The sequence below is a fragment of the Pseudidiomarina fusca genome (genome assembly GCF_032227045.1).
GTDB classification, from domain to species: domain Bacteria; phylum Pseudomonadota; class Gammaproteobacteria; order Enterobacterales; family Alteromonadaceae; genus Pseudidiomarina; species Pseudidiomarina fusca.
The window spans coordinates 114,342-155,676 of record NZ_JANFPJ010000010.1; the positions used below are offsets into that span (position 1 = coordinate 114,342).

The 41,335-nt window shown below is 47.9% G+C and carries 38 protein-coding genes (1 of these 38 running past the window's edge); 11 read left to right on the forward strand and 27 right to left on the reverse strand.

The features are described from left to right. Both NOG12_RS06425 and NOG12_RS06430 read right to left on the reverse strand, forming a co-directional pair. Window positions 1-527: the 5' portion of a YigZ family protein gene (locus NOG12_RS06425; RefSeq protein WP_313932763.1), read on the reverse strand. The gene continues 97 nt to the left of window position 1, outside the view; 527 of the gene's 624 nt are visible here — the first part of the coding sequence; the start codon lies at window positions 525-527; the stop codon falls past the left edge of the window. Window positions 528-557: 30 nt separating this feature from the next. Continuing rightward, window positions 558-2,588 carry a transglycosylase SLT domain-containing protein gene (locus NOG12_RS06430; RefSeq protein ID WP_313932764.1) on the reverse strand — a complete coding sequence of 677 codons (2,031 nt, stop codon included), beginning with the start codon at window positions 2,586-2,588 and terminating at the stop codon, window positions 558-560. 126 nt (window positions 2,589-2,714) lie between these two features. Here NOG12_RS06430 and fadB point away from each other — a divergent pair, with 126 nt between their 5' ends. Next, window positions 2,715-4,856 carry a fatty acid oxidation complex subunit alpha FadB gene (gene fadB / locus NOG12_RS06435; RefSeq protein ID WP_153826550.1) on the forward strand — a complete coding sequence of 714 codons (2,142 nt, stop codon included), beginning with the start codon at window positions 2,715-2,717 and terminating at the stop codon, window positions 4,854-4,856. Between the two features lie 30 nt (window positions 4,857-4,886). Next, window positions 4,887-6,053, forward strand: coding sequence for an acetyl-CoA C-acyltransferase FadA (fadA, locus tag NOG12_RS06440; protein WP_110075704.1), 1,167 nt, complete (start codon window positions 4,887-4,889; stop codon window positions 6,051-6,053). A gap of 51 nt (window positions 6,054-6,104) precedes the next feature. Here the strand turns inward: fadA and tusA are convergent, their stop codons facing one another. The 3 genes from tusA to NOG12_RS06455 are packed head-to-tail and all read right to left on the reverse strand — an operon-like array spanning window position 6,105 to window position 7,436. Continuing rightward, on the reverse strand, window positions 6,105-6,344 hold the full coding sequence (gene tusA, locus NOG12_RS06445; protein WP_153826549.1) for a sulfurtransferase TusA: 240 nt from the start codon (window positions 6,342-6,344) through the stop codon (window positions 6,105-6,107). A gap of 5 nt (window positions 6,345-6,349) precedes the next feature. Next, entirely contained in the window at window positions 6,350-6,829 is a 480-nt protein-coding gene (locus NOG12_RS06450) for a GNAT family N-acetyltransferase (protein WP_110075706.1), read from the reverse strand. A 7-nt stretch (window positions 6,830-6,836) separates the two neighbouring features. Next, on the reverse strand, window positions 6,837-7,436 hold the full coding sequence (locus NOG12_RS06455; protein ID WP_110075707.1) for a DNA-3-methyladenine glycosylase I: 600 nt from the start codon (window positions 7,434-7,436) through the stop codon (window positions 6,837-6,839). 93 nt (window positions 7,437-7,529) lie between these two features. On the opposite strand from NOG12_RS06455, the gene glyQ reads away from it, so the two are divergent. Both glyQ and glyS read left to right on the forward strand, forming a co-directional pair. Further along, on the forward strand, window positions 7,530-8,438 hold the full coding sequence (glyQ, locus tag NOG12_RS06460) for a glycine--tRNA ligase subunit alpha (RefSeq protein WP_110075708.1): 909 nt from the start codon (window positions 7,530-7,532) through the stop codon (window positions 8,436-8,438). 3 nt (window positions 8,439-8,441) lie between these two features. Next, entirely contained in the window at window positions 8,442-10,508 is a 2,067-nt protein-coding gene (gene glyS, locus NOG12_RS06465; protein ID WP_313932765.1) for a glycine--tRNA ligase subunit beta, read from the forward strand. Window positions 10,509-10,626: 118 nt separating this feature from the next. Here glyS and gyrB read toward each other — a convergent pair whose 3' ends face one another. The 4 genes from gyrB to dnaA are packed head-to-tail and all read right to left on the reverse strand — an operon-like array spanning window position 10,627 to window position 16,698. Then, complete coding sequence (gene gyrB / locus NOG12_RS06470; protein ID WP_313932766.1) at window positions 10,627-13,047, reverse strand: DNA topoisomerase (ATP-hydrolyzing) subunit B; 2,421 nt, start codon at window positions 13,045-13,047, stop codon at window positions 10,627-10,629. 11 nt (window positions 13,048-13,058) lie between these two features. Further along, window positions 13,059-14,141: a DNA replication/repair protein RecF gene (gene recF, locus NOG12_RS06475; RefSeq protein WP_313932767.1), complete on the reverse strand. Its 1,083-nt coding sequence runs from the start codon at window positions 14,139-14,141 to the stop codon at window positions 13,059-13,061. 19 nt (window positions 14,142-14,160) lie between these two features. Next, window positions 14,161-15,261 (reverse strand): DNA polymerase III subunit beta, encoded by a 1,101-nt coding sequence (gene dnaN, locus NOG12_RS06480; protein ID WP_313932768.1) that lies wholly within the window; start codon window positions 15,259-15,261, stop codon window positions 14,161-14,163. 45 nt (window positions 15,262-15,306) lie between these two features. Next, window positions 15,307-16,698, reverse strand: coding sequence for a chromosomal replication initiator protein DnaA (gene dnaA, locus NOG12_RS06485; protein WP_313932769.1), 1,392 nt, complete (start codon window positions 16,696-16,698; stop codon window positions 15,307-15,309). 300 nt (window positions 16,699-16,998) lie between these two features. On the opposite strand from dnaA, the gene rpmH reads away from it, so the two are divergent. From rpmH to mnmE, 5 genes are read left to right on the forward strand one after another with little or no spacing between them, the layout of a single operon-like run. After that, the gene (gene rpmH, locus NOG12_RS06490; RefSeq protein ID WP_110075714.1) at window positions 16,999-17,133 is read left to right on the forward strand and encodes a 50S ribosomal protein L34; all 135 of its coding nucleotides are present in this window, start codon (window positions 16,999-17,001) and stop codon (window positions 17,131-17,133) included. Further along, a complete protein-coding gene (rnpA, locus tag NOG12_RS06495; RefSeq protein ID WP_313932770.1) occupies window positions 17,134-17,526 on the forward strand; it encodes a ribonuclease P protein component in 393 nt (130 codons plus the stop codon). Continuing rightward, window positions 17,463-17,747: a membrane protein insertion efficiency factor YidD gene (yidD, locus tag NOG12_RS06500; RefSeq protein WP_110075716.1), complete on the forward strand. Its 285-nt coding sequence runs from the start codon at window positions 17,463-17,465 to the stop codon at window positions 17,745-17,747. The genes rnpA and yidD overlap by 64 nt, the downstream gene beginning before the upstream one ends. A gap of 2 nt (window positions 17,748-17,749) precedes the next feature. Further along, window positions 17,750-19,420: a membrane protein insertase YidC gene (gene yidC / locus NOG12_RS06505; protein WP_313932771.1), complete on the forward strand. Its 1,671-nt coding sequence runs from the start codon at window positions 17,750-17,752 to the stop codon at window positions 19,418-19,420. A 3-nt stretch (window positions 19,421-19,423) separates the two neighbouring features. Then, window positions 19,424-20,797, forward strand: coding sequence for a tRNA uridine-5-carboxymethylaminomethyl(34) synthesis GTPase MnmE (gene mnmE / locus NOG12_RS06510; RefSeq protein WP_313932772.1), 1,374 nt, complete (start codon window positions 19,424-19,426; stop codon window positions 20,795-20,797). Between the two features lie 22 nt (window positions 20,798-20,819). On the opposite strand, the gene NOG12_RS06515 is transcribed toward mnmE, so the two are convergent. Then, window positions 20,820-23,288, reverse strand: coding sequence for a flagellin N-terminal helical domain-containing protein (locus NOG12_RS06515; RefSeq protein ID WP_313932773.1), 2,469 nt, complete (start codon window positions 23,286-23,288; stop codon window positions 20,820-20,822). A 233-nt stretch (window positions 23,289-23,521) separates the two neighbouring features. Between NOG12_RS06515 and NOG12_RS06520 the strand changes: the two genes are divergently transcribed. Then, window positions 23,522-24,670: a dicarboxylate/amino acid:cation symporter gene (locus NOG12_RS06520; protein WP_313932774.1), complete on the forward strand. Its 1,149-nt coding sequence runs from the start codon at window positions 23,522-23,524 to the stop codon at window positions 24,668-24,670. Between the two features lie 85 nt (window positions 24,671-24,755). On the opposite strand, the gene NOG12_RS06525 is transcribed toward NOG12_RS06520, so the two are convergent. The 17 genes from NOG12_RS06525 to NOG12_RS06605 form a co-directional block, all read right to left on the reverse strand. Further along, window positions 24,756-25,382: a YiaD family glycine zipper/OmpA-like lipoprotein gene (locus NOG12_RS06525; protein ID WP_110075721.1), complete on the reverse strand. Its 627-nt coding sequence runs from the start codon at window positions 25,380-25,382 to the stop codon at window positions 24,756-24,758. 123 nt (window positions 25,383-25,505) lie between these two features. After that, window positions 25,506-26,003 carry a DUF4199 domain-containing protein gene (locus NOG12_RS06530; RefSeq protein ID WP_110075722.1) on the reverse strand — a complete coding sequence of 166 codons (498 nt, stop codon included), beginning with the start codon at window positions 26,001-26,003 and terminating at the stop codon, window positions 25,506-25,508. Window positions 26,004-26,066: 63 nt separating this feature from the next. Further along, complete coding sequence (locus NOG12_RS06535) at window positions 26,067-26,771, reverse strand: RNA polymerase sigma factor FliA (protein ID WP_313932775.1); 705 nt, start codon at window positions 26,769-26,771, stop codon at window positions 26,067-26,069. A 29-nt stretch (window positions 26,772-26,800) separates the two neighbouring features. Beyond that, complete coding sequence (locus NOG12_RS06540; RefSeq protein WP_313932776.1) at window positions 26,801-27,301, reverse strand: hypothetical protein; 501 nt, start codon at window positions 27,299-27,301, stop codon at window positions 26,801-26,803. Window positions 27,302-27,310: 9 nt separating this feature from the next. Continuing rightward, entirely contained in the window at window positions 27,311-29,464 is a 2,154-nt protein-coding gene (gene flhF, locus NOG12_RS06545) for a flagellar biosynthesis protein FlhF (protein ID WP_313932777.1), read from the reverse strand. Beyond that, window positions 29,461-31,542: a flagellar biosynthesis protein FlhA gene (flhA, locus tag NOG12_RS06550; RefSeq protein WP_153826534.1), complete on the reverse strand. Its 2,082-nt coding sequence runs from the start codon at window positions 31,540-31,542 to the stop codon at window positions 29,461-29,463. The genes flhF and flhA overlap by 4 nt, the downstream gene beginning before the upstream one ends. Beyond that, window positions 31,539-32,681: a flagellar biosynthesis protein FlhB gene (gene flhB, locus NOG12_RS06555; protein ID WP_110075727.1), complete on the reverse strand. Its 1,143-nt coding sequence runs from the start codon at window positions 32,679-32,681 to the stop codon at window positions 31,539-31,541. The genes flhA and flhB overlap by 4 nt, the downstream gene beginning before the upstream one ends. Before the next feature lie 100 nt (window positions 32,682-32,781). Next, entirely contained in the window at window positions 32,782-33,729 is a 948-nt protein-coding gene (gene motB / locus NOG12_RS06560) for a flagellar motor protein MotB (RefSeq protein ID WP_313932778.1), read from the reverse strand. After that, window positions 33,729-34,595: a flagellar motor stator protein MotA gene (gene motA, locus NOG12_RS06565; RefSeq protein ID WP_162014508.1), complete on the reverse strand. Its 867-nt coding sequence runs from the start codon at window positions 34,593-34,595 to the stop codon at window positions 33,729-33,731. The genes motB and motA overlap by 1 nt, the downstream gene beginning before the upstream one ends. Before the next feature lie 56 nt (window positions 34,596-34,651). After that, window positions 34,652-35,197, reverse strand: coding sequence for a flagellar transcriptional regulator FlhC (flhC, locus tag NOG12_RS06570; protein ID WP_162014507.1), 546 nt, complete (start codon window positions 35,195-35,197; stop codon window positions 34,652-34,654). 9 nt (window positions 35,198-35,206) lie between these two features. Further along, window positions 35,207-35,506: a flagellar transcriptional regulator FlhD gene (locus NOG12_RS06575; RefSeq protein ID WP_153826531.1), complete on the reverse strand. Its 300-nt coding sequence runs from the start codon at window positions 35,504-35,506 to the stop codon at window positions 35,207-35,209. Window positions 35,507-35,632: 126 nt separating this feature from the next. Continuing rightward, window positions 35,633-35,926: an EscU/YscU/HrcU family type III secretion system export apparatus switch protein gene (locus NOG12_RS06580; RefSeq protein ID WP_153826530.1), complete on the reverse strand. Its 294-nt coding sequence runs from the start codon at window positions 35,924-35,926 to the stop codon at window positions 35,633-35,635. Next, window positions 35,916-36,722: a flagellar hook-length control protein FliK gene (locus tag NOG12_RS06585; protein WP_153826529.1), complete on the reverse strand. Its 807-nt coding sequence runs from the start codon at window positions 36,720-36,722 to the stop codon at window positions 35,916-35,918. Before NOG12_RS06585 ends, NOG12_RS06580 begins: the two co-directional genes overlap by 11 nt. After that, window positions 36,719-37,021, reverse strand: coding sequence for a flagellar protein FliT (locus NOG12_RS06590; protein ID WP_162014506.1), 303 nt, complete (start codon window positions 37,019-37,021; stop codon window positions 36,719-36,721). The genes NOG12_RS06585 and NOG12_RS06590 overlap by 4 nt, the downstream gene beginning before the upstream one ends. 62 nt (window positions 37,022-37,083) lie before the next feature. Beyond that, window positions 37,084-37,482 carry a flagellar export chaperone FliS gene (gene fliS, locus NOG12_RS06595; protein WP_313932779.1) on the reverse strand — a complete coding sequence of 133 codons (399 nt, stop codon included), beginning with the start codon at window positions 37,480-37,482 and terminating at the stop codon, window positions 37,084-37,086. A 15-nt stretch (window positions 37,483-37,497) separates the two neighbouring features. Next, window positions 37,498-38,871, reverse strand: a complete 1,374-nt coding sequence (gene fliD, locus NOG12_RS06600) for a flagellar filament capping protein FliD (RefSeq protein ID WP_153826528.1) — start codon at window positions 38,869-38,871, stop codon at window positions 37,498-37,500. Between the two features lie 116 nt (window positions 38,872-38,987). Next, window positions 38,988-40,694, reverse strand: a complete 1,707-nt coding sequence (locus NOG12_RS06605; protein WP_313932780.1) for an HD domain-containing phosphohydrolase — start codon at window positions 40,692-40,694, stop codon at window positions 38,988-38,990. Window positions 40,695-40,900: 206 nt separating this feature from the next. Between NOG12_RS06605 and NOG12_RS06610 the strand changes: the two genes are divergently transcribed. Beyond that, window positions 40,901-41,335, forward strand: a 435-nt coding sequence (locus tag NOG12_RS06610) for a flagellin N-terminal helical domain-containing protein (RefSeq protein WP_470384926.1), incomplete at its 3' end; no start/stop codon positions are given.

Here is a 41,335-nt window from a genome sequence, read left to right on the forward strand (position 1 = left end):
AGCCTTAATCGTACCGTATCCGTGAATTCTTGTTCGATAATATCTGCCTGATAACGCTGCAATAAATGCTGTACAACACTTTGATGCTGGTAATCGTAGTTTAAACGGGCTGATTTGCGTAGTATTTTTTCTGCTGTTGGTAAAACTTTCATGAGCTCGGCGATAGCTTGGCTGTATGCGCGTTGCAAGCCTCCGGTTCCGAGTTTCACCCCACCGAAATATCTCACCACCACCACAGAAATTTCTCCTACCCCACTAGTTTGCAATACTTGAAACATAGGTTTACCGGCGGTACCACTGGGTTCACCGTCATCACTCATCGCATAAGCTTGACTGTTATTGGGCGCACCCCATAAAGCCGCCGTACAGTAATGACTTGCTTGCGGCCACTGTTGTTTACACCAAGCCAGATGCGCAGCCACCTCAGAGGCACTACTAGCGAGCTGTGCATGAGCAATAAACCGACTGTTTTTAATGACCAGCTCATGGGTCATGGGCTGCGCCGGAATTAAATAGTTTGCACTCATGATTTATTTGAACACACCTTGTAGTTCAGATTAATCGCCACTGTTAGCGGAGGTTGTCGGCAACTTACCAATGCGCATAGGTACGACCTGCTGAAATAGTTCTGGTTGCTGTTCACCTTGACGCAAAGCTCGATAAATCTGCTGGTAAGCCAGTACATTCTTCACGTAGTTTCGTGTTTCTGCATATGGAATCGTCTCAATCCAGCGATCTGCAGCTAGCGGTTGCGCCGGAATCCAATCATAAACCCGATAGATGCCCGCATTATAGGCTGCCGTTGCCAATAACCAATTACCTTCTAGCCGTTGTTGTAAATGAGATAAATAGCGAGTACCTAATCGAATATTGGTTTCAACATGAAATAAATCGCGATGGTTTAATGGCTTATCCTCCATTAAACGAGCGGTACTGGGTAATAGTTGCATCAATCCATAAGCACCAGCGTGCGAACGCGCATCATGACGAAACGCGCTTTCACGCCGTGACACCGCCAACGCCCAGTTCACATCAATCTGCGCAGCGTCAGCAAACTTTTGATGTTGCTCTAAATAGGCCTCGGGAAAACGCTGTGCCACGGCATCAAATTCTCCCGCTTGGCCGAGCGTATATATCGCTTGATCATGCCATCCCCACTCACTTGCCAAAGCTGCTAGTTGCAACTGTTGCGCGGGGGTCACCATATTCACCATATAAAACCATTCGCGCCGTGCATCTAGATGCCGATCTAAAGCTCGTAATTCGTAGGCCCGCTGCACCCCATCAAGCTGCCATAGTGCTTGGCGCTGCTGTTCTGATAATTGCAACGGCTGACGCTGCAGGTTAAGTGGCACATCTAATTTGGCGGCAGCGAGAAACCCGTAATAACTGCGTGATTGCGCCAACTCACGCCACAATGGTGCCGAGACCCCGGGCTGTCCTAAACTTTCTAGCGAGCGCGCAAACCAATATTGCCACTGATCGGACTCTCGTTCGGTATCGGGCAAGCGCGGCATAAATTCTATGATTTGCTGCCAAGCACCTCGCCGTACCCAATCGGCCAATTGCCATTGCCGCGTGGTGTCATTGTGCTCGTTAGGTGCTAGTCGCGCTAGCCAAGTTTCCGCTTGCGGATGGTTTTTCACACTCAGTGCGGTGGCAAACGTCTGATTTAGGCTAAGCTGCTGCTCGGCGGTCCAGACAATGTGAGATGGTAGCTTGGCTAAAGTAGCCAAGGCTAAATCGGGATCGCGCCAGATAAGGCGACGTAATCCATAACTTAAGATTTTCGCTTCGTGTTCAGGATAGGCTTGAGTCAGTGCGCTGAAACGCGTGACATATGATGGGTTAACCCGTACCCGCCGATAATGCTCAGCCAAGTACTGCATAGGTTCAGGCAATAATCGGCCGAGATAAGGTAACAACGTGTGTTGTCCTCCCTCAGCAGCTAGTACCACCCGCTCCCAGATTAATTCTTGGGTGCGTAACCCGGCCTCGGCCCAAACCGCTAAAATGGTGTCGCAAGCTTTGGGTAACGATGAGCCATTGCGCCACACGGTATCGACTTGACGTAGCACCTGCAACCGATTCACATCCGCTTGGTCAGCTGTGTGCTGCTCTGTAGGCAATAGTGCCAGCTGAGCTTCAATCAAGAAACATTGATGAGTTTGCGAGCCTGGCGCTTTAAAATCACGAACAAAGCGCTGATAGTCACCCTGTCGCATCAAGTAATCTAACCAAGGCTGTCGTGCTTGCCAATCCAACGGACTCTGTTGATACCGGTCAAAGAAACTCAGTACGTAGTCCTCATTGGCGATATAGCCAATTTGCCCAATTCGATCAAGCTCGAGATAGGGTAACAAAGGATACCCTTCTAGTTGCTGTACCAACTGTTGATATTCTTTGATGCGCCGACGCTTGACTGCAACTTCAGCTTGCTTGAACAGTTCGCGCTGCTGCTCACGCACGCTTTCATCAACCACACTGGCACTGGGCGGCGCCGCCAAGGCTATTGGAGCTATCAGCAAGGCGCCAGCCAGCACACCAGCTTTGATAGAGTTCTTTGATGTTATCTGAGCTTTCCACATACTTTCAAACGCTCGTTTAAAAAATGATTGAAAATTTAACCTATTCGGGCCAAACTCTAGAGCGACTATAAGAACCACTTTAACCCAAAGCTATCTGAGAATCAGTAACCGCTGAAGGAGAATTTTATGATTTATCAGGGTGACAATATTCGGGTTGAGTTTGTTGAAGACGGAATTGCAGAGTTACAATTTGCTGCAGCCGGCTCAGTTAACAAGTTCGACCAGAAGACCTTGGAAGAATTCAGTCAAGCACTTACGCAACTAGCCAGTACTGATGGATTGCGTGGCGTGATTGTAACTAGCAGTAAATCTACTTTTATCGTTGGCGCCGATATTACTGAGTTTTTAACGCTCTTCGCTGATGTAGAACAAACCAAAGTGTGGGTAGCGAAAGCTTCACGTGTGTTTGATCAGCTTGAAGACCTGCCGGTACCAACCGTTGCCGCAGTAACAGGCTTTGCCTTAGGCGGCGGCTGCGAGGCAGCCCTAGCCTGTGATTATCGTGTGGTAGATACCACAGCTACTATCGGTTTACCTGAAGTAAAACTGGGCCTCATCCCAGGGTTTGGTGGCACCATGCGTTTGCCACGGATTATTGGTCCGGACAATGCCCTCGAGCTGATCACCACCGGTAAGAACAATCGTCCTGAAGATGCCTTGAAAATTGGCTTGGTAGATTCAGTTGTTGCCCCAGAGAAATTACGTGAAGCTGCCCTAACCATGGCGAAAGCTGCTGCAGCGGGTGAATTGAACTGGCAACAAAAACGTCAGCCAAAACTCGAAGCCCTCAAGGCTAACGATGTTGAATTAACTATGACTTTGGTGACAGCCAAAGGTATGGTCGCAGCCCAGGCCGGCAAACACTATCCAGCGCCTCATGCTGCGATTCGCGCGATTGAAGAAGGCGCTCGTCATACCCGTGAAGAAGCCTTAAATGCTGAAAACCGAGCCTTTGTTAGCTTAACTCAAACCGACGCTTGTAAAGCACAAGTAGGTATTTTCCTAGCCGACCAATTGGTCAAGGGTAAAGCCAAGAAAGCTGCGAAGCAGGCAACTAAAGAAATCAAACGAGCAGCGGTATTAGGTGCTGGAATTATGGGCGGTGGTATTGCCTATCAATCTGCCTATAAAGGCGTTCCGGTAGTGATGAAAGACATCCGCCAAGATGCGCTTGATTTAGGTATGCGCGAAGCCAGTAAAATCCTCGGCAAGTTAGTTGAGCGCGGCCGTTTAGACCATAAAAAAATGGCAGCGGTGCTCTCCTCTATCACCCCAAGCTTGCTTGATGAAAGTGTGAAGGGCGTCGACATCGTCGTTGAAGCCGTGGTTGAGAACCCAGATGTGAAAGGTAAGGTTCTTGCCCAAATGGAGTCTGTGGTAGATGCCGATACCATTTTAGTATCGAACACCTCGACCATTTCTATCGACCGTTTGGCTAAAAATCTGAAAGACCCATCGCGCTTCTGCGGCATGCACTTCTTTAACCCAGTGCACAAAATGCCGTTAGTTGAAGTGATTCGTGGCGAGCACACCTCTGATGAAACCGTAGCTGCAGTTGTTGCCTATGCCGCGCGCATGGGTAAAACCGCCATCGTGGTCAATGATTGCCCTGGCTTCTTAGTGAATCGAGTACTGTTCCCATACTTAGCAGGCTTTGCCGGCATGGTCGATGAAGGCGTTGATTTCGCTGGTATCGACAAAGTTATGGAGCGCCAATTCGGCTGGCCGATGGGCCCTGCCTACTTAAGTGATGTCGTAGGTATTGATACCGCTGATCATTGTACGCTCGTGATGGCGGATGGCTTCCCTAGCCGCATGCCACGCGATGCCAGCAGCGCCATTGCAAAACTAGCTGCGGCTGAGCGATTTGGTCAGAAGAATGGTAAAGGCTTCTATAACTATGGCGTCGACAAAAAAGGTCGCCCGAGTAAAGAACAAGCCCCTGAGGTTTACGAACTGCTGAATATTGGTGACAAGCAACTGAGCGCCGACGACATCATTGGTCGTTGTATGGTACCTATGGTGAACGAATGCGTACGCTGCCTTGAAGAAGGCATTGTAGCTTCGGCCGCAGAGTGCGACATGGCATTGCTCTATGGCCTAGGCTTCCCTCCTTTCCGTGGCGGCCCGTTCCGTTATTTAGAAACGGTAGGTTTAGAGAACTTCATTGCCTTAGCTGATAAATATGCTCACTTAGGTGAAATGTATCAAGTAACCGATGGCCTGCGCGAAATGGCCAAGTCAGGTAAATCTTATCTGGCCGGTTAATCATTAGCGCAGAGCTAACGGAGGAATTGTATGAAAGACGTAGTGATTGTCGATTGTATTCGCACCCCAATGGGTCGATCCAAAGGCGGAGTGTTTCGCAACGTACGCGCAGAAGATTTGTCTGCGCATCTGATGAAAGGTTTATTAGAACGTAACCCACAAGTGGATGTTAATGAATTAGAAGACATCTATTGGGGCTGCGTACAGCAAACCTTAGAGCAAGGGTTTAACATCGCCCGAAATGCCGCCCTGATTGCCGGCATTCCGCACCATGTGTCTGCGGTTACGGTAAACCGGCTCTGTGGTTCTTCAATGCAGGCCATCCATGACGCGGCACGAGCTATTATGCATGGTGATGGTGAGATCTTTATCGCCGGTGGTGTTGAACATATGGGCCACGTTCCTATGACCCACGGCATTGATTTTCATCCAGGCATGAATAAATCTGTGGCTCGGGCTTCTGGTAGCATGGGAATGACTGCAGAGTTGTTAGCGCGTAAGTTTGAAATCGACCGCGCCGCACAAGACGCTTTTGGCGCTCGCTCTCATGCCCGCGCTCATGCTGCGACGATTGAAGGCCGCTTCGCTAACGAAATCCTGCCGATTGAAGGGCATGATGCCGAAGGCATTCTGCGTTTGATTAAAGATGACGAAGTGATTCGTCCAGAAACCACTGTAGAAGGCCTTGCTGCGTTACGTCCAGTGTTCGACCCAGCTAACGGCACGGTAACAGCAGGTACGTCATCAGCACTATCTGATGGTGCTGCTGCCTGTTTAATCATGTCAGCCGATAAAGCGAAAGCCCTAGGCCTGACCCCGCGCGTGCGCATTCGTGCGATGGCGGTTGCAGGTTGCGATCCTTCGATTATGGGTTATGGTCCAGTTCCAGCCACGCAAAAAGCTCTGAAACGAGCTGGTTTAAGCGTTCAGGATATTGACTTGTGGGAGCTGAATGAAGCTTTCGCAGCGCAATCACTGCCCGTACTGAAAGGTCTAGGTTTGTTAGACGTGATGGATGAAAAAGTGAACCTGAATGGCGGTGCTATTGCGCTAGGCCATCCATTAGGCTGCTCTGGGGCACGTATTTCTACTACCCTAATCAACCTGATGGAAAGTAAAGATGCGACTCTTGGCGTGGCAACCATGTGTATTGGTTTAGGCCAAGGCATTGCCACTGTATACGAGCGTCTTAACTAACCTAGGTTAAGATCGAAAAGCCGCTGCAAGGCCATCTTGCAGCGGCTTTTTTTATGCTTTTTTAATCAGGTAACGGTACGGTAAGGTATCGGTTTGGGCAGCCACCAACTCATGGTCCATAAAGCGACAAAAATTGGGTATGTCGCGGGTAGTTGCTGGATCGTCGGCGATAATCTCGAGGACATCGCCAACGTTGAGTTTACGGATTTGCAACCGCACCATCATCACCGGCTCAGGACAACGTAAACCTAGAGCATCGAGCGTCGCGGTCGGCGTTATTGCATCACTCATGATGGCTACAGATACTTTTGCCAGAACTCGGCTTTGCCCATGGCGTCATCAAGCTGATAGGGCTTAAAGCCAAACTTCTCATAGGCGATTTTAGCGGGTTCATTACCCTGCAGCACTTCTAAGGTGAGCTTGCAGCAACCACGAAACTGCGCCAACGTTTCGACTTCTTGTAATAAGCGTTTGGCAATGCCCTGACCACGACAAGCTTTAATCACAGCAATGTCATGAATGTTCATCACCGGCTTGGCGGCAAAGGTTGAAAACCCTTCAACACAGTTAGCTAATCCAACCGGCTCATCATCCTGAAATGCCAACAGCGAGAACACATGGTCGCGCTTAGCCATCTCGTCGATTAAGGTTGCTTTCGTTTCTTCTGGTAGCGCCTCGCCACCCCCCATAGGATCTTGCGCATAATCATCTAGCATATCTAACACCGCCTGGCGGTGTTTCGGGTTGCTGTAATCAGCGAGCACGATTTCTAACATGGTTCACTCATTTGGTTAAGGTAAATTCTCGCATTAGCTGACACGTGGGCTGATAACAATGACAATCAACGAGATGATCATTCACCATACCAACGGCTTGCATAAAAGCGTAACAAATTGTGGTGCCAACAAAGCTAAAACCTGCTTTTTTAAGCGCCTTGGCCATAGTATCAGAAATTTCATCGCGGGTAGGAATATCTCCCCCGGTTCTAGCGAAGATCCGTGGCTGTCCGTCGCTAAATTGCCACAAAAATTCATTGAATGCTTGGCCACTATCACGTAATTGAATATACGCTCGAGCATTTTTGAAGATAGCCTCTATCTTTAAACGATTGCGGATAATTCCTGCATTGTGCATAAGCTCCTGTTGATAACTTGCTGGCATGCTAACAATTTTATCTGGGTCAAAGTTGGCGAAGGCTTGCTGGTAATGAGCTTGCTTGCGCAGCACCGTAAGCCAGCTTAAACCAGCTTGCTGACCATCTAGACATAGCTTTTCAAACAGCTCTTGGCTATCACCAACAGGGCGGCCCCAGACATTATCATGGTAGGCAACATAATCAGCTGCAGTACCGCACCAACTACAACGTTGAATTGTTTCAGTCATTTCGCATGGTATCCTGTATGCAGTCCTGTAACCAAAGCACAACACAGGGTATAATTTACGCTAATTCGTCACAAAAAACAGTACGAGAATCGCATGGCTAGCTACGATGTAAAAACCTTTCAAGGGCTTATTCTTGCCCTTCAAGATTACTGGGCCCAACAGGGCTGCGCGGTGGTTCAACCGTTAGATATGGAAGTAGGTGCGGGCACCTTTCATCCGATGACCTTTTTACGCTCGGTCGGCCCCGAGCCGGCTAGCTTTGCCTACGTGCAACCTTGTCGGCGCCCTACCGATGGACGTTACGGTGAAAACCCTAACCGTTTGCAACACTATTATCAATTTCAAGTGTTGATGAAGCCCTCACCAAGTAATCTACAAGAACTGTACTTGGGTTCGCTACAGATGCTTGGTTTTGATCCGCTAGTGCACGATATCCGCTTTGTTGAAGACAACTGGGAATCACCCACACTCGGTGCTTGGGGGCTTGGTTGGGAAGTTTGGCTTAATGGTATGGAAGTGACTCAATTTACCTACTTCCAGCAAGTTGGTGGACTAGAGTGTAAGCCAGTTGCCGGTGAAATCACCTACGGGCTTGAGCGCTTAGCTATGTACATCCAAGGGGTGGATAGCATCTACGATTTGGTTTGGACCGATGGCCCACGCGGTAAAATTTTCTATCGTGATGTGTTTCATCAAAACGAAGTTGAGCAGTCAACTTATAACTTCGAGCATGCCGATGTTAACGTGCTATTCGCACGGTTTGAGGCCTGTGAAAAAGAATGCCAGCACTTGTTAGAACACAATTTGCCCTTGCCAGCCTATGAACAAGTGATGCGAGCCTCGCATGCATTTAACCTACTCGACGCCCGCCACGCGATTTCGGTAACCGAACGCCAACGTTATATTCTGCGGGTAAGGACAATGGCCAAAGGCTGTGCTGAAGCCTATTATGCAGCGCGCGAAGCGCTTGGGTTTCCACTAGCAAACCAACCAGGAGCATAAGCTGTGCAACGGGATATTTTATTAGTAGAAATTGGTACTGAAGAGTTGCCACCAAAGGCGCTTAAGGGTTTAAGCGAGGCCTTTACCGATGCTCTTGCTGGGTTACTTAGCGAACATGACTTTAGCTTTGGTGCAGTCACCGGCTTCGCTTCAGCTCGTCGGTTAGCTGTACAGGTTCATGAATTAACCGCCACTCAAGCAGATAAAGTAGTCGAAAAGCGTGGCCCCGCGATAAATGTCGCCTTTGATGAACAAGGCCAACCGACTAAGGCCGCCGAAGGCTGGGCGCGAGGCAATGGTATAAACGTCGCAGAAGCTGAACGTTTAGTGACTGATAAAGGTGAATGGTTACTCTATAAGGCAGCGGTAAAAGGCCAACCACTGGCTGATGTATTGCCAGAATTGGTACGCCAAGCCTTGAAGAAGCTTCCTATCCCTAAACCGATGCGCTGGGGCGCCGGCAGCGCTCAATTTATTCGCCCGGTACATACAGTTACCATGCTCTATGGGAATGAATTGATAGCTGGTGACGTATTAGGTGTAGCAAGCAGTAATCACTTATTGGGCCATCGTTTTCATTGCCCACAAGGTACAAGCCTAAGCTACGCTGGTGACTACGAACAAGCCCTTGAACAAGCCTGGGTTATTGCTGATTTTGCTAAACGTCGGCAACGTATCGTAGAAGCTATTGCTACGTTAGCTGCAGAGCTTGGTGGCGAAGTTATCCAAGATGACGACCTAATCGACGAAGTGACAGCTTTGGTTGAGTGGCCAGTAGCGCTCTCTGCACACTTCGATGAAAAATTCCTAGCGGTACCGAAAGAGCCATTGATTGTGACCATGAAGGACGATCAGCGCTACTTCCCATTACACGATAAAGAGGGGCATTTATTGCCTGCCTTTATCTTTATCACCAATATCGAAAGCAAAGATCCGCAGCAGATTATTTTAGGTAACGAAAAGGTGGTGCGTCCACGCTTAGCCGATGCTCAGTTCTTTTTTGAGACTGACAAAAAAGTGAGTCTGCACAGCCGCGTCGACGGGCTTGCCAATATTCTGTTCCAAAAAGAACTTGGTTCAGTGAAAGATAAATCAAAGCGGATTGCGACGGTCGCTGAGCAGATCGCAAAGCTGTTAGGAGCCGACGCAGCTGTAGCCGCACGTGCCGGCTTGCTGTGTAAGGCCGACCTTGGCACTCAGATGGTGCTAGAATTCCCTGAAACCCAAGGGGTGATGGGAATGCATTATGCCCGCCACGACAACGAGGCTGAGGGTGTTCCAGAAGCGATTTTTGAGCATTACCTGCCCCGCTTTGCCGGCGATATGCTGCCTGCTTCAACTGCAGGCGCAGCTGTTGCACTTGCCGATAAGCTGGATACGTTAGTAGGTATTTTTGGCATTGGCCAGATCCCTAAAGGCGACCGCGACCCCTTCGCCTTACGTCGTAGTGCTATCGGCCTGCTGCGTATTTTGGTTGAGAGAAAACTCACTCTAGATTTGGTCACCCTGATCGATATCGCCGCTGATAGCTTTGCTGGTTTACTGTCTAACACCGACGTGAAGAGCGATGTGCTTGAGTTTTTGATGGGTCGCTTCCGCGCCTTCTATCAAGATCAAGGAATAGCGGTGGACGTCATTCAGGCCGTGTTAGCTCGCCGCCCTACCTTGCCGCTAGACTTTGATCAGCGTGTTCATGCAGTCAGTGCCTTCCGCTCGCTTCCAGCAGCTGATGCGCTAGCCGCAGCGAATAAACGCGTCAGCAACATTCTAGCTAAAGTAGAAGGTGATATCCCTGATCAGGTTGATGAGCAGCTCCTAACAGAAGCAGCTGAGCAGCAATTGGCGCAAGCCATGAAAGCGGCAGCACAAGCCGCCACAGTGGCATTGGGCAACAACGACTACAGCTTAGCATTGAATGAACTCGCTGCTTTGCAGCAACCGGTAGATAACTTCTTTGAAGAAGTTATGGTAAACGCCGAAGATGCAAACATTCGGGCTAATCGACAAGCCTTGTTGAATCAGCTACGCGAACTGTTTCTTCAAATTGCGGATATCTCCGTTTTAAACTAAACTAGGCGCATAAAGAATTAAGTTACTTGATAACTGGCTTGATTCTTTTGTTTCCAGAATAAAAAGGGAGCGTTGTATAACGCTCCCTTTTTTCATGCCTATTTGACTCAGTTAAAGACTACACGTCTAAGTTTGCTACCTGCAGTGCATTGGTTTCAATAAATGCACGACGTGGCTCAACATCATCACCCATGAGTGTGGTAAATAACTGATCCGCCGCAATAGCATCTTCGATAGTTACCCGCAACATGCGTCGCGTTTCTGGGTCCATGGTAGTTTCCCACAATTGCTCCGGGTTCATCTCACCAAGACCTTTGTAACGCTGGATGTAGATACCGCGCTTAGACTCCGCAATTAACCACTCAACCGCATCAACAAAGTTATCTACTGGTTTTTCTTTTTCACCGCGACGAACAAAACCACCCGGCTCTACTAATCCATTGATCTTCTCACCAATGGAAACAAGTTGGTCGTAATCGCGTGACATCAAGAACTCGTAAGTTAATGGGTATTCGCTATCAATACCGTGCATGCGTACGATAACAACTGGCAAGAAAACGCCCCGCTCTTCATCTTGCTTAACGCTAACTTTATAGGTAGCAGAGTTGATTTCACGTGTTGTTAAGTCAGCTTCTAGGGTTGCTGCCCAGTTTTGCATATCATCTTGATTTTTCAGCAATTGCTCCGTTAATCGTGGAGCATAAAGTAAACGCTGCAAGAAGGTTTCTGGCAACCGACGAGATAACCGTAACTTAATGCTGTTTTGTACCAACTGATAGTCATTCACCAGCGTCTCTAGATGTGCACCACTAATGCCAGGTGCGTCTTTAGTGACATGCAGTGAGGCGCCATCAAGTGCAAGACTGGTAAGATACTGAATCAGACCTGGATCATCTTTAATGTACGTCTCTTGCTTACCCTTTTTCACTTTATAAAGTGGTGGTTGGGCGATGTACATGTAACCACGCTCGATAAGCTCGGGCATTTGACGGTAGAAGAACGTTAGCAATAACGTCCGAATGTGAGAACCGTCAACGTCAGCATCCGTCATGATGATGATACGGTGATAACGGGTCTTATCTGGATTGTATTCGTCACGTCCAATGCCACAACCAAGCGCGGTAATTAAGGTAGCTACTTCTTGTGAGGATAGCATCTTATCAAAACGTGCTTTTTCAACGTTTAGGATTTTACCCTTCAAAGGAAGAATGGCTTGGTTCTTACGGTTACGGCCCTGTTTTGCTGAGCCACCCGCAGAGTCACCCTCCACAATATAAAGTTCAGAAAGTGCTGGGTCTTTCTCTTGGCAGTCTGCTAGCTTACCTGGTAAACCTGCCAGATCTAATGCACCTTTACGGCGAGTCATTTCACGTGCTTTACGCGCTGCTTCACGAGCTCGTGCCGCATCAATGATTTTACCTACGATGATTTTGGCGTCGTTTGGCTGCTCCAACAGATAATCTGCAAGGCGCTCATTCATCGCCTGTTCAACTGCCGTTTTCACCTCAGATGAAACTAATTTGTCTTTGGTCTGTGACGAGAACTTAGGATCTGGAACCTTAACGGACACCACAGCTGTTAAGCCTTCACGAGCGTCGTCACCGGTAGCGTTGGTTTTGAACTTCTTGTGCAGTCCTTCTTTTTCCATGTAGCTATTTAAGGTTCGCGTTAATGCAGCACGGAAACCAGCTAAGTGGGTACCACCATCACGTTGTGGAATGTTGTTGGTATAGCAGTAGATGTTCTCCTGGAAGGAATCATTCCATTGCATCGATACTTCTACAGTAATACCGTCTTCACGCTCTTGGGTGAAGTTAAATACGTTCTGATGAATTGGAGTTTTGCTTTTATTCAAATAAGCAACAAATGCAGCAATACCGCCTTCGTATTTAAAATGGTCACGGCGTTCATTCCGCTCATCTTGCAGAATAATAGATACGCCCGAGTTTAAGAAAGATAGCTCACGTAAGCGCTTAGCTAATATATCGTAATGGAATTCGATATCCGTAAAGATTGTCGAGCTTGGCCAAAAGCGAATTTCTGTGCCCGTTTTATCAGTATCACCTACTTCTTTCATAGGCTCTACTGGCTCACCTAGTTTATAGGTTTGCTCATAAACATGGCCTTGGCGCTTGATGGTCAAACGTAACGTATCTGACAGTGCGTTTACTACAGATACACCAACACCATGCAAGCCACCCGACACTTTATATGAGTTATCATCGAATTTACCACCGGCGTGTAAGACGGTCATGATAACTTGTGCGGCAGAGACACCCTCTTCCGGGTGAATATCGACTGGAATACCCCGACCATCATCTCTTACAGAGACCGAACCATCAGAGTGAATCGTCACAAGAATATCTTTGCAGTATCCCGCTAAGGCTTCATCAATGGAGTTGTCGACGACTTCAAATACCATATGATGTAAGCCGGTGCCGTCATCAGTGTCACCAATGTACATGCCCGGGCGTTTGCGAACTGCATCTAGTCCTTTTAGGACTTTAATACTGGACGAATCGTAATTGTTTTCTGCCATAACTAGCTTCTCTATTGTTCCTTAACGGTTCCATGTTCCACGTGGAACATTTTAGTATCAGGACTTTTTAATAGGTCGTGAATATCACTTCCATCAATCGCAGATACAAAAACCTGTGAGTTGGATGCAACCAGTGCACCGCAAAATTTTGCTTGGCTCTCCGTATCTAACTCAGCGGTAATATCATCCACTAAATAGATACATTGAATACCGGTTCGTTGATGAAGATAGTCTCCTTGTACTAACTTCAAGGCTGCTACTAACAGCTTCAACTGGCCACGCGATAGAATGTTTTTTACATCCTCGCCGTTAGCCGTCATACGCATCTCGGCTTTATGTGGTCCCACTGTTGAGTGACCATATCGAATATCTTGCTCTTGATGCTTTACCAATGCGTCAGCGAGACTTAGTTCTTTATCCCAACCAGACCTCAAAGAAAAATTGAAATCATAACTGGGCAAAAACTCTTTTAGTCTTTCAGACAACACTGGGATAAACGCTTCTAAATAAGCATGGCGAAAACTATGCACCTGCTCGCCATAGTGAGCAAACTGCTTATCCCAGTATTCTCTTTCCCTTTCAAACCGCTTCATTTTAAGCAAACTATTACGTTGCTTAAGGACCTTGCTGAAGTTTATCCAGTCTGGGTAAAACGAATGTTCCACGTGGAACACTCCCCAATCGATAAACTGACGTCGTAACTTAGGCCCACCTAAAATCAGTTCAACACTCTCTGGTGTCATTAACTGCACAGGCACCATTCGCGCTAGTGCAGAAAATTTCTTTTCGCGCTGCTGGTCGATTTTCAGTTGAACATCGCCTTGCATGGTGCGCTGAAAACCCACTTGATGCAATGTGCCTGTCTGTTCGACCACCTTAGCAAACACCACGAACTGGTCTTGCTCATTTCGAATTAACTGCTTGTAGGTACCGTGTCGAAAGGAGCGCCCAAAACCTAAGCAATAAATCGATTCTAACAAGCTTGTCTTACCGCTACCGTTTTGACCGGAAATGATATTAATGGTCTTTCCTGGCTTTATCTTCGCGCTTTCAAAATTTCTAAACTGCGATATAGCTAACGTATCTAAATACATAACAAGCTTGCTATGCGCCTTAGAGGCGCATAGGCATAACTACATACAACGACGAATCATCATCGTTGTCTTCAACCAAACCACTGGCATCAGGACCTGAAAGCGTTAACTTAACCTGGTTACCCTGGATGGTGTTCAATACGTCAATTAAATAACTGACATTGAAACCGATCTCCAGACTAGCACCTTGGTAATCGACTTCGATCACTTCCTCAGCCGTTTCTTGTTCAGGGTTGTTCGCAGTTAAGCACATCTCGCCGGCACTCAAATTAACCCGAACACCTCGATACTTTTCATTAGACAAGATCGACGCTCGTGAACAGGCTTGCTTAAGTGTATCGCGGTCGGCGACCACAACTTTATCACCGCCACTTGGTAGCACGCGACGATAATCTGGGAAACGCCCATCAACGAGTTTACTGGTAAAACCAATGCCGTTCGTTTCAACACGAATATGATTGTTGCCAATCAAGACTTTCACTTCAGTCTCAACATCATCTAATAAGCGCAATAACTCTGTGACACCCTTTCGTGGCACTATAACTTGGCGCGCGGCCAAATTAGGTTGGCCAATGGAGCAACTGCTCATCGCTAGGCGGTGACCGTCTGTTGCAACAGTACGCAACGTATTTGCATCAGTCTCAAACAGCATACCGTTCAAATAATACCGAACATCTTGGTTAGCCATCGAGAAGCTCGTGCGCTCCATCAAGTCTTTCAAGGTAGACTGACTCGTCACTAACTGAATATCGCTATCCCAGTCATCGATGTTAGGGAAGTCTTCAGCCGGCAAGGTTGCTAAGGTAAACTTACTACGACCCGAGCGAATCATCGCTTTATCAGCTGATGCGCTAAACTGAACGAGCGCACCTTCTGGTAGACTTCGGACAATATCGACCAGCTTCTTGGCTGGCACTGTCACTTGCCCCGCTTCACCATCATCAATGGCACAAGACGACACCAGCTCTACTTCAAGATCCGTACCGGTCAAACGAATGCCATCAGGCTGAACTTGAATCAGCACATTAGACAAAATTGGAATTGTATGACGGCGTTCTACCGCTCCACTTACAACCTGAAGTGGCTTGAGAAAAGCATCGCGATTGATGGAAAATTTCATCCCCACATTCCCCTGTTGTGTTTATCCCAAACGCTGCGGTACCAATTATGCCGACAACGTACGGATTAAGTTTCTGTAGTCTTCTTTTATATCATTCTGCGTGTCTTTTAGTGATTTAATTTTTCGACACGCGTGTAAAACTGTTGTGTGATCTCGCCCACCAAAGGCATCGCCAATTTCAGGCAAACTATGGTTGGTTAATTCTTTCGCCAGCGCCATGGCCATCTGCCGTGGCCGCGTTACTGAACGGCTACGTCGCTTCGAGAGCAAATCCGCAATTTTGACGTGATAATACTCTGCCACAGTTTTCTGGATATTATCTATGGTTACCAACTTTTCTTGCGCCGCAATCAAGTCGCGTAAGGCCTCACGAACAAAATCTATGGTTATCTGACGGCCCGTTAAATTCACGTTAGCCGCTAACCGGTTGAGTGCACCTTCTAATTCCCGCACGTTTGAACGTAAACGTTTAGCGATAAAAAATGCAACTTCATGAGGTAAGGTAATGCCTCGTTCTTGTGCTTTACGGATAAGAATCGCCACCCGCGTTTCTAATTCCGGCGGCTCAATTGCAATCGTTAGGCCCCATCCAAAACGTGAGCGCAATCGGTCTTCTACCCCTTCAATTTCTTTCGGGTAAAGATCGCTGGTCATGATGATTTGCTGATTACCCTCAAGTAACGCATTGAAAGTATGAAAGAATTCTTCTTGAGACCCTTTCTTGTTAGCAAAGAAGTGAATGTCATCAATCATCAATGCATCAACGGAGCGATAATAACGTTTAAATTCATCGATGGTGCTGTTTCGAATCGCATTAACCATATCCTGCACAAATCGCTCAGCCCGCATATAAAACACCTTGGCGTCTTTCTTATGCGCCATGATGCCGTTACCCACCGCATGCAATAAGTGAGTTTTACCTAAACCCGTACCGCCATAAATAAATAGCGGGTTATAAACACCACCGGGATTTTCAGCAACTTGTTGTGCTGCAGCTAGAGCTAATTGGTTTGATTTACCTTCAACGAAATTATCAAAGGTATACTCCGGCACAATATTGCACTCAAATGCAGGCGCTGGCGTACTTTCGGTGGTCCATGGCGTATGTCGCATCGCTGGCTTACGAACTGGAGCTGCTTGCGGAGTCGGTGCTACCGGAGCTGCTGACGGAGCCGCCGCTTGCTGAATGCTGCCTACCGTAAAAGCAACGTGTGGTGCCTTGCCCTCTTGCTCTGCTGCTAACTCGCCTAGGTAATCATTGATGAGGTTTAGATACTTATCTTTAACCCAATCCACCACATACATATTAGGTGCATACAAGGTTAAGGTGTCATCTGCTATTTCTGCCTGAAGGGGACGGATCCAGGTATTGAAGTGCTGCGCTGTTAATTCGCTTTGTAATCGTTCCGCACATTGTTGCCAAAGCGATTTATTCACACCTGACTCCATTATTTTGCTTTTATAGTTATGGTCTAGATTTGACTGCCCACGGATCATCTCGATCCTCTGTATTTATTGGTTGTTCAGTCACCGAATAATGAATTTGATTGTACTGAAAAGCCCCGCAGATCGCTAGCGTTTGCGGTAAAATAACTAGGCACTTGTCGCATCTTTATCCACAATCAGAATCATTCTCAACTCAGGTTTGTGGATAGCTTTTTACGTTGACTTTGATCCTTTTAACCGTTAGAATTCGCGCTCTAAATTTTTAGGTAACTCGAATACGGAATTAACGTCATGAAAAGAACATTTCAACCAAGCGTATTGAAGCGCAAGCGCACTCACGGTTTCCGTGCTCGTATGGCAACGAAAAATGGCCGCCAAGTTTTGGCTCGCCGTCGTGCCAAAGGCCGTAAAGTTCTGACTGCTTAATTGAAGCAGAACTATCATTACGGGCGGGAGTTACGACTACTAACTCCCGCGCACTTCCAAACTGTATTTAACTCCCCTCCGGTGAAAGCCGTTACGGCTGAGCTTACCGTGCTCGCTGTTCCCAATTATTCTGATCATCCACGCCTTGGCGTTACTATCTCCAAGAAAAAAGCAAAGCGTGCAGTTGATCGAAATCGCATTAAACGCAAGATTCGCGAGAATTTTCGGCTAAAACAGCATAAAATACCGGCATTAGATATTATCGTTATAGCGAAAAACGGTGTCGTAGACCTTTCAAGCGAAGACCTACAACAACGTCTGGATTATTTATGGCGAACTTTAAGCAAGCGTTGCGAGCAATACCTATCGGCTTTATCAGACTCTACCAGCTGATAATTAGTCCGTTAATCGGCCCCAGATGTCGATTTACCCCAACCTGTTCACAGTACGCCATAGAAGCTATCCAAAACCATGGTATGATGCGTGGCTTCTGGCTTGCCAGTAAACGCATTATAAAATGCCATCCGGGCCATCCCGGTGGATTCGACCCGGTGCCAGGAACTGAACCTGTACCGGACCAAGAACATCAAAGTAAAACAGAGACGAAGCACTAATTATGAATTCGCCACGTTCTATCTTGTTTATTGCTTTTTTGGTTGTGAGTTTTTTTCTCTACCAAAATTGGCTGATTGATACCGCTCCCGGCACTGAGAAAATTGCCGGTACTAAACAAACTCAATCACTAGATTCTGGAATTCCAGAAGCCCGTACTGACACAGGCGTAACTAGCAGCAGTGTACCTAATGCGACTAACGCAGATATGCCAGCTACTGCAAACGCACAACGCAGCCAGTGGGTGACCGTAACAACAGATGTTCTTGATATTCGCATCGATACCCTAGGTGGTGATGTGGTCAACGCACAACTCTTGAAGTTTGCTCGTACCCAAGACTCTACCGAACGTTTTGAGTTGCTCCACGCAGAAGCCAATAACCTCTATATTGCTCAATCTGGTTTAGTGGGTACTGATGGCACCGACTCCGCCGCTGGCCGCCCGACGTTCCACGTGGAACAGACCTCTTTTGAAATGCAAGGCGATGAGTTACGGGTTCCTCTTCATTTAACCCTAGAAGATGGCTCAAGCTTAACTAAAACCTTCGTCTTTACCGCTGGTTCGTATGCCGTTGACGTGATTTACAGCATCCGTAACGCTGGCACCGAGCACAAGCAAATGCAGTATTATGCTCAGCTCAAGCAGGTGATCACTGAAGGTTCTGGCAATATGATGATGCCAACCTATCGCGGTGGTGCTTACTCTTGGGATGAAGATCGCTACGAAAAATATGCCTTTGATGATATGCGTGACCAACGCTTGAATCGCTCAACCGAAAAAGGTTGGATTGCGATGTTAGAGCATTATTTCGTGTCTGCTTGGATTCCTCGTGCTGAAGGCACCAAAACATTGTTTTCTCGAGTTATTGGTGGTGACCAGGCCATCATGGGCATGATGTACCCAACCACGGTGGTTGCTCCAGGTGCCACTGCCGAAATCAAATCAACTTTGTTTATGGGTCCTAAAGACCAAGACGCTATGGAGTTGGTTGCAGAAGACCTTAACCTCACCGTAGATTATGGCTTCTTATGGTGGCTAGCTCAGCCCATCTTTAAGTTACTGCAGTTCTTGCAAAGCTTCTTGATTAACTGGGGCTTGTCTATCATCGCCGTCACCGTGGTGATTAAGCTGGTGCTCTATCCGCTAACCAAAGCACAATACGTGTCTATGGCTAAAATGCGCATGATTCAGCCCAAAATGCAGGCATTACGTGAGCGCTACGGCGACGACCGTCAAAAAATGTCGCAAGCCATGATGAAGATGTACAAAGAAGAGAAAGTAAATCCTCTCGGTGGTTGTTTGCCGATGTTACTGCAACTCCCAATCTTCTTAGCCTTGTATTGGGTTCTGTTGGAAAGCGTTGAATTACGCCATGCACCGTTGTTCCTGTGGATTTCAGATCTTTCTGCAAAAGACCCGTTCTTTATTCTACCGATTTTGATGGGTGCATCTATGTTCTTCATGCAGCGGTTACAACCGACCCCTGCTACCGATCCGATGCAGCAAAAACTACTGCAGTTTATGCCATTGATTTTCACTGTCTTCTTCCTGTGGTTCCCATCAGGCTTAGTTCTGTACTGGCTAAGCAGCAACTTGATCACTATTGGTCAGATGCAGTGGATTTACCGCGGCCTTGAGAAGAAAGGCATGATGGAACGTAAGAAGAAGAAATAATTCATGAGCTTTCATTTGGCTAACGACACCATTGTTGCTCAGGCCACGCCCCCAGGGCGTGGCGGTGTTGGTATCGTTCGCGTGAGCGGACCCGCTGCACGTGTGGTGGCTGAACGTATCCTGGGTCACTGCCCGGTAGCGCGTAAAGCTGAATACCTGCCATTTAAAGATTTATCCGGCAATCTCCTTGATGAGGGGATTGCCCTATTCTTTCAAGGTCCTCATTCTTTTACCGGCGAAGATGTGCTGGAGTTGCAAGGCCATGGCGGTCCGATCCTGATCGACATGATTATTAAGGCCATTCTAGACTTTCCGGATGTTCGCCCCGCTCGCCCCGGCGAATTCAGCGAGCGCGCGTTCCTAAACGATAAGTTAGATTTAACTCAAGCCGAAGCTATTGCTGATTTGATTGATACCACCTCAGAACAAGCTGCCAAAGCGGCTTTACAGAGCTTACAGGGCGGTTTCTCGCATGAAATTGATCAGCTCGTTGACCAAGTTATTCACTTGCGTATGTACGTCGAAGCTGCCATTGATTTTCCTGAAGAAGAAATTGATTTTCTAAGCGACGGCAAAGTTTCTGGCGATTTAGAAGCCATCATTGACCGGCTCCAACAAGTGATGGTGCAAGCCAAGCAAGGCTCTTTGTTACGCGAAGGCATGAAGGTGGTGATTGCAGGTCGCCCCAACGCCGGTAAATCGTCGCTCTTGAATGCTTTGGCGGGGCGTGAATCTGCCATAGTGACAGCCATCGCTGGCACCACCCGAGACGTCTTACGCGAACATATTCAAATTGACGGCATGCCACTTCATATCATCGACACCGCAGGCTTACGCGAAAGCCCTGATGAAGTTGAGCAAATTGGCATTGCCCGAGCCTGGGACGAAATACGCGGCGCTGACCGCGTCCTGTTTATGGTTGATGCTACCGAAACAAACGCTGTACATCCTGCTGACATTTGGCCGGAGTTTTTCGCTCAATTACCTGACGACTTACCTTACACAGTAATTCGCAACAAAGTAGACCTCAACCAAGAACCGGTAGCTTTAGAGGATATTGGTGGTATTCCAGTGCTCCATCTTTCGGCTAAAACTGGGCATGGCGTTGAATTGCTGCGTGAGCACCTTAAACACTGTGTGGGCTATCAAGCTACCAGTGAAGGTAGTTTTATGGCTCGTAGACGCCATTTAGACGCCTTAGAACGCGCCCGTGACCACCTGCTGATAGGGCAAGAACAGTTAGAACTAAATTTAGCGGGCGAGTTGCTCGCTGAAGAGTTACGTCTAACCCAGCAGCATCTGAATGAAATCACTGGCGAATTCACCTCTGATGACCTACTAGGCAAGATTTTTAGTAGCTTCTGTATCGGGAAGTAAAACCGCCATCTACCGCCAGTACTTAGCTATTCAACAAGGCCAAAACCGTTTCAGGAACAGCGTTGGCTTGGGCTAATACACTTTGTGCGGCTTGGTTGATTATCTGTGCTTTGGCTAATCGAGAAGTTTCCACCGCATAATTTGCATCCATAATCCTACTTTTGGCAGCACTTAGATTGGTTACCATCCCTGCATTATGATCAATAGCTGCACTCAACCGGTTTTCCATCGCCCCCAAGTAACTGCGCTTGGCATCAACCATACCAATAGCTCTATCCAAAGCTGCTAATGGGTTGGGTGGCTGACGCAAACGGAAGTCTTCACCCATTTCGCGAATATTCAATTGAGTATGCGCCACCCCATCATCGACAAAGCCATCGGCATCGGTGATGGCTGTAACACTATAATTAACACCCGCTGAGACATTACTTGGATAGTAAAAAACCACCTCACTGCCACCATTTTTAGTCCGTATTACAACCTCTCCGGTACTATCTAAGTCGACCAAAGTCGCTGTTTTATAGCCGCTAAAGTCAGTACTTGAACTCGGTAGTTGAAAAAAGTAATTACCATCGTCACTTTGCCGCAACACATCCGTATAGGTTTGTCCTTCAAGATCGGTATAATTCACGCTTACATTGCGGGTATCGATAAGGATTTCAGAATAACCAGATACACGGTCCTGCTGCTGAGCTGTTGCACCTAAAACCAGAGGAGTAGTTTGGGTTGCATCCGCTCGCACTGCGCTCAGTTGCTGTTGCCCATCAAACTCGAGGTCAACATTCGCGTTAAAGTAGGCGCTGCTACCATCGGCTTGCTCGCCACGAATCACCCATTGCCCCAACCCATCATTTCGTTGCACGAGAGTGAGGTTTGATAATCCGGAAAAGTCTGCACCACTAAATTCTACGTTCGCAAATGCAGTAAAATCCTTAGCGGGTGTCGCCCAGCTTGAAACGCTCGCTGCGCTGGCCAAATCAACACCAGTAAAGCTTTGGCTAGCCGCTGTCAACGCTAAGTCGTACTCTTCACTTACATTACTCAACGCGTAATAGCTATTATCTGCTGCTTGCAGATACAAATCGCCGCTAGCTGTGTCTTCTACAAGAACAGCCCCAGGATAATTGAGGATCACTTCATCAACCGCGGTTAAGGCGTAGTCATTACCAGCAAAATTAAAGCTATCACTCACTGCAACAAAGGTCTCCGACCCAGTCAGGGTGGTGGCGCTTGCTACTGCATCCAGGCGTAAACGATCGGTTTGTTCAATAGCGGCTACGCGTTGATAACGCATGTCACTCCCGCTACCACTTTGAATATAGAACTCGCTGGTGCTATCTGCTTGCACTAATGCCGCAGAGGGTAACGAGTTACCACTATCGCTCACAAAACTAACGTTTGCGGCTGCAGCTAGGTTGTAATCGATACCAGCAATAGTAAAGTCATTTTCAACCGCCGTGTAGCTCCCCATTTCCGGATTCGATGGAGCATAACTGCTTTGTGCCGGATACACTTTATAGGTGTAGGGATTACCATCGATGTCATACCCCGTCGCCCAGTCTTCTTCGTATTGCAGCAAGGTATTGGCCTCACGGTAACTCAAACTATCATCGGCGTTGCGAGACTCAATGTAAAAGGTGCCATCCGCTTCTAGCAGACGCTCATTAGGGTTAAGCGCTGGCAAATCGTTACTTCCTGCATTCAGCGAAGGGTTAAATAAGTCATAAGCTGGCGTGATGGTCACCGAGCTAGTATCCGTGGCGGTAGTATGGGTCGCCGCAACATTTAACCGGACAAACCCCTCAGCACCGTCACTAGCGTAATAGCCCACACTTGGATTGTAGAACAGCGGCAGATTCACCCCATCTGCGCTCAGCGTTGTAGCTGCATCATACAAGCCAATGTGCTGAGCTACACCGGTTAACTGATTGCGCTCAGTAATGGTTGTTGGTGGACCAGCGATGTTAAATCCGGCCAAGCCTAGCGCATCAGTAGAGAACCCTGGGCCGGTCAGATCAAGCTGCAGCGTTTGTTGGTCGTTAGCCCCCACTTGCATGCTGATTCTGTTTGCACCGCCGTTAAGGAGCTTTAATCCGTTGAAGTTGGTCTTTTCGGCGAGGCGGTCGATTTCTTTTAAATGCTGATTAATTTCTGCCTGAACCGTATCTTTGTCTTGTTTATTTAAGTTATCACTTAAACCTTGCACACTGAGCTCACGAACTCGTTGCAGGCGCTCATTGATACTATCAAGCACACCATGGGCTGTTTGACTCAACGAAATGGCATCTTGAGCATTACGAGACGCTTGCTGTAAACCGCGCGTTTGACTACTAAAGCGATTAGCTATCGCAGCACCGGCAGCATCATCTTTGGTATGGTTAATTCTTAGCCCCGACGACAGTCGTTCAAGAGCGACTGCCACCGTTGATTTCGCTTGCCATAAATGGGCTTGACCTTTCTGCGAAAGAATATTGGTATTAATTATCGACATACCTGTCCTTGCCATATTCCATAGGTAAAAGTAGGAACTCAATGATGCTATACAGAAGTTATCGGATAGCCGGCGACATTCTTTAATCTCTATGCGCCAGTTCATGACGCGACATCAATCGCAAGGCCCTAGCTGCTGAACTAAAACTTTTCCCCCTTAGTGACTTTATTTGCGATAATGCAACGGCATAAATAAGTCATCACGACACATTTTTATAATAACGAGAGAACATCATGGGTCTTATAATCAAACTCATTCTAGGGATTGTTGCAGGTACACTTATTGGCCTCTACACCCCCGATTGGATGACACAGCTGCTACTAACCTTCAAAGCAATTTTTGGTCAGCTACTATTTTTTACCATTCCGCTGCTCATCCTGTTTTTTATCACAAGCGGTATCGCTGGATTACCACAAAATTCTGGAAAACTACTCGGCCGCACCCTTGGTATCGCCTATTTATCCACAATCATCGCCGGTATTGTCGCCTATTTTGTGGCCAGCATTGTGGTGCCTTTCTTAACTACTGCCGCTAAGAGTGCTAACCAAACAGACGTTAACGCACTGGAACCTTTTCTTACCTTAGATATGCCACCCGTATTTGGGGTTATGACAGCATTGGTCCTGGCTTTTATTTTTGGGTTAGGGATTGCAAGCACCAAGGCTGAAAACTTAAAGCAACTAAGTGACCAGGGCCGTGACATCATCGAGTTACTGTTAGGCAAGGTGATCATTCCTTTATTGCCGATCTATATTGCGGGCGTATTTGCAGAAATGGCCGCTGCCGGCACTGTTTTCGCTACCCTCAAAACCTTTGGTATCATCTTACTGCTAGCAGTTGCACTGCACTGGGTTTATATCACCGCGATTTATACCCTTGCCGCCGTGAAATCAGGGCGTAATCCTTTTGCGCTTATCAAAAACATGTTGCCAGCCTACTTTACTGCGCTTGGTACCATGTCTAGCGCTGCGACTATTCCGGTCACCTTGCAGAGCGTGAAAAACAATAAGGTTAATGATGACGTGGCCAACTTCGCCGTGCCTTTGTGCGCGACGGTGCATTTGGCAGGTTCAACAATCACCATTGTTAGCTGTACTCTTGCGGTAATGTATTTACATAGCGCACTCGCTATTCCGTCATTTCTTACCATACTACCATTCATTTTAATGCTAGGCGTGGTGATGTTGGCTGCGCCAGGAGTACCAGGAGGTGCCGTGATGTCGGCGGTTGGTTTGTTGGGATCTATGCTAGGTTTTGGCGAGACCGCCATTGCTCTTATGATTGCTCTCTATATGGCCCAAGATAGCTTCGGCACTGCCTGTAATGTTACTGGCGATGGTGCGATTGCGCTCCTAGTCGATTCGTCACGGCAAAAAGCATAATTGATTGGTTTTATAAATAAAAACCCGCTTCTCTTAGGCGGGTTTTTTTATGGTTTATAACTAACGTTGCCAATGCGCTTAAGCGCTAAGCTTGATTTGGCACTATTCGTAACTCGACGCGACGGTTTAACTGCCGCCCAGACTGAGTATTGTTATCTGCAACTGGCATGGTTTCACCATATCCAACTGTCGTAACTCGGCGACTATCTACTGCTTGACCTACTAAATGATTACGTACAGCATTTGCACGGTTCACACTAAGGGTTTGATTATATTCGGCAGCCCCGGTGCTATCCGTGTGACCTTCCACAATCATGGTGGTTTTGTTGTATTTATTCAACACCTTAGCAACATCATTAAGAACCGGATAAAAACCTTCGCTGACCACCGTGCTATCGGTAGCAAAGGTTATGGCGCTAGGCAATTGTAGGCGAATATTGTCACCATCACGGATAACTTCAACACCGCTACCGGCTAGCTCTTGGCGAAACTCCTCTTCTTGCTGGTCCATATAGTTACCTATCGCGCCACCGGCGATAGCACCGACAACAGCACCCCATGCATACCGACTTTTATCATGGTCGCCCGTGCCTTTACCTAATACGGCACCTGCTACAGCGCCGATTGCTGCGCCTTTTTGAGCATTGGTCATATTGGCACAACCGGTTGCCACTAGGGACGACATGGCTACCACTAACATAAGCTTTTTCATACAAGGTTCCTTTTAATGCTGATTCAAGACCAAACATAGCTTACTAGCTTTCTTTACAATGAAAGTAGCACAAGCATCCTGACAATAAAGCTTTCTTTGCGTGTTCTTTACTCTCAACCAAGCTTACTTAGTAGCTGGGGATTGCGGCGTTCTACGAACAAAAAATGCCACCACCAACGAGGTGAGAACCCCCATCACAAAGGCCCCAAGCACGGCTTGCAACATATAGCTTTGCAATGAGAAATATTGGGCCGCAGCCGTGGCCTCCATGAGTCCGTTCTGCACCGCATAGTCTGCCATATTAGTGAAGAAATGCGGACTAATCAGGGTATGGATAACCCATTGCGATAGTGGCGTTAATAAGGCTACAAAAACACTGATTAATAGGCCGCATTTAAATGCTTGCCCCCAACTAATCAAGCCTCCATAAACACGATCTCGCTTATCCCGTAGCGCCAACACATAGATGGTTATTGCTACAATCGCGAACACATTAGTATAAATCGCATGTTCTTCTATACGTGTGCTATGCAATCCGAACAATCGCTCGATCAGCATCCACACCCACATCGCTAGAGTAAAGATAACGGCCCAGCGCAATTCTAGTTTGATAGCATTCATAGGGTTGTCCTTGTTTTATTATAGTTCTTATTGCGATAACAACTTCAAGAGGTATAGCAGAAACTAGCTATATTGCCCAATTCGCGCGCGAATACGTTTAATCGCTTGGCTATGCAATTGACTCACTCGAGATTCGGTGACATCAAGCACCGCGCCAATTTCTTTAAGATTTAGTTCTTCTTGGTAGTAAAGCGTCATCACCAACTGTTCACGCTCGGGTAAGGCTTCAATAGCCTGCAGCAAGAGTCCTTTGAGTTCGGCATCACCAAAGAGATTCTCGGGCTGGCTGGCTGGATTTTCCGCAGACTCGGTGTGAGGGCTATCCTCCAACATATCGTCGTAAGACATGATAAGCCCGTTATTGGTATCCAATAACAGCTGTTGATAATCGCTCAAAGACATATCTAAGGCTGCTGCAATTTCGCGCTCTTCGGGGCTGCGACCCAACTGCTGTTCTAGCTTGCGTATCGTCTGTTCAAGTTCGCGGCCGCTGCGGCGCACACTGCGCGGCAACCAATCGCGACTCCGCAGCTCATCAATCATGGCGCCACGAATACGTTGATGGGCATAGGTTGAAAACGCCACACCTGCCTCAGCATCAAAACGCTCGACACAACTTAACAGGCCTTCAACGCCAGCTTGGATAAGATCGTCCACATCGATACCCGCCGGCAACCGCACTTTCAAGCTAAAGGCTTGTTTGCGCACCAGCGGATAGTATTGCTCTATCAAGCTCTGTTTGTTGATTTTTCCTGCGGCCGTATACATGCGTTAGGGTCCTGTTTTGTTGCACCAAATTAAGACGACAAGACTAATAATTCAATATTAAAGTAGCGTTTGGCGACATCTTGTAAATTAGCCAATAAACCTCGCCGCGCCAAGCTTGCTTGGTGTAACGCAAGGATCTGCTTCGGTGCACCCGCCTGGTGCATGGCTTTCAAGGCTCGATAGGCCCGTGCGAAACTATCTAAATCATCATTTATCCACAGCGCCCAGCGTTGGTAAGTACCCACTAACCTAGTCATCTCAGGATAATCTGATGCAACGGGTATCACCCGCCATTGGCTTGCATCACCCACCCATTTCTTACCCGCCTCAGCCCAGCGTTGAAATACCTCTAATGCCGCTAAGGCATGTTGCTCTTGCAAACTAGGCAAGCCGAGCACGACCACTTGCTGCCCGCTGAATTGTGACTCATTCGATGGACTCACCTGTTCACTCACCGCTTGCTGCTGGTCTTGCGGTTGGTCTTGTCGCTGCGCAGCCCATTGGCGCAAACTTGCTGCTTGATCACTCATACTACTGCGTTATGCTCCTGCTTGTCGCCCTGCTGCCACCAACGCTTGGTGAGCCTGTAAAACTCGCAACATACCAGGCACTAATTTATCCCCCTGCACGCGTCCACGTTTACCGGTTAAGCTAAGTAACTCACCCCGTAAATGGGCCGCTTCAGGGTGCTGACTGTACTCTAACTGCAAGGCGGCGGCGGCCAGAGTTCCAGCCAACAGTAACTGTAATGGCTGTCCGGCCTCACGCATAGTAGCTTTCAATTCTTGCCATGCCAGCCTGGTCAAACGACTGTACTCTTCGCTTTGCAGCATTGCTTTAACCCGAACTACGAGTTGCTCCGCACTACATCTGCTATCAAGCATCCAATAACGGCGCTGCACGGGGTTTTTACCACTGCCGCCATGTAATTCACCATAGACTACCTGATAAGGTGCGTCTGCTTGATGACTGTCTGCGGCAGCAATGCGCAACTCTAACCGGCGCATTTCGCCACGATACAGGAGGTTCTGTTTGGTTAGTGGAATAGCATGCTTCTTAACTAAATCAACGGCTGCAAGTTCAGTCCCTTGAAAGCTTAATTTGTGGTTTAGATTTAAACTCACCAACCAACCGGTTCCATGTTCGATAAATATCTCTAACAGGGTGGTCGCAGGTAAATAATCAAATAACTGCACCGGTGCCAACTGATAGTCCGGTTGCAACTCATCAGCTTGCTGTAATACTGCGGGCAACTGTGGCGAACCGTCGGCGTTTAGGGCCAAATGGGGCGTGCGATGCTGCCAACCTTGCAATGGTTGTGGTGCCGCCCAACGCAACAGCGGAGGAGCCGCTGCAGCAGTGCTAGCATTTTCCGTAAAGGCCATAGCCTGCAGAGGACTGGGCCATTGCTGGGTGCGCCAAGCTTGCTCAAATTCAGTAAATCCTGCCAGTTGCGCTCGTAACGCTTGGATACTCGACTGAATCACCGAGCCTTGACTGATCACTTGGTTAGCCGCCAAGCCGGTAGCCAAAGGTTGCTCCCACTCGGCTTGGGCCAGCACTGATTCATTCACCTCGTTCGCTAAACTCTGACTGATCAGCGCGGCAATATCTGGTGCCTGAATATCTTCTGGCACGCGTTGCCCGACCGAACACGATTGAATGGTCAGCTTATGCCGAATAACCGTATCTAACACGCCCCCAAGTAGCGCTGACTCGTCTAGTTTGGTAAGCACACAGTCTCTTACTGGTAATCCACTTTCGGTACCTAAACGCTGATAAATAGAAGCTACTTCGGCTAGGGTTTCAGGTTGCGACGCGGCATTTAACAGCAATACCACGCGCGTAGAATCTTTGTAATCATCAGCACCTAGCGCCGCGATTTTCTGGGCTAAACGCTGGTCTCTTTGACTCATGCCGACCGTATCCACTAACACCAAACGCTTGCCCTGCATTTTTTCCTGCAAGCTGTTCATGGTGTCGCCTTCGGCCAAGGCATGCATCTCTACATTAAGGAGCTCAGCATAAATAGCCAGTTGTTGTTGAGCCCCAATCCGATAACTATCCGTTGTTACTAACAACAGGCTATCGTGGCCATGGCGCATCACGTAGTGAGCTGCCAACTTAGCTGTGGTGGTGGTTTTTCCCACCCCGGTCGGGCCTACTAACGCAAGCACCCCTTGGTGCTCAAGTAAGTCCCAAGTTCCAGCATGATGGCTTATGCGTGCACCTAATTGCTGCTCAAGCCATTCTTGTGCTGCGGTTAACTGCTTGGCGGAATGATTTAAATGCACCGGTAGCAATGCTACTAATTGGCGGGCTAGCTCATCGCTATAGCCGCCCGCTCGCATCTTGCGATACAGCTTACGTTTATTGTCGTCGGGTACTTTTAGCCCTTGCTGTTGGTGCAACATCGCCCGCATGTCCTGCACGTCGCTTAACAGCTGCTGTGCCACTTGTGAAAAGTCGCTACCGGCAATAGCGCTGGCGTTGGCCGAACTGGCCTGATGCCCGTTCGTTGACGGAGCTGTAGTGTCACTTAACTGCAACAGTTCTGCTTCAGCAATGGCAAAAATCTCTGCCCCTTGTGCCGTTTTGCGGGATAACACAATCACCGCATCATCGCCCAACGCATCACGTACTTGGCGCATTGCATCTTTATGGCTGGCCGCTAAAAAGCGCCGAATACTCATGCCCTTTCTCCGATTACGGTCACTACTTGTATACTACGATCGTCTGGAATTTCAGCCTGCGATAATACTACCAAATCACGTAGCTGACGGCGCAAAAAGTGAGACAACAGTGGCCGTAAATTAGGTGCTACCACTAATACCGGTGGTAGACCCATAGCCTCAGCTTTGTGCATGGCCTGCTCGGTTTGTTGTTGTAACGTCATCGCTAAGCTAGGTTCAATTGAGCTATTTTGCTGCAAAGCTTGGCTTAACATGGTTTCTAGCTGCATGTCTAAGCCCATTACTTGCAGATTACGCTCACCGCCAAACCATTTTTGCGTGATATTTCGCCCCAAAGCTATACGCACTCGGGCCGTTAATTCATGCACATCAGACTGTTGTCCTTCAAACTCTGCCAGTGTATCAAAAATCGAGCGTAGATCGCGGATAGATACGTCTTCTTCTAGCAAGTATTGCAGCACCCGCTGTAGGGTCGTTACGGTCACGCACTTAGGAATAACGTCGTCAACTAACGCCTTATTCTCTTCGCCCAGTTTATCTACCAACTGCTGCACCTCTTGGCGACCGAGTAAATCTGCCGAATAGCGCTGTAACAGATGGTTTAAATGAGTCGCCACTACGGTACTTGCATCAACCACCGTGTAGCCAAAGATTTGTGCATGCTCACGTTGATCCGCTTGAATCCAATGGGCCGGCAAACCAAACGCCGGGTCAGTGGTTTCTATCCCTTCTATCGCGCCAGTTACTTGGCCCGGATTAATCGCGAGCCAACGATCCGGGTAAATCTCCGCACGACCAATCTCACCACCTTTGAGAGTGATGGTATAGGTGTTTGGTTTGAGCTCTAAATTATCGCGAATATGAACCACAGGTGGTAGAAAGCCCACTTCTTGGGCAAACTTCTTACGCACACTTTTTATTCGTCCTAGCAGCTCACCTTGCTGATTATCATCCACCAGTGCAATTAATCGATGACCAACTTCCATGCCCAAAGTATCTACTAACTGCACATCTTGCCAACTAGCTTCAGGGCTACTGAAGGTGGGTGCAGGAGCTGCTTCGGTGGCGCTGGCTGCGGCTTGCTGTTGCTGCTGCTTTTGCTGTAAATACCAAGCAAATCCGCCCAACATGGCGGTGAACAACAAGAAGATAAAGTTTGGCATGCCTGGCACTAAACCAAGCAAACCAATCACCCCCGCCGCCAAATACAACACCTTAGGGCTGACAAAGAGTTGCTTTATAAGCTGCTGGCCAACATCTTGCTCGGTGTTGACCCTAGATACAGTTACCCCGGCTGCGGTTGAGATAATCAGCGCAGGAATCTGTGCCACCAAGCCGTCTCCGATGGTCAGCAACACATAAGTATGGGCTGCGTCACCGGCACTCATATTGTGCTGCATAACCCCAATTAATAAGCCGCCAATAATGTTCACTACCATGATCACAATACCGGCTACCGCATCACCACGAACAAACTTACTGGCACCGTCCATCGACCCGTAAAACTCGGCCTCTTGAGCAACTTCTTGGCGGCGTCGACGAGCTTCTTCTTCACCAATCAGGCCGGCGTTAAGATCGGCGTCAATCGCCATTTGCTTGCCGGGCATAGCGTCTAACGTGAACCTAGCTCCAACTTCAGCAATACGTCCGGCACCCTTGGTAATCACCATAAAGTTAATAATGACCAAAATGGCAAAGACCACTAGGCCAACCGCAAAATTACCGCCTACCAAGAATTCACCAAAGGCTTCAATCACCTTGCCTGCCGCGTCACCTCCGTTATGCCCCTCCATCAACACCACTCGGGTTGAGGCCACGTTCAAGCTCAGACGCAATAGCGTGGTAAACAGCAATACAGCAGGAAATGCAGCAAATTCAAGAGGCTTTTCGGTGAACATACTCACCAATAACACCATCAAGCTGAGCGCAATGTTAAAGGTAAACAAAAAGTCCAAGGCAAAGGGCGGCAATGGCAATACCATCATCGCCAAAATCATCAAAATTAGAACCGGGCCTACCAACACTTGCAGCCGTGCAGTGGTCAAGCTACCCGCGAGGGCTTGATAGCTTAATTTCATGATGCGGGTACCTCATAATCTGCAGGAACAACAATGTTTTCAGGCGTTGGCGGCACAGCGACGGTGCCTTGCTCTGCGCGTTTTAACTGGAACGCCCAAGCTAAAACCTCGGCCACAGCGGTATAGAGAGCGGCAGGGATCTCATGCCCTAAATCAACGTGAGTATACAATGCTCGCGCCAAGGGTGCAGCCTCTAAGCGGGGGATCTGGTGTTCATCACCTAACTCTCGAATACGCTGAGCCACCAAATCTGTCCCTTTCGCAATCACTCTGGGGGCACCCATGGCACCATCTTGATACGACAAAGCCACGGCATAGTGAGTTGGGTTAGTAATAATCACGTCGGCTTTTGGCACCTCACTCATCATTCGGCGCCGGGCCATAGCTTGTTGCTGCTGTCTAATCTTACCTTTAACGTGCGGGTCACCCTCTGTTTCCTTGTTTTCTCGTTTTACTTCTTCTTTGCTCATCCGCAATTTTTTTGTATGGGTGAATAATTGATAGGGCACGTCAAACAGTACCACCACTATTAATGTTAGAATCATCAGCAGGCAGGCGAGTGCAGCAAGTTTCATGGCCTCAAACAAAGCACTCTTAACGTTTAGTGACATCAGCGCCAAAAAAGTATCCCGGTGTTGCCATAAAAACAGCATCAATACGCCGCCGACCAAGATCGACTTCGCCAAAGCTTTACCTAATTCTGCCAACGCCTGGCTCGAGAACGTGCGCTTAAGTCCTTTTAGTGGGTTAAGCTTTTCAAATTTCGGCTGCAAAGATTTAGCCGACACCACCCAACCACCTAATAGCGCCGGAGCAATCAAGGCCAACAGCAGCATCACGGCAAACAAAGGCAACAGCGCCAGCAGTGCTGATTGGCCCAACTCTAGAACATTTTGCAGCATAGGCCCGGCTTCAGACACTTGTAGGCGTTCAAACAGAAAAGCTTGCTCCATCACCCTACCCAAGTTTTGATAAAGGGTTTCGCTTACGGCCCAAAGTACGCCAACGCCGCCAAACAGTATGACAAATGTAGTTAACTCACGCGATCGTGCAACCTGACCTTCTTCCCGCGATTTCTCAATTCGCCTGGCCGTGGGGTCTTCTGTTTTTTCCTGATCGCTGGTTTGTTCTTCTGCCATCGCTGCTGCTACGCAATAAAAACTTAGAGTTAGGGATATTGCGCTCTAGTATGCCGCAGTTGAGGCGGTTTGAAGGACTGAATAACGGGGTTAGAACCCTTTATTTCGAGGACTGTTTGGTGCTTGGTGGATCGCTAACACGAGGGTCGACCACTGACGGGTCTATAGCTTCAGGGTCAGCAATGGGAGCTGGTTCAGCTTGCTGATCTTGAGGGAAAAATCCTTGGCGCTTAATAAAAGCTGCCGATTCTGGCGTATGCACCACTATAGTAATGCGTCTATTACGCGGATCAGCCGGGTCGGTACCGTCTAAGGGAATCCGGTCCGCCGCTCCCATCACCAGTAACAACTGGTCCGAGTTAAACCCGCCTTGCAGCAAAGCTTTGCGCGACTCGTTGGCGCGATCGGCTGACAATTCCCAATTACTGTAACCTCGCTCACCACCGGCATAAGGTAAGCTATCGGTATGGCCAGCAATGGTTATTTCATTGGGTAACTCATTTAATAAGGGGGCTAACGTCTCTAATAGGCGCTGCATGTAGGGTGCTATCGTGTCACTACCGATCTCAAACATGGGTTTGGTCTCGGTGTCTAACATCATGATGCGTAAGCCTTCGCGAGTCACGTCAAAACGTAACTGTGCTTTGAGTGCACGCAGAACGGGGTCGCGATCTATCTCAGCCTCTACCCGTTGCCGTAAGTTATTGAATTGTCGGCGCGTATCGGCTGGCCGCGTCTCACGACGCAGATCGATACGAGCCTGCTCGCCAGCGCTATGAGAGGGGTCATCACCACCTCCTTTGATAGCACTGGTACTGGCCGACGCTCGGTCGCCACCAGCCATAGCTACTAACAAGGGTGTGCGAAAATACTCAGAAATACTTTGCTTCTGCTTTTCCGACGACATCGACAAAATCCACATCACCAAAAACAACGCCATCAACGCCGTCATAAAGTCCGCCAGCGCAATCTTCCAACTGCCGCCGTGGTGTTTCTTTATGATTTTCTTGCGCCGAATAATAATCGGTCGTTGTTGCTGGTCATTCATCACGAAGCGTCCGATTTTGCTCCACGTACATAGTCTTCAAGCTCGTTGAAGCTAGGACGCTCTTCCGAGAACAACGCCTTACGGCCAAATTCAACCGCCAATTGCGGTGCATAGCCATGCATACTGGCAAGGAGAGTCACTCGAATCACCTGGAGGGTTTTCGACATTTCTTGCACTTGCCGTTCAACGCGACTGGCAAGCGGATTGATAAAGCCGTAACCCAATAAAATACCGAGGAAAGTTCCGACCAATGCATGAGCAATCATGTTACCCATAACATCCGGCGGTACATCGGCAGTACTTAATGCCCGCACTACCCCGAGCACAGCTGCAACGATACCAAAAGCCGGCATGGCGTCACCTACTTTGCTCAAGGCATCCGCTGGGATTTCTCCTTCGGCTTCAAAGGTTTCTATTTCGTGCAGCATCAACTCATCTAGTTCTTGTGGGTTCATGTTGCCACTAATCATGAGGCGTAGATAATCTGAGATGAAGTTCAGCATCATCTCATCTTCTAGCACATCAGGATGTTCGCTGAAAATGGCACTTTCGGTAGGATTTTCAATATCGCGCTCTACCGCCAACATCCCGTCTCGGCGCATTTTATTGAGTAATTTATAAATCACTGCCAGTAATTCAAGGTAGGTTTCGTTGGTGTATTTGGTCGAGGGCTTAACTCGCTTAGCCATCTTTAAGGTAGCTTTTATAGCCTTGCCATTATTTGCCGCAATAAAGGCTCCAAGCCCAGCACCACCAATGATGACAAACTCCAACGGCTGGAACAAAGGCCCTAACGAACCACCAGCCAAGGCATAACCACCAAATACCGAAGCAATAACAATGATAAACCCTAGAGGAACGAGCACGGCCTAATCCTTCTCTTTTTTACTATAAGAATTTTATCGGCCACAACAGGCGAAACTTAAGCAGGTTTTGTTGCTTTTGGAGATTTATTTTTCAACGGTTTACCGGCTCGGGAGGGGGGTGCGCAAACACCACATACGTAGTCTTTATCTGGGGTATGAGCATGATTAACGAATTTTAGCCCACAACAGTTGCAGCTAGACAACTGAAACATGTCGCTTTCAAAAAACCGAATGAGTGTCCAAGCGCGGGTGAGCGCCAACACATCTTCTTCATTGCATAACCGAATATGTTCTTGATAGAGCTTGTAGGCCTTGATAAAAGCTTGCATCCGCTCTAATTTTTGTTGCTCGCGCAAACGCAGGTAAATGTTGTAGAAAAAAGATGCATGTACGTTCGGTTGCCACGTCATAAACCAGTCCGTAGAAAAGGGCAACATACCTTTTGCTGGTGATTTACCTGCGACTTCTTTATACAAGCGAACCAAGCGACCACGGTTAAGACTAACTTCTGATTCAAGCACTTGCAATCTGGCACCCAGCTCTATCAACTCGATGGCGAGTTGCACTTGGTTCAGTTCATCAAGTAACTTGGTAGAGCTCACAAGCTATCCTTATACCGATGCCATCAACATCGCTAAATGAGTTTGTTGCATGCCGGTGTCGCGTTTATTACCAAGCACCGCTTGTAACTGTTCTACTGGACCCAAACTTGGTTTAAGTAGACTGTGTGGCTGGCGTGCAAGCAAGGTGAGTTCTTTGGCCGACAAGCCTTCAATAAGATCAGCAAGATCCTCGTCAATTTTAAGACGAAACATAGCAGTATCGCGATCTTCTGCAATTAACTTTTGCACCAGCATCAAGTAACTTAAATTAAGTTCTTGTAGCTCAGCGATAATTCTATTTTCAGACATGTACTACAGTCCCAGATCCATTAATCCATACAATTAATGGGATCTTTAACAAATATTAACAGTGCAAGTCAAGATTTCGGCATAATTAAAACGGTTAAGCACTCATAGCCACATGTTGCCACGTTGTTATTTTGGTTCGTTTTTTGAGCTGTTTTGAGCATCAATCTCTAAACCTTTCGCCCATATTAACAACTCAGCAACAATGACCCACATCGTTTGGGGTACATAGGTATCGAGTTCCAGTTGCGACAACAAATCCACCAACTCCGGCGAATCATGCACAAACACCCCATGCTCATTTGCCAGTGCGATCATCTCTTCCGCCACTAGCCCCTGCCCCTTAGCAATCACCTTGGGCGCAGGTTCAAATTCTTGATATCTTAGCGCTACTGCTTTCTTGTTTGGTTTATCATGATTCATTGGCTAGCACCCCTACAGCAATGGGATCGACCTGCAATCCTGTCATTTGCCTTAAGCGTTGGGCTAACATATCTACCTGAGACCGTACCAGCTGCACTTGAGAATCTGTGCATTGTACCTGCATCGTGAGATGTTGATCACCTAGCCTAAGTTTGGCTCGCAATACTCCAAGCACTGGTAAACTCAATTTTATCTCACTAGTCCAAGCTGCGGCTTCGGGCTCATCTCCCTGTTGTCGCCGTTGCTCATCACGCCAACGTTGCACTAGAGGATTAACCTCGGGTTGCACCAACCATTGCAGCGTGGCTTGAGGCCATAACTCGGTTTCAATACGCAACATGCCGCTATTAAGTAGGTCGATTTGCTGCCCTAAAATAGATTGAATAGTACTGGGAGTGCGATTTTGCGGCTGTTGTTGCAGCAAATTTATCGGCGCCTTTTGTGCAGCCCAGCGGGCTAATAACGTCTCGTAGAATACGCCGGAATCTTTCACTAATGTCTGTAATTTGCTAACTAACGCAGCGACATTCAAGTTAGTCGCTTGAGCTGGGAATAATTGCCCCGCAGTTTGGATAAAGGCTGATTGCGAACCACGTGGTGGGAGTTGCTGCTGCCAGCTGTCTATTAGCTGTAATAAGCGCGCTACTTGCTGACCCGCTTGGCTAAATTCAGTGGTGGTTGCGGCGGCTTGAATGGGGGCAACTGGTAAAGGATGTCTGGGCAGAGCTGCCACCGGGCTGCGCTGCTTGGCAACCTGGTGGACTAACGTATCGAGAAGAGGTGTGATGCTGCTCAATTGCGATAACTATGCTCTAGTTTTTGTTTTTTATTCATACTGCGCAAGGTTTGCTCAAGCATGGTTCGCCGTGCAACCAAGCGTTCGCGAATCTCGCGGTCTTGATCCATGATAGTGCTTAACAACTGCAATTTATCAAGCTTTTGCTGGTCACTCAACTCAACTTCTGCTTCAGCTACGCTCAACCGTTCCACTTCTTCAACGTATTGTAGCTCAGCTTTAATTAAGCTATCCCAGTCTTCGTTACGCACACTAGCTAACATCTGGTTTGAGTGCTCGAGTAAAGTGTAATACGACATAATAACCTCCGTCGCAGAGAGAGCATAGGTGCGGGCAACTCGCTCAGATGCTGACACTGCGATCATGCTCCTTCAATCTGCGGCTGAATTTCTTTCCAAGCAGAACCAATTTGCTCCAACAACGCTGCAGCTTCGTCTAGTTTCGCTACATCATTGTGCAAATTAGCTTTCAGTAGCAACTCAGCCACGTAGGTATAAAGGGCCTCTAAGCGTTCAGCTAAGTCACCACCTTGTTCTTTATCTACGGCAGCCAACAAACCTTGGTTCACAATATCCAACGCCTTGCTAATTGACTGAGCTTTAGCAGCTATGTTCTTTTGCGCAATGTGTGCTTTCGCGCCTTTAATGGCTTGAATAGCCCCATCAAATAACAAACTAATCAGTTTGTGCGGGCTCGCTGAAAGAACATGGCTTTCAATTCCTACTCGACCGTAAGCGGCCGCTCCACGCATACCGTACATAGGTAGTTACTCCTGCTACTTCTTATTGCCTAGCTGCGCATTTAAAGCATCAAACTGCTGCATTAAATACGAACTAGTAGAATTCATATTAGCGATCATGCTGTCTAGCTGACCAAACTGCACTCGATACCGCTCTATTGTTCGAGCGATGCTGACTTCTTCTCGTGCATAACGTTCTTCAAGACGTTCTATCGCACTCTTCATACCTTCGGTACCCAGCGCTATCGGACCATTTTCGTCCAATAACTGAGTGACCGTATTACCAGCTTTAGCGACGAAGCCATTCGCCTCGTCAGTACCAACGTTTTCGGTACCCGTGAAGAAGTTACTTAATTGCGTTAGTTGTGTACTGGTTAGCTCTTTCAGCTTATCTGTGTCTAGTTCTAACGAACCATTGAGCTGTCTGCTGATACCGATCTCGCTTAAGGTATTAAGCCCCTCGCCATCTACAGCTTCAGAAAAAATGCTACGCAAGCGCGTTTCTACGGTGCGCAAACCACTATCACCCAACAACCGGCCAGCGGTCTGAGTTTCAGCGTTGTATTTGCTTAAGTCTTTGATGGTGCTTTGTAAGCTGTTATAACTTTTCACAAAGTTCTCAACAGCACCCGTGATAGCCGCTTCATCTCGGGTGACATTAACCGTGGCAGTCTGCCCTTCTTGTTCAAGAGTAAGGGTTATGCCCTGCAACGCATCGGTCACTTGGTTTGATTGGCTACTAATGCCAATCCCGTTCACGATTAAACTGGCATTGGTACCGGCTTGAATCGAGCCAGCATCAACTGCTAGCTCATCACCAAAGCCATTAAAGGTTAGTGAACTTACGGCAGCATCTACGCCGGTTTTACTCGAGGTCAAAGCTAGACGGAAGGGTGCGTTAGGGTCGCCGTCATTAATGATCGAGGCGGTGACATCACCTTGCTGAGCATTAATAGCATCCCGAATACCTTCTAACGAACTCGCACCGGCTTCGATATCTATACTATGACTGGTGCCATCACCGAGATTAAAGCTAAAAGTTCCAGCCCCTAAATCACGACTTTTATCGTCTACTCCAAGGGTTGCACTGCTGTACGCCCGCGCTAGGGTATTCACTTGAACGTTATACGAACCTGGTACCGCACTTGCGCTAGCTGCTGCCTGCAAACCTTCGCCAGTTACTGAGCTACTAACGGCTTGAAAGGTCTCTGGTTTACCAAGGTTGGTTAAGGCATTTTGAAACGCCGATAACGAACCTTCTAGACGACCATAAGCAGAAATGCGCGCCTGATAGCTAGCGCGTTGTTGCACTAACGGCTCTAAGCGCTGACGTTCAGCTGATTCTAGCTGCGTCAGTAAGCCATTTAGATCTAACCCGGAACCAATTCCGAGTGCTGCAATAGATGCCATATCAATACGTCCTATTTAACTGCTAATCAGTTTGCCTGATGCGAATCAATTCAAAACCGATAATAGCCGCTGTTACGCGCTGTATTTCATGTTTATCGGCTGTTATTTAAACAACTTTAGGTCTCTGGAACTAAAACATCTCTAATTCGTCCGAGCTCGGCCAGTGCAGCGCCAGCAATCACAGGCCCCAGCTTTTCATCCGGAGCATACTTATGCGGGGACACTCGTACTTTCGCTACTCGTTTTTGCCTATCTAGCCCAACCACCCAGGCAAAGACGCCTTTCTCAAAACGTAATAAAGAACCTATAGGTAGCACGCCAAAGTGCGTAACATATTTTTTTAACCAGCTTTCATCGAACTGATCTACCAAGGGTTGCATAAGCTTAGCCGCAACCGCTGCCGGTTTGGCCGGTCGGTCTGGACGCGAGCGCTGTAATGCATCCATACTGTCTACGACCGCCGCCATACGCGCTAATTGTCCCAACTGGTCGGCCTTTAACCCCAACGGATAACCCGAACCATCAAGGCGTTCATTGATTTGCGCAATCACGTTATCGCGAACCACCGGCGCTAACCACTTTACGCCACCCATTTTATCCATTAGCGCATCCACGTGGGTGTGCATTTCTTCGTACATTTCTGTACTTAAAGTCGTTGCTCGCCAAATATCTTGTGGCAATAAGCCTTTCCCAAGATCATGTACCATGGCTGAAGCCGCCACCGCTTTGCGCAATTCACGCGGTACTTTCTGACTGCCTAACATATCAGCCATTCGCAACGCCACAGCTAAACCGTGTCGCACCCACCGCGATTCGCGATGAATACAGTGCACTGAAAATAGCGCTTCTTCGCGGTCATCATCTAACATATCCAGTAATCGATCGGCATGCAGCGACAATTGTTGTGAGCTCACCGCTTCACCTTGGCGCATCACCACCATCTGACTATCTAAATAACCAGCGATACGAGCCAGGCGCCGCGCCATAGGAGTCGCATATTGATGCTTATGCCGGCGCCCTAAGCGGTCATCATCTTCATCGCGAATTCGAAACAGCTCTGATTCGTTGCGACTATCCCCATTACTGGCACTACGGCTAGCTTCGCGTTCAATCTCCCGCACATAGTTCCAGACCTCGCGCTCTTGCGCCTTACTGGGGTTTTCAAACTCAAAACCCACCGCCATAACCTGACGGTCGTTGTCGTTCTTAATATGGCGAACCCTAGCAGTCACCTCAAACGAGGTGCCGTTAGGAAAATGCAGTGCAATTTCCGTAGCAATATCCGGCAATACCCGCGATACACCATCTTGCATAAAAAATTCAGCCAAACATCCTGTCGCGGATAAATCACGTAAATCACCTTGCAGCTCTACTAACTCTTCTTTGTCGTTATCGGCACTGCGCACCAGCACCCCAACGTGCATCCCTAACCTTAAACTGGCGCGAAAGCTCGCACGACGTTGTTGTACATGAATTTCTTTGGGCCAATCTACATAAGCTAACAAGCGCCCTTCTACTGAAGAAAAATCACGAACCGCCAAGGGGTTTGAGCGAACTAGGCCGCCTGGTGTATAGCCTGAAAGGATAAACTTACCCCCACGACGTAAACTAGGTGCAACATCACGAATGGCGGTAAGATCAAATAATAAATAATCTTCTTCTAGCTGCTCAACTATCACCAACGGATGACTTTTCTCACCCGGTCCCAGTAGGGTTAGGTTTGCTACCCCCGGTTGGCTCAAAGCATCGTAATAGGTGGCGAGCTCTACCACACTATTAACGGGAGTAAACTCGTTGTCGGCTGTTACCGGCGCTTCGTTCACGCAAAATTCCTTGTGTCACTAAATTTAACTTCGCTGATGTTGATATCGGCATGAGAGCTTAGATCTTTAGCTTACTCTGGGGCTTCGCTTAGCCTATCCACAAATAATCAAAGGAAAATTTCTAAAGTTATTTTTTTTGCTTCCGATAACAAGAATAACGGCAGGCCGATTGGGTTGCCTAATTTGGAAACAGAAGGAATATACCTATGTCAGTTATCAATACAAACATCACCTCGATGATTGGCCAACAGAACCTGTCTAAATCACAGTCTGCTTTGGCTACCTCTATGGAGCGTTTGTCTTCAGGCCTGCGTATCAACAGCGCTAAAGATGACGCCGCCGGTCAAGCTATCGCTAACCGTATGTCTTCACAAATCACTGGTTTAAGCCAAGCTCAGCGTAACGCAAACGACGGTATCTCTGTCGCGCAAACTGCTGAAGGCGCACTTAACCAAGTGAACGACAACTTGCAGCGTATCCGTGAATTGACTGTGCAAGCTCAAAACGGCACGAATTCTGCAGCCGATAAACAGTCAATTCAGGATGAGATTAACCAACGCCTTGATGAAATCGATCGTATCTCGAAAGAAACTGATTTCAACGGTGTAAAAGTATTAAAAGAAGATCAAGCGTTAGCCATT

Bases quoted from the DNA above. Each gene is read 5' to 3' on its own strand.
- NOG12_RS06450 (WP_110075706.1), bottom strand. From the start codon at position 6,829: ATGTTAGAAATCGTGCTCGCTGATTACAGCAACCCGAAACACCGCCAG.
- gyrB (WP_313932766.1), bottom strand. From the start codon at position 13,047: ATGGCAGAAAACAATTACGATTCGTCCAGTATTAAAGTCCTAAAAGGA.
- recF (WP_313932767.1), bottom strand. From the start codon at position 14,141: ATGTATTTAGATACGTTAGCTATATCGCAGTTTAGAAATTTTGAAAGC.
- tusA (WP_153826549.1), bottom strand. From the start codon at position 6,344: ATGAGTGATGCAATAACGCCGACCGCGACGCTCGATGCTCTAGGTTTA.
- fliS (WP_313932779.1), bottom strand. From the start codon at position 37,482: ATGTACGGTATGCGTGGAGCGGCCGCTTACGGTCGAGTAGGAATTGAA.
- yidC (WP_313932771.1), top strand. From the start codon at position 17,750: ATGAATTCGCCACGTTCTATCTTGTTTATTGCTTTTTTGGTTGTGAGT.
- NOG12_RS06580 (WP_153826530.1), bottom strand. From the start codon at position 35,926: ATGAATCATGATAAACCAAACAAGAAAGCAGTAGCGCTAAGATATCAA.
- NOG12_RS06530 (WP_110075722.1), bottom strand. From the start codon at position 26,003: ATGAATGCTATCAAACTAGAATTGCGCTGGGCCGTTATCTTTACTCTA.
- flhB (WP_110075727.1), bottom strand. From the start codon at position 32,681: ATGGCAGAAGAACAAACCAGCGATCAGGAAAAAACAGAAGACCCCACG.
- glyQ (WP_110075708.1), top strand. From the start codon at position 7,530: ATGGCTAGCTACGATGTAAAAACCTTTCAAGGGCTTATTCTTGCCCTT.
- NOG12_RS06590 (WP_162014506.1), bottom strand. From the start codon at position 37,021: ATGTCGTATTACACTTTACTCGAGCACTCAAACCAGATGTTAGCTAGT.
- fadB (WP_153826550.1), top strand. From the start codon at position 2,715: ATGATTTATCAGGGTGACAATATTCGGGTTGAGTTTGTTGAAGACGGA.
- rpmH (WP_110075714.1), top strand. From the start codon at position 16,999: ATGAAAAGAACATTTCAACCAAGCGTATTGAAGCGCAAGCGCACTCAC.
- NOG12_RS06575 (WP_153826531.1), bottom strand. From the start codon at position 35,506: ATGTCTGAAAATAGAATTATCGCTGAGCTACAAGAACTTAATTTAAGT.
- mnmE (WP_313932772.1), top strand. From the start codon at position 19,424: ATGAGCTTTCATTTGGCTAACGACACCATTGTTGCTCAGGCCACGCCC.
- NOG12_RS06515 (WP_313932773.1), bottom strand. From the start codon at position 23,288: ATGTCGATAATTAATACCAATATTCTTTCGCAGAAAGGTCAAGCCCAT.
- yidD (WP_110075716.1), top strand. From the start codon at position 17,463: ATGGCGAACTTTAAGCAAGCGTTGCGAGCAATACCTATCGGCTTTATC.
- NOG12_RS06520 (WP_313932774.1), top strand. From the start codon at position 23,522: ATGGGTCTTATAATCAAACTCATTCTAGGGATTGTTGCAGGTACACTT.
- flhF (WP_313932777.1), bottom strand. From the start codon at position 29,464: ATGAGTATTCGGCGCTTTTTAGCGGCCAGCCATAAAGATGCAATGCGC.
- dnaN (WP_313932768.1), bottom strand. From the start codon at position 15,261: ATGAAATTTTCCATCAATCGCGATGCTTTTCTCAAGCCACTTCAGGTT.
- motB (WP_313932778.1), bottom strand. From the start codon at position 33,729: ATGAATGACCAGCAACAACGACCGATTATTATTCGGCGCAAGAAAATC.
- NOG12_RS06525 (WP_110075721.1), bottom strand. From the start codon at position 25,382: ATGAAAAAGCTTATGTTAGTGGTAGCCATGTCGTCCCTAGTGGCAACC.
- NOG12_RS06430 (WP_313932764.1), bottom strand. From the start codon at position 2,588: ATGTGGAAAGCTCAGATAACATCAAAGAACTCTATCAAAGCTGGTGTG.
- fliD (WP_153826528.1), bottom strand. From the start codon at position 38,871: ATGGCATCTATTGCAGCACTCGGAATTGGTTCCGGGTTAGATCTAAAT.
- NOG12_RS06535 (WP_313932775.1), bottom strand. From the start codon at position 26,771: ATGTATACGGCCGCAGGAAAAATCAACAAACAGAGCTTGATAGAGCAA.
- NOG12_RS06540 (WP_313932776.1), bottom strand. From the start codon at position 27,301: ATGAGTGATCAAGCAGCAAGTTTGCGCCAATGGGCTGCGCAGCGACAA.
- flhA (WP_153826534.1), bottom strand. From the start codon at position 31,542: ATGAAATTAAGCTATCAAGCCCTCGCGGGTAGCTTGACCACTGCACGG.
- NOG12_RS06455 (WP_110075707.1), bottom strand. From the start codon at position 7,436: ATGACTGAAACAATTCAACGTTGTAGTTGGTGCGGTACTGCAGCTGAT.
- fadA (WP_110075704.1), top strand. From the start codon at position 4,887: ATGAAAGACGTAGTGATTGTCGATTGTATTCGCACCCCAATGGGTCGA.